The organism is Streptomyces sp. NPDC045956 (genome assembly GCF_056430705.1).
This window is the reverse complement of sequence record NZ_JBWKKZ010000015.1, coordinates 1-57,452: the sequence shown is the minus strand read 5'-3', so window position 1 is coordinate 57,452 and position 57,452 is coordinate 1. Positions and strand designations below refer to the sequence as shown.

At 72.7% G+C, this 57,452-nt stretch carries 49 protein-coding genes and 1 pseudogene (1 of these 50 running past the window's edge); 22 read left to right on the top strand and 28 right to left on the bottom strand.

Translation table 11 applies throughout. The features are described from left to right. The 3 genes in view from paaC to paaE are tightly spaced (each overlapping or abutting the next) and all read left to right on the top strand, a layout consistent with a single transcriptional unit that may run on beyond the window. Positions 1-30, top strand: the 3' end of a protein-coding gene (gene paaC, locus AC07FV_RS31585) for a 1,2-phenylacetyl-CoA epoxidase subunit PaaC (RefSeq protein ID WP_479090980.1). Its footprint begins 798 nt before the window's first position; the window shows 30 of its 828 coding nt (coding positions 799-828); its start codon lies off the left edge, out of view; its stop codon occupies positions 28-30. Further along, positions 24-530 (top strand): 1,2-phenylacetyl-CoA epoxidase subunit PaaD, encoded by a 507-nt coding sequence (paaD, locus tag AC07FV_RS31580; RefSeq protein WP_383647992.1) that lies wholly within the window; start codon positions 24-26, stop codon positions 528-530. Before paaC ends, paaD begins: the two co-directional genes overlap by 7 nt. Beyond that, positions 530-1,636 (top strand): 1,2-phenylacetyl-CoA epoxidase subunit PaaE, encoded by a 1,107-nt coding sequence (gene paaE, locus AC07FV_RS31575; RefSeq protein WP_479090978.1) that lies wholly within the window; start codon positions 530-532, stop codon positions 1,634-1,636. Before paaD ends, paaE begins: the two co-directional genes overlap by 1 nt. Positions 1,637-1,661: 25 nt before the next feature. Here paaE and AC07FV_RS31570 read toward each other — a convergent pair whose 3' ends face one another. Continuing rightward, complete coding sequence (locus tag AC07FV_RS31570; protein WP_479090977.1) at positions 1,662-2,879, bottom strand: alginate lyase family protein; 1,218 nt, start codon at positions 2,877-2,879, stop codon at positions 1,662-1,664. 276 nt (positions 2,880-3,155) lie between these two features. Here AC07FV_RS31570 and AC07FV_RS31565 point away from each other — a divergent pair, with 276 nt between their 5' ends. Next, entirely contained in the window at positions 3,156-4,619 is a 1,464-nt protein-coding gene (locus AC07FV_RS31565; RefSeq protein ID WP_479090975.1) for a hypothetical protein, read from the top strand. 13 nt (positions 4,620-4,632) lie between these two features. Here the strand turns inward: AC07FV_RS31565 and AC07FV_RS31560 are convergent, their stop codons facing one another. After that, the gene (locus tag AC07FV_RS31560) at positions 4,633-5,535 is read right to left on the bottom strand and encodes an aminoglycoside phosphotransferase family protein (RefSeq protein WP_479090973.1); all 903 of its coding nucleotides are present in this window, start codon (positions 5,533-5,535) and stop codon (positions 4,633-4,635) included. A 77-nt stretch (positions 5,536-5,612) separates the two neighbouring features. Then, positions 5,613-6,197, bottom strand: a complete 585-nt coding sequence (locus AC07FV_RS31555) for a tellurite resistance TerB family protein (RefSeq protein WP_384697918.1) — start codon at positions 6,195-6,197, stop codon at positions 5,613-5,615. Positions 6,198-6,396: 199 nt separating this feature from the next. On the opposite strand from AC07FV_RS31555, the gene AC07FV_RS31550 reads away from it, so the two are divergent. Further along, the gene (locus AC07FV_RS31550) at positions 6,397-6,864 is read left to right on the top strand and encodes a GtrA family protein (protein ID WP_479090972.1); all 468 of its coding nucleotides are present in this window, start codon (positions 6,397-6,399) and stop codon (positions 6,862-6,864) included. 106 nt (positions 6,865-6,970) lie between these two features. On the opposite strand, the gene AC07FV_RS31545 is transcribed toward AC07FV_RS31550, so the two are convergent. From AC07FV_RS31545 to AC07FV_RS31525, 5 genes are read right to left on the bottom strand one after another with little or no spacing between them, the layout of a single operon-like run. Further along, on the bottom strand, positions 6,971-7,888 hold the full coding sequence (locus AC07FV_RS31545) for a Gfo/Idh/MocA family protein (protein WP_479090970.1): 918 nt from the start codon (positions 7,886-7,888) through the stop codon (positions 6,971-6,973). A 41-nt stretch (positions 7,889-7,929) separates the two neighbouring features. After that, positions 7,930-9,129 (bottom strand): ROK family protein, encoded by a 1,200-nt coding sequence (locus AC07FV_RS31540; protein ID WP_479091146.1) that lies wholly within the window; start codon positions 9,127-9,129, stop codon positions 7,930-7,932. A gap of 18 nt (positions 9,130-9,147) precedes the next feature. Then, positions 9,148-10,032 (bottom strand): carbohydrate ABC transporter permease, encoded by an 885-nt coding sequence (locus AC07FV_RS31535; RefSeq protein WP_383648004.1) that lies wholly within the window; start codon positions 10,030-10,032, stop codon positions 9,148-9,150. After that, the gene (locus tag AC07FV_RS31530; protein WP_479090968.1) at positions 10,029-11,048 is read right to left on the bottom strand and encodes a carbohydrate ABC transporter permease; all 1,020 of its coding nucleotides are present in this window, start codon (positions 11,046-11,048) and stop codon (positions 10,029-10,031) included. Before AC07FV_RS31530 ends, AC07FV_RS31535 begins: the two co-directional genes overlap by 4 nt. A gap of 30 nt (positions 11,049-11,078) precedes the next feature. Further along, positions 11,079-12,482, bottom strand: coding sequence for an ABC transporter substrate-binding protein (locus AC07FV_RS31525; RefSeq protein ID WP_479090967.1), 1,404 nt, complete (start codon positions 12,480-12,482; stop codon positions 11,079-11,081). Positions 12,483-12,608: 126 nt separating this feature from the next. Between AC07FV_RS31525 and AC07FV_RS31520 the strand changes: the two genes are divergently transcribed. The 5 genes from AC07FV_RS31520 (at position 12,609) to AC07FV_RS31500 (ending at position 19,781) form a co-directional block, all read left to right on the top strand. Continuing rightward, complete coding sequence (locus AC07FV_RS31520; RefSeq protein ID WP_479090965.1) at positions 12,609-13,682, top strand: zinc-dependent alcohol dehydrogenase; 1,074 nt, start codon at positions 12,609-12,611, stop codon at positions 13,680-13,682. Positions 13,683-13,745: 63 nt separating this feature from the next. After that, complete coding sequence (locus tag AC07FV_RS31515; RefSeq protein ID WP_479090964.1) at positions 13,746-14,546, top strand: sugar phosphate isomerase/epimerase family protein; 801 nt, start codon at positions 13,746-13,748, stop codon at positions 14,544-14,546. Further along, the gene (locus AC07FV_RS31510) at positions 14,543-15,898 is read left to right on the top strand and encodes an MGH1-like glycoside hydrolase domain-containing protein (RefSeq protein ID WP_479090962.1); all 1,356 of its coding nucleotides are present in this window, start codon (positions 14,543-14,545) and stop codon (positions 15,896-15,898) included. The genes AC07FV_RS31515 and AC07FV_RS31510 overlap by 4 nt, the downstream gene beginning before the upstream one ends. Continuing rightward, positions 15,895-17,859, top strand: coding sequence for an amylo-alpha-1,6-glucosidase (locus tag AC07FV_RS31505; protein WP_479090961.1), 1,965 nt, complete (start codon positions 15,895-15,897; stop codon positions 17,857-17,859). Before AC07FV_RS31510 ends, AC07FV_RS31505 begins: the two co-directional genes overlap by 4 nt. 95 nt (positions 17,860-17,954) lie before the next feature. Then, positions 17,955-19,781, top strand: a complete 1,827-nt coding sequence (locus tag AC07FV_RS31500) for a glycoside hydrolase family 35 protein (RefSeq protein ID WP_479090959.1) — start codon at positions 17,955-17,957, stop codon at positions 19,779-19,781. A gap of 21 nt (positions 19,782-19,802) precedes the next feature. Here AC07FV_RS31500 and AC07FV_RS31495 read toward each other — a convergent pair whose 3' ends face one another. The 4 genes from AC07FV_RS31495 to AC07FV_RS31480 all read right to left on the bottom strand — a co-directional run bounded on the left by AC07FV_RS31495 (position 19,803) and on the right by AC07FV_RS31480 (position 23,447). Continuing rightward, a complete protein-coding gene (locus AC07FV_RS31495) occupies positions 19,803-20,243 on the bottom strand; it encodes a hypothetical protein (protein ID WP_479090957.1) in 441 nt (146 codons plus the stop codon). A gap of 65 nt (positions 20,244-20,308) precedes the next feature. Further along, complete coding sequence (locus AC07FV_RS31490; RefSeq protein ID WP_479090955.1) at positions 20,309-21,037, bottom strand: GntR family transcriptional regulator; 729 nt, start codon at positions 21,035-21,037, stop codon at positions 20,309-20,311. Between the two features lie 153 nt (positions 21,038-21,190). Further along, on the bottom strand, positions 21,191-21,916 hold the full coding sequence (locus AC07FV_RS31485; protein ID WP_479090954.1) for an aspartate/glutamate racemase family protein: 726 nt from the start codon (positions 21,914-21,916) through the stop codon (positions 21,191-21,193). Between the two features lie 43 nt (positions 21,917-21,959). After that, entirely contained in the window at positions 21,960-23,447 is a 1,488-nt protein-coding gene (locus AC07FV_RS31480; protein WP_479090952.1) for an NCS1 family nucleobase:cation symporter-1, read from the bottom strand. Between the two features lie 233 nt (positions 23,448-23,680). Between AC07FV_RS31480 and AC07FV_RS31475 the strand changes: the two genes are divergently transcribed. Beyond that, entirely contained in the window at positions 23,681-25,198 is a 1,518-nt protein-coding gene (locus tag AC07FV_RS31475) for a family 43 glycosylhydrolase (RefSeq protein WP_479090950.1), read from the top strand. Positions 25,199-25,349: 151 nt separating this feature from the next. Here the strand turns inward: AC07FV_RS31475 and AC07FV_RS31470 are convergent, their stop codons facing one another. Further along, positions 25,350-26,405, bottom strand: coding sequence for a LacI family DNA-binding transcriptional regulator (locus AC07FV_RS31470; RefSeq protein WP_479090949.1), 1,056 nt, complete (start codon positions 26,403-26,405; stop codon positions 25,350-25,352). Positions 26,406-26,594: 189 nt separating this feature from the next. Here AC07FV_RS31470 and AC07FV_RS31465 point away from each other — a divergent pair, with 189 nt between their 5' ends. From AC07FV_RS31465 to AC07FV_RS31450, 4 genes are all read left to right on the top strand, one after another. Then, positions 26,595-27,959 (top strand): extracellular solute-binding protein, encoded by a 1,365-nt coding sequence (locus AC07FV_RS31465; RefSeq protein WP_479090948.1) that lies wholly within the window; start codon positions 26,595-26,597, stop codon positions 27,957-27,959. A 22-nt stretch (positions 27,960-27,981) separates the two neighbouring features. After that, a complete protein-coding gene (locus tag AC07FV_RS31460; RefSeq protein ID WP_479090946.1) occupies positions 27,982-28,932 on the top strand; it encodes a carbohydrate ABC transporter permease in 951 nt (316 codons plus the stop codon). Positions 28,933-28,934: 2 nt separating this feature from the next. After that, a complete protein-coding gene (locus AC07FV_RS31455) occupies positions 28,935-29,834 on the top strand; it encodes a carbohydrate ABC transporter permease (protein ID WP_479090945.1) in 900 nt (299 codons plus the stop codon). Between the two features lie 70 nt (positions 29,835-29,904). Beyond that, positions 29,905-31,728, top strand: a complete 1,824-nt coding sequence (locus AC07FV_RS31450) for a glycoside hydrolase family 2 protein (protein WP_479090943.1) — start codon at positions 29,905-29,907, stop codon at positions 31,726-31,728. A gap of 48 nt (positions 31,729-31,776) precedes the next feature. On the opposite strand, the gene AC07FV_RS31445 is transcribed toward AC07FV_RS31450, so the two are convergent. The 7 genes from AC07FV_RS31445 to AC07FV_RS31415 form a co-directional block, all read right to left on the bottom strand. Continuing rightward, the gene (locus tag AC07FV_RS31445; RefSeq protein ID WP_479090941.1) at positions 31,777-32,715 is read right to left on the bottom strand and encodes a TauD/TfdA dioxygenase family protein; all 939 of its coding nucleotides are present in this window, start codon (positions 32,713-32,715) and stop codon (positions 31,777-31,779) included. Positions 32,716-33,002: 287 nt separating this feature from the next. Continuing rightward, a complete protein-coding gene (locus AC07FV_RS31440) occupies positions 33,003-33,836 on the bottom strand; it encodes a class II glutamine amidotransferase (protein WP_479024407.1) in 834 nt (277 codons plus the stop codon). Positions 33,837-33,885: 49 nt separating this feature from the next. After that, positions 33,886-35,364, bottom strand: coding sequence for a glutamate-cysteine ligase family protein (locus AC07FV_RS31435; protein ID WP_479090940.1), 1,479 nt, complete (start codon positions 35,362-35,364; stop codon positions 33,886-33,888). A gap of 145 nt (positions 35,365-35,509) precedes the next feature. Then, positions 35,510-36,007 (bottom strand): peptidylprolyl isomerase, encoded by a 498-nt coding sequence (locus AC07FV_RS31430; RefSeq protein WP_479090938.1) that lies wholly within the window; start codon positions 36,005-36,007, stop codon positions 35,510-35,512. Positions 36,008-36,056: 49 nt separating this feature from the next. Further along, the gene (gap, locus tag AC07FV_RS31425; RefSeq protein ID WP_479090937.1) at positions 36,057-37,055 is read right to left on the bottom strand and encodes a type I glyceraldehyde-3-phosphate dehydrogenase; all 999 of its coding nucleotides are present in this window, start codon (positions 37,053-37,055) and stop codon (positions 36,057-36,059) included. A gap of 120 nt (positions 37,056-37,175) precedes the next feature. Then, positions 37,176-38,132 carry a GlxA family transcriptional regulator gene (locus AC07FV_RS31420; RefSeq protein WP_479090936.1) on the bottom strand — a complete coding sequence of 319 codons (957 nt, stop codon included), beginning with the start codon at positions 38,130-38,132 and terminating at the stop codon, positions 37,176-37,178. Positions 38,133-38,159: 27 nt separating this feature from the next. Next, a complete protein-coding gene (locus tag AC07FV_RS31415; RefSeq protein ID WP_479090935.1) occupies positions 38,160-39,047 on the bottom strand; it encodes an SGNH/GDSL hydrolase family protein in 888 nt (295 codons plus the stop codon). A 228-nt stretch (positions 39,048-39,275) separates the two neighbouring features. On the opposite strand from AC07FV_RS31415, the gene htpG reads away from it, so the two are divergent. Further along, positions 39,276-41,177, top strand: coding sequence for a molecular chaperone HtpG (gene htpG / locus AC07FV_RS31410; protein ID WP_479090933.1), 1,902 nt, complete (start codon positions 39,276-39,278; stop codon positions 41,175-41,177). Between the two features lie 353 nt (positions 41,178-41,530). Then, on the top strand, positions 41,531-42,829 hold the full coding sequence (locus AC07FV_RS31405) for a YeeE/YedE family protein (RefSeq protein WP_479090931.1): 1,299 nt from the start codon (positions 41,531-41,533) through the stop codon (positions 42,827-42,829). A gap of 49 nt (positions 42,830-42,878) precedes the next feature. Here AC07FV_RS31405 and AC07FV_RS31400 read toward each other — a convergent pair whose 3' ends face one another. From AC07FV_RS31400 to ligA, 3 genes are all read right to left on the bottom strand, one after another. Next, on the bottom strand, positions 42,879-43,436 hold the full coding sequence (locus AC07FV_RS31400; protein WP_479090929.1) for a TetR/AcrR family transcriptional regulator: 558 nt from the start codon (positions 43,434-43,436) through the stop codon (positions 42,879-42,881). A gap of 10 nt (positions 43,437-43,446) precedes the next feature. Then, complete coding sequence (locus tag AC07FV_RS31395) at positions 43,447-44,028, bottom strand: sugar O-acetyltransferase (protein WP_383648052.1); 582 nt, start codon at positions 44,026-44,028, stop codon at positions 43,447-43,449. Between the two features lie 118 nt (positions 44,029-44,146). After that, positions 44,147-46,255, bottom strand: a complete 2,109-nt coding sequence (gene ligA, locus AC07FV_RS31390; protein ID WP_479090928.1) for an NAD-dependent DNA ligase LigA — start codon at positions 46,253-46,255, stop codon at positions 44,147-44,149. Positions 46,256-46,441: 186 nt separating this feature from the next. Here ligA and AC07FV_RS31385 point away from each other — a divergent pair, with 186 nt between their 5' ends. Continuing rightward, positions 46,442-47,650 carry a Cmx/CmrA family chloramphenicol efflux MFS transporter gene (locus AC07FV_RS31385; protein ID WP_384698256.1) on the top strand — a complete coding sequence of 403 codons (1,209 nt, stop codon included), beginning with the start codon at positions 46,442-46,444 and terminating at the stop codon, positions 47,648-47,650. A 145-nt stretch (positions 47,651-47,795) separates the two neighbouring features. Here the strand turns inward: AC07FV_RS31385 and AC07FV_RS31380 are convergent. Next, a pseudogene (locus AC07FV_RS31380) lies at positions 47,796-48,569 on the bottom strand (helix-turn-helix transcriptional regulator); the annotation flags it as partial. Here AC07FV_RS31380 and AC07FV_RS31375 point away from each other — a divergent pair. From AC07FV_RS31375 to AC07FV_RS31360, 4 genes are all read left to right on the top strand, one after another. Next, complete coding sequence (locus AC07FV_RS31375) at positions 48,553-48,978, top strand: VOC family protein (RefSeq protein WP_479091145.1); 426 nt, start codon at positions 48,553-48,555, stop codon at positions 48,976-48,978. The pseudogene AC07FV_RS31380 and the gene AC07FV_RS31375 overlap by 17 nt on opposite strands. 254 nt (positions 48,979-49,232) lie before the next feature. After that, positions 49,233-50,336 carry a winged helix DNA-binding domain-containing protein gene (locus AC07FV_RS31370; RefSeq protein WP_479090927.1) on the top strand — a complete coding sequence of 368 codons (1,104 nt, stop codon included), beginning with the start codon at positions 49,233-49,235 and terminating at the stop codon, positions 50,334-50,336. Positions 50,337-50,591: 255 nt separating this feature from the next. After that, on the top strand, positions 50,592-52,811 hold the full coding sequence (locus AC07FV_RS31365) for an MMPL family transporter (protein ID WP_479090925.1): 2,220 nt from the start codon (positions 50,592-50,594) through the stop codon (positions 52,809-52,811). A gap of 112 nt (positions 52,812-52,923) precedes the next feature. Continuing rightward, a complete protein-coding gene (locus AC07FV_RS31360) occupies positions 52,924-53,787 on the top strand; it encodes an NmrA family NAD(P)-binding protein (RefSeq protein WP_479090924.1) in 864 nt (287 codons plus the stop codon). 106 nt (positions 53,788-53,893) lie between these two features. Here AC07FV_RS31360 and AC07FV_RS31355 read toward each other — a convergent pair whose 3' ends face one another. The 4 genes from AC07FV_RS31355 to AC07FV_RS31340 form a co-directional block, all read right to left on the bottom strand. Then, positions 53,894-54,565, bottom strand: a complete 672-nt coding sequence (locus AC07FV_RS31355) for a CBS domain-containing protein (RefSeq protein WP_479090922.1) — start codon at positions 54,563-54,565, stop codon at positions 53,894-53,896. A gap of 95 nt (positions 54,566-54,660) precedes the next feature. Next, positions 54,661-56,748, bottom strand: coding sequence for a PP2C family protein-serine/threonine phosphatase (locus AC07FV_RS31350; RefSeq protein ID WP_479090921.1), 2,088 nt, complete (start codon positions 56,746-56,748; stop codon positions 54,661-54,663). 141 nt (positions 56,749-56,889) lie between these two features. Beyond that, a complete protein-coding gene (locus AC07FV_RS31345) occupies positions 56,890-57,102 on the bottom strand; it encodes a hypothetical protein (protein ID WP_361015240.1) in 213 nt (70 codons plus the stop codon). Positions 57,103-57,160: 58 nt separating this feature from the next. After that, positions 57,161-57,452, bottom strand: a 292-nt coding sequence (locus AC07FV_RS31340) for a glycerophosphodiester phosphodiesterase (RefSeq protein WP_479090920.1), incomplete at its 5' end; no start/stop codon positions are given.

The following is a 57,452-nucleotide window of genomic DNA, read 5'->3' as shown; positions in this document are numbered from 1 at the left end:
GCCCGCGCCCACCCGGAGGCGACATGGTGACCGCCCCCCTGGACGCCCGCCGGGCCCGGCGCGTCGCCGAGCGGGTCCCCGACCCGGAGCTGCCCATGCTGACCCTGGCCGACCTCGGCGTGCTGCGGGCCGTCGAGGTGACCGGCGACGGCACCGTGGTGGCGAGCCTGACCCCGACCTACTCCGGATGCCCGGCCATGGCCGAGATGCGGGCGGACGTGGCCGCGCGGCTGCGGGAGGCGGGGTACGCGCGCGTGGAGATCCGCACGGTCCTCGACCCGCCCTGGACCAGTGACTGGATCACCGAGTCCGGCCGCCGCAAGCTGACCGCACACGGCATCGCCCCACCCGGCGCCGCCCCCCGCGGCCCGGTCCCCCTGGTGCTCTCGCCCACCCGGCCCGCGGTGCCCTGCCCCCGGTGCGGCTCGGCGGACACCGAGGAGACCTCCCGCTTCGCCGCCACGTCCTGCAAGGCGCTGTGGCGCTGCCGTGCCTGCCGTGAGCCGTTCGAGTACGTCAAGGAGATCTGATGGCCCCGACCGCCCCCGCCTCGGCGCCGCCGGCGCGCATCCGCCGCCGCCCGGCCTTCCACCGTCTGCGGGTCGCCGCCGTCGAGCGGCTGTGCGCCGACGCGGTGGCCGTGAGCTTCGAGATCCCGGACGAACTGGCGGAGGAGTTCGCCTTCTCGCCCGGTCAGTCGCTCACCCTGCGGCGCGAGATCGACGGCCGGGACGAGCGCCGCTCGTACTCCATCTGCGCGCCGGCCGGTTCACTCCCGCGGATCGGTGTCCGCGTCGTGCCGGGTGGCCTGTTCTCGTCGTGGCTGGTGGACGGGGTGCGTCCGGGGGACCCGGTCGAGGTGATGGCCCCCACCGGCTTCTTCACGCCCGACCTGAGCACGCCGGGTCACCATGTGCTGATCGCGGCCGGTTCGGGCATCACGCCCATGGTGTCCATCGCCGAGTCGGTGCTGGCCGCCGACGACCGCTCGGCCGTCACGTTGTTCTACGGCAACCGCCGCACCGACACGGTGATGTTCGCCGACGAACTGGCCGACCTCAAGGACCTCCACCCGGCCCGCTTCCAGCTCGCCCACGTGCTCTCCCGCGAACCCCGCGAGGCCGAGGTGCTCTCCGGCCGCCTCGACGCCGATCGGCTCGCGGCGCTCGTGGACGCGCTGGTGGACGTGGAGCGTGCGGACCACTGGTGGCTGTGCGGTCCGCAGGGCATGGTCGCCGACGCCCAGCAGGTACTGGCCGGCCTCGGCGTCCCGGCGGGCCGCGTCCACCGCGAGCTGTTCTTCGCCGAGGACGAGCCCGTGCGGGAGGTGCGCCACGAGGAGGCCGGCCCGCAGGGACCCGTCAGCGAGGTCGTCATCACCCTGGACGGCCGCTCCACGACCTCCCCGCTGTCCCGGGAGCGGACCATCCTGGACGGGGCCCAGCAGGTAAGGCCCGACCTTCCCTTCGCCTGCAAGGGCGGCGTCTGCGGCACCTGCCGGGCCCTGGTCACGGACGGTCGTGCGGACATGCGCCGCAACTTCGCCCTCGAAGCGGCCGAGGTCGACGCCGGCTACGTCCTGACCTGCCAGTCGTACCCCGTCTCCGAGAAGCTGACCGTGGACTACGACAGCTGAGGCGGCGCCACCCCGGCCACGGGGCTCAGGCGGGGTTGTCGCCGTGGGTGAGGGTCTCCCAGGCGACGAAGAGGTTGTTCGTGCCGGACGGGCGGGTGCGCTCGGTCAGTGCCTGGGTGTGGGTCATGGCGAAGCCGAGGCGGTGGTGCAGGGCGTTGTAGCCGACCTCGGTGACCGGCCCGAGGCCGAGGTGGACCGAGCCCCCGCACAGCCAGTCGGGCACGGCCGCCCCCTGTTCGTACGTCGCCTGGAAGCCGAGGGCGTGCCGCAGCCGCTCGCCCACGTCGGTGCCGTACAGGTCCTGCCCCTGGATGCGGCTGGTCTCGGCGATGTGCGAGATGGAGGAGATGCCGTAGCCGGTGTGGGTGAAGTCCCGGCAGGTCTCCTGGGTGAGGCCGGTGACGAAGGTGGTCTGGCCCTGCCAGTACTTGACGATCTTGTCCCGGGTGTCGAGGTTCTGGCTGGGCACCGTCTTCGGCAGGGCCCCGTCGGAGGCCAGGTACACGTAGGCGGCCGTACGGGTGCGGAACCTGGCCATCGCCTTGTCGTAGGAGGCCTTGTCCTCCAGGAAGACGGAGATGCCGACGGCCGCCTCCGTCATGGTGAGTTCCCAGTTGCCGTTGGAGTTCGAGCCGTTGATGACCTCGGGCAGGTAGACGTCCCGGAGCATGGTGGCGAAGCGGCCGGAGCCGGCCCATGAGCCCGGGTACGCGTGCTTGATGATCTCCGCAGCCTTGGGCCAGGAGGAGCCGGCCCATCCGGTCTGGAGGGGCGCGTTGCTGTTGGTGTGGTCCCTGATCACGGCGGACCAGGCGTCCATCAGCTCGATGGCCTTGCGCGCGTACCGCTCCTCGCGGGTGATGTACCAGGCCAGGGCGTTGGTGTAGGCCGCGATCGCGTCCTCGCGCTCGTCGGTGCAGCCGTTGTTCGGGTTGGAGTAGGAGCCGCACTCCACCACCGCCCGGGGCCTCGGAACGCGATTCGGGTCGGCGTACCTGCTCGCCGTCATCCGGTCGAAGGCACCCTTCCAGGGCTGGGCGCCGACGGCCACCTTGGCGCGGGCGAAGTCGAGTTGGTTCCGGGAGACGGTGACGCCCGGGTGGGTGAACGCGGCGGGCGCGGCCTCGGCCCGGGGAGCGGTCGCTCCGGGGCCCGCGAGGAGGGTGCCCACCAGCGCGGCGGTGAGGCTCGCGAGGAGGACGGCGCGGGATCTGCGGTGGCGAGGTCGGGAAGCAGAGGACATGTGGGGGGTCCATCCGTTCGTGTATGTGAACGATGAGTTGTGTTCTGAACGCTCGCTTGCTCGGTGACGATAGGTAGAGACCAATGGGGCGTCAAGGGTCCGCGCACCGGGCCCGCCACAGCGTCGCGTACGGTGCCCGGCCCGGCCGGCGGGGAACGGCGGGGAACACTATGAACGCAATGATCGAAGGGGTGGCCCCGGCTCCGGCCGGTTCCTAGCATCCCCGCTCGCGGCGCACTCCGCGCAGCGCACGCAGCACCCCTCAGGAGCCGCACCTTGCCCCCCTTCGACGCTCCCTCGCCCGCCGTCCCGCCCCGGACGCGCCGACACCGCCCGGCCGTTCTCGTGGCCGCGCTCGCGGCCGTGCTCCTCGGCACGCCCGGCACCGTGTCCGCCACTCCCGCACGGCCCGCCGGCCCGCCGGGGGCAGCCGCCTGCCCACCCGTCCTGGCCGGGAAGGCGCGGTGCTTCACCGGCCAGGACGCGCACGGTGCCCCCTACACGATGGCCGTGCCGACCCGCTGGAACGGCTCCCTGGTGGTGCACGCGCACGGCGGACCCGACCTGGGTGACACGCCCGACCCGTCCCGTTCCACCGAGGACCTGGAGCGCTGGGCCGTGATGGTGGACCAGGGGTACGCGTGGGCGGGCTCCGCCTACCGGCGCGGCGGCTACGGCGCCCGGATGGCCGCCGCCGACACGGAGAACGTGCGCCGGCTGTTCGCCGAGCGCTTCGGCCGTCCGCACCGGACCTACCTCCACGGGCAGTCCTGGGGCGGCAACGTCGCCGCCAAGGCCGCGGAGATCTACGGGGGACCGCACGGCGCCTACGACGGAGTCCTGCTGACCAACGGGGTCCTGGGCGGCGGTTCGCGCGGCTACGACCACCGGGTCGACCTGCGGGTCGTCTACCAGTACTACTGCCGCAACCACCCGCGCCCGACCGAACCCCGGTATCCGCTCTGGCAGGGACTGCGGCCGGACTCCACCCTGACGACGGCCGGACTCCGCGCCCGCCTCCAGGAGTGCACGGGCTTCGCCTCCGACCCCGCGGACCGGACCGCCTCGCAGCAGCGCAACCTGGACGACATCCTCGCCGTCACCCGCGTTCCGGAGCGCACGCTGGAGTCGCATCTGCGGTTCGCGACCTTCACGTTCCGCGACATCGTCGCGAAACGGCTGGACGGCCGCAATCCCTTCGGCAACCGGGGCGTCCGCTACACGGGTTCCCACGACGACGAGGCGCTCAACGCGGGCGTGGAGCGCTTCTCGGCCGACTCCACCGCACGGCGCGACCTCTCCTACGACAGCGACCTCACCGGCCGGATCTCCCTCCCCGTCCTGACCCTGCACGCCATCGACGACCCGACGGCCTTCGTGGAGCACGAGGCGGCGTACCGGGCCACGCTCCGCGGCGCCGGCCGCGGCGGGAACCTCGTCCAGACGTTCACGAGGGAGAGCGAGCACAGCGCCCTGAGCGACGCCGAGTACGCCACCTCCCTCTCCGCTCTGGACACCTGGGTCCGCTCCGGCCGCAAGCCGACCCCGCGTTCGATCGCGGCGTCCTGCGGCGCCTTCGACGCGGCCTACGGCGGCGGTTGCTTCCACGACCCCCACTACCGCCCCGCGCCGTACGCCTCGCGCGTACGCCCACGGCCGGGGGGCCTGCGCTGGCCGGCCCTGACCGCGGCGCGGGAACGGGCCTGGAGCAGGATCGACGGGGTGGGGATCGCGCCCTAGGAAGGGCCCCCGCTCAATATGTCTCCGCCAGCACCTCCCGGACGACGTGCCGGGCGTTGCCGGCCATCGCGGGGTTGGTGTCCCGGTAGTGGGGGAGGGCGATGACGGCCTGGGAGAGGGTCCGGGCCCGGCCGCGCCGCCAGGTCGCCTCGTCCGCGCCGAGGGACTCGCGGAAGACCTCGCGTGCCCCGGCCGGCAGCAGGTTCCAGGCCGGGAAGAGGTCGCAGGCCGGGTCGCCCACGCCCATGCAGCCGAAGTCGATCACCGCGGACAGCCTGCCGCCGGTCACCAGCAGATTGCCCGGCATCAGGTCGGCGTGCAGCCAGACCGGCGGTCCGGCCCACTCCGGGGCCCGCAGCGCGTCGTCCCACACGGCGAGGAGGGCGTCGCAGTCGACGTCCTCCTCCGGGAGGCCCCGCAGTTCCCCGATCGCGGCCCGGGTCTCCTCGTCGAGCGTGGCGAGCGGGCCGCCGCGATGGGCGCCGGGCGCGCCCGGCAGGGTGACGGCCCGCATCGCCCGTACGAAGGCGGCCAGATCACCGGCCAGCAGGGCGGGGTCGGTGAGCGCTCCGGCTTCGGGCAGCTCACCGGGCAGCCAGCGGTACACGGACCACGGCCACGGGTACCCCTCGCCGGGCTCACCCGCTCCGAGCACTTCGGGAACGGCGGCGGGCAGCAGGGGCGACAGCCGGGGCAGCCACTCCCGCTCCGCTGCCACGTCCCCGGCACCGCCCTCGACCAACGGCAGCCGCACGACCATGTCGTGGCCCAGCCGGTACATCGCGTTGACCGTGCCGCCCGACGGGAAGCGCTCGATCGGCAGGTCCGACCACCGCGGGAACTGCCGTACGAGCAGGCGGCGTACGAGACGGCCGTCCACGAGGAGCGGACCAGGACGGGGCTGCCCGGAAGTCATGGGCGCCATCCGATCCCCCGACGCCGACGGCCGTCAAACGCTTTCCCGTCCCGGGCGGACGGCGGGACCGTCCGGGCTCAGACGCCGAACTCCGAGGGGGAGACGCCCAGGGCCGTGCAGGCCTCGCGGATCGCGTACTGCTCGGACGGCTCGAAGACCCCGTCGGCGCCGGCGATGACCATGCCGGTCTGGATGACCGCGCGGGCCTCCGCGGGCTTCTTGGCGGCCTTGGCGATGACTTGCAGCGCCTCGCTCTTGCCCAGCTCGAAGTTGGCGACGAGCCGGTCCACGTGCTGGTTGAACCGCTGGCGGAGCTGGTCCGCGGGGAAGTTCTGCAGCACCTCGTTCGAGACGATCAGCTCTTCCACGCGCTGCCGCTCGGCCGGCTCCACCTGACCGTCGGCCGCGGCGACCAGCGCGCACATGGCCATGCTGGCGTCCCGGTAGGCGCCGCTCTTCAGCTCGGTCTTGACCGAGGCCAGCTGGGTCTTGAACAGCCCCATCAGCTGGGCCTTGGAGCCGCCGGAGGACGAGCCCGACCGGCCGGGCACCTGCTGCCCCTGGTGCCCCTGCGGTCCGTGTCCGGGCCCGCTCGCTCCCCGAGTGCCCTGGGACTGCTGGAAGGTCTTGGCCTGGTCCTTGATCTTGTCCCACATCGCCACTCGTGCCACCTCGGCTTCTGTTGCTGCTGCGTATCCGACTTGATCCCGGCCGCCGTACTCGCGCGGCCACCAGCTTGAACGCCCCCGAAAGCCACAGGGTTCCCGGAAGGCAAAGGCAGGGCAAAGTGTCTCACGGCGGCGGCGTAGTAGGCTGCGGGACCAGGATCGACGGTCGGTGAGCTGGGCGGGGGCGGGACGTGTGGCTCGGCTGAAGGAGTCGTCGCTCGCCGGGCCGAACGGCACTCCGGGCGTCCGGCGTTCGGGGGTGTGGTCCCGGGAGGTCGGCTGGTTCGTCGCGATCGGCGTCGCCTCGACGGCCGGGCAGGCCCTGCTGTACTGGGTGCTGCGTCTGTGGTGGCCCCCGGTCGCCGCCAACCTGGTCTCCCTGCTGGTCCTCACGGTGCTCAACACCGAGGCCAACCGGCGCCTGACGTTCCGGCACGCCGCCGCCGGCCCGGTCCGCGCCCACCTGGGAGCCGGCGGGCTGTTCCTGCTCGGCTACCTCGCCACGTCCGGCGCCGTCCTGTGGTTCACGCACGCCGAGCCCGGTGCCTCACCCGCCGCCGAGACCGTGGTCCTCACCGCCACCTCCGTCGCCGTCACGGTGGTGCGCTTCGCCGTCCTGCGGCTCGCCGTCTTCCGGACCCCGGCCCGCACGGAGCGCTGAGTCCCGGCGCGTGCCGGTGCGCCGACCGGGCCGCCCGGCGACCTCGCCGCCCGGCGACCTCGCGGCCGGGCGGCCCCGCGCCGGCCCGGTCACCCCCGGCCGCCCCTCAGCCGCGGGTCGCCCGGTCGATCAGGCCCTGGAGGTACAGGCCGCGCCGTGCGTCGACCGCCGTGGGCGTGCCGGTGCGGACGGCCGTCGCGAAGTCGTGGCGCAGGACGGGCCAGCACTCCTCGTGGTCGATGCCGGCGGTGTCGTAGACCAGCGGGTGCTCCGGGCCGAAGAGTTCGACCCGGGTGAGGGCGCGCGGGAGGGCCAGGGAGCCGGAGAGGGAGGCCTGGCTCACGGCTCCGTTCTCGTGCTCGCAGGTCAGCTCCACCCAGCGGCGCGGGTCGCCGGTGGCGCGGATGCCGGTGATGGGGCCCACCGAGGCGTCCAGCAGGTCGAGCAGGTGCGGTCCGAGATCCAGCAGTGCTCCGTGTTCGAGGCGCCAGCCGGTGGCGAAGTCCCCGCCCAGGAAGGCGCCGTGGAGGTAGCAGGAGCGGGCGCCGGCCGCCTCGAAGGCGCGCGCCGCCGCCAGGAAGGTCCGGGTGGAGGGGTGATAGCGCTTGGTCAGCACGAGTTGGGAGACCACACCGGCCTCGGTGACCGCGTCGGCCACCCGGCGGGCCGCGGCCAGGTCGGGGCCGAGCGGCTTCTCCAGCAGCAGCGCCTTGCCCCGCTTGGCCGCCAGCGGCGCCAGTTCGGCCTGGACGGCGGGCGGCACGGCGAAGGCCACGGCCTCGCAGTGGTCCAGCAGTTCCTCGAACCCGGCGGCGACGTGTGCGGCGTAGGGGGCGGCCGTCTCGCGGGCGGCCTCCGTGCGGCGGGCCCAGACCGCGGTGAGCCGGGTCTCGGGTCCGGCGGCCAGCACCCGGGCGTGCATGGCCCGGGCCCAGGGGCCGGCCCCCACGAGCCCGACCTCGACGGGACAGTCGGTCCAAGGGGCGGGGGCAGCGGTCACGGTGTTCCTGTCCTGGTGCGTCATCGGGTGGGACCCGGTGCGTGGGTGCGAAGGCTTCGGCGGCGTCACGGCGCGAGGCGTTCGAGCCGGGCGTCGGCGCCCGCGGGGGAGTAGAGGTGTTCCACGACCATGGCGGCCGCCCCGATGAGCCCGGCGTGGTCGCCGAGTCGCGAGGTGACCACCTGGAGGTTGGCCGTGGCCCGGGGCATCGCGCGCTGGTAGACCAACTCGCGGACCCCGGTGAGGAAGGGCACGCCGGACAGCTCACCGGCGATCATGAGCACACCGGGGTTCAGCAGGGTCACGACGGTGACCAGGACCTCACCCACCCGCCGACCGGCCTCCCGGGCCAGTCGTACGGCGTCGGGGTGGCCCTCGTTGAGCAGGCGCCGGACGTCCCGCCCCGAGGCGGTGTCCAGGCCCAGCCCGGACAGCTCCTTGGCGATCGCCCGTCCACTGGCCACGGCCGCGAGGCAGCCGTGGGAACCGCACATGCACAGCGCGTCGGACCGGTCGTGCAGCCGGATGTGCCCGATGTCGCCGGCGCCGCCGTCGATGCCCCGGTAGAGGCTGTCGCCGATGACGACGCCCGCGCCGATGCCGGTGGAGACCTTCAGCAGGACGAACGACGAGCAGTCGCGGTGGTTGGCCTGGTGCTCGGCCAGCGCCATGAGGTTCGCGTCGTTGTCCACGAGCACCGGGACGGCGTCGGCCTGCGGCCCCAGCCCCATCCGTGCGGCGTACGCCTTCTGGAGCCGCTCCCGGATGGGGTAGCGGTCCCAGCCCGGCATGATGGGCGGCTCGATCACCCGTCCCGACTCCCAGTCGACGGGGCCGGGCACGGACAGCCCGACGCCCGCCACGTGGGACGCCGGGATCCCGGCTGCCGCGATCAGGTCCGGGAACCACTCGGCCAGCCCGTCCAGTACGTGCTCGGGTCCCGCGCCGACGTCCATCGGGCCGGTGTGCTCGGCCAGGATGGCGCCCGACAGGTCGACGACGGCGGCACGGGCGTGCCGGGTCTCCAGGTCGAAGGCGACGACCGAGGCGTGGGTCGGGTCGAAGGCGATCCGGTGCGACGGGCGCCCACCCGTGGACTCACCCGTGCTGTGCCGCAGCCACCCGGCGCGGTTGAGCAGGTCGAGACGCTGTCCGACCGTCGACCTGGAGAGCCCGGTGGCGTGCTGGAGGTCGGCGCGGGTGTTGGCGCGCCCGCTGCGGATCAGTTGCAGCAGCGCGCCCGCGCTGGCCTGACCTGACGTCATCATGGAGTCCCCCACGGCTCAACTCTTGTCGGCACCGCTGGTCAGGCCCTCGGTGAGGAGCCGTTCGGCGGCGAAGAACAGAAGTACCACGGGGATCGTCAGCACCACGGAACCGGCCATCAGGACGGTCTTCGGCACCTCGATGCCGTTGGAGAGCTGGGCGAGGCCCAGGGAGACCGTCCACTTGTCGGGGTCGGCGGCCAGGAAGAGCAGCGCGAAGAGGAACTCGTTCCAGGCGATCATGAAGACGTACAGACCGGTCGCCATCAGGGAGGGCAGCGCCAGCGGCAGGATCACCTTGCGCACGGTCTGCAACCGGGAGGCGCCGTCGAGCGCCGCCGCCTCCTCGATGGAGGCCGGGATGGTGACCAGATAGTTCTTCAGCATGTAGATCGACACCGGCACCGTCTGCGCCACGTAGACGATGGCCAGACCGACCAGGCTGGAGGAGAGCCCGACCTTCGCGAAGATGACGAAGAGCGGCACGGCCAGCAGCGTCGCCGGGAACATGTACACGGCCAGGAAGAGCGCGCTGACCTGCCGGTGGCCGAAGAACTTCAGCCGGCTGACGGCGTACGCGCCGGGCACGGCGGCCACCAGGGTCAGCACCACCGTGCCGAGCGAGACCAGCGCGGAGTTGAGCAGGAACTTCAGGAAGCCCTGGCCGCCCGCGTCGGTGGAGCGGAGCACGTCCTGGTAGGTGGAGAAGGTGAAGTCCTTGGCCGAGATCCACAGGGAGCCCGGGTCGAGCAGGAGCGCGTCGATGGGCTTCAGCGACAGCAGCACCATGTAGTAGAAGGGGACCACGGTGATCACTGCGAGGAACGCGATGACGAACCAGCGCAGGACGCCGAAGAACCGCTCCTCGAACTGGGCCCGGCTCAGGGCCGCCTTGCGCGTCACGCTTCCTCCTGGACCTTGTTGCCGAAGAACTTGAAGTAGAGGCCGAGCAGGATCATCAGCACGACGGCCAGGGTGAGTGCCTGGGCGGCCGCGGCTCCCACGTCGTAGCGCGCGGTGAGGAAGTCGTAGACGCGCACGGCGGCGACGTCGGTGCCCGCGCCGCCCCCGGTGAGCAGGTACACGTCGTCGAACTTGTTGAAGGTCATGATGAACCGCAGCACGCACAGCAGCGCGATCACCGGCATCAACTGGGGCAGCAGGACGTGCCGGAACCGCTGGGTCAGGGTCGCGCCGTCGACCAGCGCGGCCTCCTCCAGGGTGTCCGGGACCGCCTGGAGCCGCGCCAGGATGAAGAGGAAGGCGAAGGGGAAGTACCGCCAGCACTCGAAGACGATGACCGTCAGCAGGGCCAGCGGGACGTCGAAGTGCAGGCCCAGCAGATGGACCTCGTACTCGCGCGTCGACAGGAAGGCGACGGGGTCGTCCCAGCCGAACAGGCGCCGGCCCCAGTCGTTGACCACGCCGTACTGCGGGCTGAGGGCGACCTCCCACACGAAGGCCACGGCCACGACGGGCGCGACGTAGGGCAGCAGCATCGCCGCGCGCAGCAGTCCCCGCCCCTTGAAGGGCCTGCGCAGAGCCAGCGCCGCGACCAGGCCGAGGGCGACGGAGCCGAGCGTGGAGCCCGCCGTGTACAGCAGCGTGGTCCACAGGCTGGACCAGAAGCCGGCCGAGTCGAAGACCTGCGCGAAGTTGTCCAGGGACCAGTTGCCGAACAGGCCCATGTCCTGGATGTCGACGAGCTTGGCCTTCTGGAAGGCGAGCAGTACGGTCCACGCGATGGGCAGGACGACCACCACGAGGACCACGACGAAGGTGGGGGAGACGAACGCGAGGCCCGCGCGGTTGGCGCGCCGGCTGGCGGTCATCGGACGGCGGCCCGGGGAGGCGGACCGGTCCGTGGACCGGGGGTCGGTGTCCCGGCGCTGCGGCGCGCCGGCTGGGGCTGTTGTCATGAGGGACCTTAGTGACGTGCAGGCGGGCGGCTACTGCAGGGACTTCTTCAGGGCGGCGACCTCTTCGTCGGCCTCGCGTGCCGCCTCGGACGGCGAGCTCTGGCCGCTGGTCATGGCGCCGATGGCCTTCGGCACGGGCAGTTCGCCGTTGGTGGCGCCGACCAGGGCGCCCTCGCCCTGGGTGATGCCCCAGCGGCGCATGTTGCTGACGCCGTCGGCGAGCTGGTCGAGGAGGCTCCCGGGGAAGACCTCGTCGAGGGGCTTGCGGGTGTCGACCCCGATGTCGCTGGAGCGCCAGGCGTCGAGGTAGCGCCCGGGTTCGGCGGCGGTGCCCTTGCGGACCGGGATCTTGCCCTCGGGTGCCATGCCGAACCAGGACTCGTAGCCGGTGCCCATCATGTACTCGATGAACTCGCGGGAGGCGGCGGTCTCGGCCGTCTTGGTGGTGACCCAGGAGGTGATCTCGCCGAACTGCGCCGCGTCCTTCGCGTCGGGGCCCCGCATCGCGGTGACGATGCCGCTGTTGTCCGACAGGTACTGAGGGTCCTTCGCGCACTGGGGGCAGCTGGGCAGGGCGTCCTTGCGCAGGCCGGCGAGCTCGTCCAGCAGGAAGGAGGACCAGATGACCATGGAGGACTGCCCGGCGAAGTAGGTGGCGCGGGTGGAGTCCACGGTCTGGGTGCCCGGCGCGCCGTACTCCCGGGCCAGCCGGTCGTACGTGCGGAAGGCGGTCTCGCACCGCGGCGAGTCGAGGGCGACCTCGTGCCGCTGGTCCACGAGCTGGCAGTCGTTGGCGAGGGCGACGCTCTCGAAGCTCTGCGAGGTGAAGACGTCGCTCGGGTCGGTGGCCGCCGAGATGCCGTCGTGGCCCCTGGTGGTCAGGGCCTCGGCGGCGGCCAGCGTCTTCGCGTACGTGTCGGGGGCGGCCAGCGCCTTCTTCCCGAACTCGTCCTTGCGGTAGACCAGCAGCTGGAGCCACGCGTCGGAGGGCACCCCCAGACTGGTGGAGCCGTCGGAGGTCAGCTCCAGCGCGTTGGCGTTGAAGGTGTCCCGGCCCAGCTCGCCGACGATCTGCCGGGGGATGCCGGTGTTCAGCAGCCCGTTGCTGTACATCTGCCACACCTGGCCCATGGGGGCCGCGCCGATGACGTCGGGCAGCGTGCCCGAGGCCGCGGCCGACATGATCAGCTGGGGCATCTGCCCCTCGTCGACCCCGACGAGATGGACCTCGATCCCGGTCTTCTTCTCGAACGCGTCCACGACCTTCTGCGTCGCGGCGACGCGGTCGGGGAGGTTCTCCTGGGTCCAGACCGTGATCTCACGGTCCGGCTTGCCGGGCCCGGTGCTGCCCGCGCAGCCCGAGAGCAGCCCGACCCCCAGGGCTGCCGTGACGCCGACCGCGGTCGTCCTCGACCGCAGGGTCCTGATGCGCATTGAGTGTCCTCGTTCCGGCTTACGTCTGCTCGTCACGCATCACAGCATCACTTTTGCTTGTTGACAAGACATAAGTTGCGGATATTGTCGACGCAACCGCAATCAGCAACCCTTCCGGAGCCACCCGTGTCATCCGTGTCGCCCGCGTCCTCCCCGGAGCGCGTCGTCCAGTTCACCGGCCCCCGACAGGTGGAGGTGGCCGAGCACGCCCGGGCCGGTCTGCCGCCCGGCCACCTGCGGGTCCGCACCCGCTACTCGGGCATCTCGGCCGGCACCGAACTCACCGCCTACCGCGGCACCAACCCGTACCTGACCCGCACCTGGGACCCCGAGGCACGGCTCTTCCGCGACGGCGCGCCCGGCATCGAGTACCCGGTGGCCGGCTGGGGCTACTCCGAGGTCGGCGAGGTCGTCGAGGTCTCCCCGGAGCTGGTCGGCACCGCGGGGATGCCGGTCCCCGGCGACCTGGTCTGGGGCATCTGGGGGCACCGCAGCGAGGGCATCGTCCCCGCCGAGCGGATGATCGGCCACACCCTGCCGGCCGGACTGGAGCCGCTGGCCGGGGCCTTCGCCCGGGTCGGCGCCATCGCGTACAACGCCGTGCTGGCCGGGGACATCCACCTCGGCGAGGACGTCGCCGTGTTCGGCCAGGGCGTCATCGGCCTGCTCACGACCCGGCTGGCGCAGCTCAGCGGCGCCCGCGTCACCGCGGTGGACGCCCTCGACGGCCGGCTGGAGACCGCGCGGCACTTCGGCGCCCACGACACGCTCAACGCCCGCACGGACGCGGTCGCCGAACGCGTCCGCGAGGCCACCGGCGGGCTCGGTGCCGACCTCGCCATCGAGATCAGCGGCGCCTACCCGGCCCTGCACGAGGCGCTGCGCTCGGTCGCCGCCGGCGGGCGCGTGGTGGCCTCCGGCTTCTACCAGGGCGACGGCATCGGCCTGCGCCTCGGCGACGAGTTCCACCACAACCGGGTCCAGCTGATCTGCTCCCAGATCGGCGGCGTGCCCCCGCAGCTGTCGAACCGCTGGACGGTCGAGCGGCTCCAGCGGACCTTCCTGCGCCTGGTCGCCGAGGGCCAGGTGGACGTCGACGCGCTGGTGAGCCACGTGGTTCCCGTCGCCGACGCCGCCGACGCCTACGTACTGCTGGACGAGCGGCCCGCCGAGGCGCTTCAGGTCGTCCTGGAGTTCTGAGCCCGACCCCGGGGACCGGGTCCCCGGGACCGGCCGTCACCGACCCTTCTCGAAAGGCCCCTCATGCTCAAGACCGCCGTCCAGGAACAGCTCCTGCCCGGGGACACCCTCCAGGCCAAGTGGGACTTCGCCCAGCAGGCCGGTTACGACGCGATCGAACTGCGCGGCAAGGGCGACCTCCACTTCGCCGCCCGCCGCGACGAACTCCGGCAGGCCCGCCAGGACGGCGTGGTCATGCCCACCGTCTGCGTGGACATGCTGCACTTCCTCGGCGCCTTCGACGACGACCTGCGCCGCGACGCCGTCGCCCAGATGAAGTCCCAGCTCACCGTCATCGCCGAGATCGGCGGCGTCGGCGCCCAGACCCCCGCCTCGTACGGCATGTTCTCCCGCCGGCTGCCCCCCTTCGAGCCGCCGCGCACCGAGACGGAGGACCGCGAGGTGCTCCTGGACGGGCTGGCCGAACTCGGCGAGCACGCCCGCAAGGAGGGCGTCACGCTCTTCCTGGAGCCGCTCAACCGCTACGAGGACCACATGGTCAACCGGCTCGACCAGGCCGCCGACCTGATCCGCGCCGTCGGCCTGGACTCGGTCCGGATCGGCATCGACAGCTACCACATGAACATCGAGGAGACCGACCCCGCGGCCGCGATCCTCGCCCACGCCGACGTCATCGGCCACGCCCAGGTCTCCGACTCCAACCGCTTCCAGCCCGGCGCCGGACACCTCGACTGGCCCGCCTGGCTCGGCGCCCTGCACACCATCGGCTACGACGGACACCTCGCCCTCGAATGCCGGCTGACCGGCGACCCCGTCGAGGCCGTGCGCTCCGTCCCCGCCTTCCTCAAGAGGTCCGGCGCGTGAGGACCGCCCCGAACCTCCTGGACCGGCCCGCGCCCGCCGCGCCCGCAGACCTGACCCTGCGGCGCGGTGCGGCGCGGGTCCTCATCGACAACTGGACCGGCGCCTCCACCGTCCCCTCCCGCACGCTCTACCCGCACCAGTGGAGCTGGGACAGCGCCTTCATCGCGATCGGTCTGCGCCACCTCTCGGTGCGCCGCGCCCAGCGCGAACTGGAGTCCCTGCTGGCCGCGCAGTGGGCCGACGGACGCGTCCCGCACATCGTCTTCAACCCCGCGGTGGCCGCCGACGCCTACTTCCCGAGCCCCGACTTCTGGCGGTCCGGCCGGACCGCCGGCGCCCCTGCGGCGGTCGAGACCTCCGGCATCGTCCAGCCGCCCGTGCACGCCCTGGCGGCGTGGCTCGTGCACCGGGCGGACCCGGCGGAGTCACGGCGCCGCGGCTTCCTCGCCCGGGTCCAGCCCCGTCTCGCCGCCTGGCACGACTACCTCCTCACCCGCCGCGACCTCGGCGGCGGGGGACTGGCGGCCGTCGTCCACCCCTGGGAACCCGGCATGGACAACAGCCCCTGCTGGGACCGGGCCCTCCAGCGGATCGAACCCAGCCCGCCCGACAGCTTCCGGCGTGCCGACCTCGACCACGGCCACCCCGCCGACCGGCCCACCGACCTCGACTACGGCCGGTACGTCCGGCTGGCCACCGAGTACCGCGAGGCCGGCTACGACGACCGCGTGGTACGGCACCGGTTCGCGGTGGAGGACCCGTGCTTCAACGCGCTGCTGGTCGTGAGCGAACTGGCCCTGGCGGCCATGGCCCGCGAACTGGACCTGCCCGCCCGGCGCCACACCGAGCGGGCCGCGCGGCTGACCGGGGCGCTCGTGGACCGCCTCTGGGACGAGGAGGCCGGGCTGTTCCGGGTGCGCGACCTGCACAGCGGCACCCCGGTCGACGAGGGGAGCGTCAGCGGCCTGATCCCGCTCCTCGTCCCGCACCTGCCCGCGGACGTCGTCCGGCGCCTGCACGCCACGCTCACCGGTCCGCGCTTCAGCGCCCCGGCCACCCGGCTGGTACCTAGCTACGACCTGACCGGCCACGCCTTCGACCCGACCCGGTACTGGCGCGGCCCGGCCTGGTTCAACACCGCCTGGCTGATCGAGCGGGGACTGCGGACCCACGGCCTCCAGCAGGACGCCGAACGGCTGCGCGCCGACTTCCTCGCCCGGGCGGGACAGTCCGGATTCGCCGAGTACGTCGACCCCTCCACCGGAGCGGCCCGCGGCACCCGGCACTTCTCCTGGACCGCCGCCCTCACCCTCGACCTGCTGAGCGCCGACCCGAAGGAATGCACGCCATGACCGCGGCCGACCCCCGTGTCCAACTGGTGCGCGACGCCACGTTCGTCCGGCTCGGTGCCGGCGGTGAGATCAGCGGCACCCGCGGGTCGGCACCCGACGGGCTGTTCTTCCAGGACGCGCGACACCTCAGCGGCTGGCGGCTGACCGTGGACGGCACCGCCCCCGTCGCCCTGGTACCGGCCACGGCGGAGTCCGACTCCACCGCCACCTGCGTGCTGACCCCCGAAGGCACCCGGGACCACCCGCCCGCGTACACCGTCTTCCGGCGGCAGAGCGTCACCGCCGGCACGCTCACCGAGCACCTGAGCCTGGTCAGCAACCGGCCCGACCCGGTGACCGCCCACCTGGCCCTCACCGTCGACACCGACTTCGCCGACCTCTTCGAACTCCGCGCCGACGACCGCGACTACGCCAAGCCCGGCGCGGAGTACGAGACCCGCGACACCGCCGACGGACTGCTCTTCGGCTACCGGCGCGACGACTGGCACGCCCGGACGGAACTGACCTGCCGCCCCGCGCCGGACACCACCGGGCCCCCGCGTCCGCAGACGACCCCCACCGCCCGGACGCTGACCTGGCACCTGCCGCTCGACGGACACGGCCGGGCGGATCTGCACCTGACCGTCCGCGCACGACCGCACGGACGTCCCCGGCCCGCCTCCGCCGCCTCCGCCTCGGCCGCCGAACGGCGTCCGTCCCGGCACGGGCGCCCGGCGGCGGCCGCCCCGGACGACCTGGCACGCACCGTCGAGCGCGGCCTCGCCGACATCGACCTGCTGACGGTGCCGGTCACCGGCGTCGACGGCGACGAGGTCCACGTCCCCGCCGCCGGCATTCCGTGGTTCCTCACCCTCTTCGGCCGGGACTCCCTCCTGACCTCGTACTTCCTGCTGCCGTACCGGCCCGCGACGGCCGCGGCCGTCCTGAGCGCGCTGGCCGCCACCCAGGGGCGGCGCCACGACACGTTCAGCGGCGAGCAGCCCGGCCGGATCGTCCACGAGACCCGGCACGGCGAACTCGCCCACTTCCGGCAGGTGCCCTACGGCCGGTACTACGGCGCCGTGGACGCCACCCCGCTCTTCCTCGTCCTGCTCCGCGCCCACCACGAGGCGACCGGCGACCCCGCCCTGGCCGTACGCCTGGAACGGCACGCCCGGCGGGCCGTCGACTGGATGTTCACCGACGGCGGCCTGGAGAGGCACGGCTACCTCGTGTACACCCCCGACCCGGGCGGACTGGTCAACCAGAACTGGAAGGACTCCGCGGGCGCCGTCTGCTTCCGCGACGGCACCCAGGCCGAAGGCCCCATCGCCGTCTGCGAGGCGCAGGGCTACGCCTACGACGCGCTCCTGCGCACGGCCGAACTCGCCCTGCACGTCTGGGGGGACGAGCCGTACGCACACCGGCTCCGCGAGGAGGCCGCCCGGCTGCGGGACCGCTTCGCGAGGGACTTCTGGATGTCCGGGGCGGACTTCCCGGCCCTCGCCCTGGACGGCGACGGCCGCCAGGTGGACGCCCTGGCCTCGGACGCCGGGCACCTGCTGTGGTCCGGCATCCTCGACGCGGACCGCTCCCGCCGGGTGGGGCGCCGACTGCTGGAGCCGGACTTCTTCTCCGGCTGGGCGATCCGCACCCTCGCCGCCGGGCAGCGGCCCTACCATCCGCTGTCCTACCACCGGGGCAGCGCGTGGCCGCACGACAACGCGGTCATCGCGCTGGGACTGGCCCGCCAGGGCATGACGGACGAGGTGCGCACCGTCGCCGAGGGCCTCGTCGCGGCGGCGGCCCACCACGGGCACCGGCTGCCCGAGGTCCTCGCCGGCTACGACCGCTCCGCGACCGCCGCACCGGTCCCCTACCCGCACTCCTGCTCGCCCCAGGCGTGGGCGGCCGCCACCCCGTCGGCCCTGTGGACGGCGCTGGGCCGCGAACCTGCCGGCCCGGAGGATTGGCATCGATAACATTTACTGCCATAGTCGATCGGGTCAGCACCGGCTCCCCATGCGGGATCGCTAACAGCGGCAGCCGGGCCGGGCACGACCTCCGGAGCCCCCGAGTGACCCTCCCCAGCACCCCGCCCCCGGCCGGCCGCACCGCACGCCCGGCGGCCACCCTGACGTACGCCCGCGGCCGGCTGCTGCGCCGGGGCCGGCCGCACCGCGTCCTGTCCGGCTCGCTGCACTACTTCCGGGTCCACCCCGAGCAGTGGGCGGACCGCCTGGAACGGCTGGCGGCGCTCGGGCTGAACACCGTGGACACCTACGTCCCGTGGAACTTCCACGAACGCCGCCCCGGGGAAGCGCGCTTCGACGGCCGGCGCGACCTGGCGCGCTTCGCCCGGCTGGCGCAGGAGGCCGGCCTCGACGTGATGGTGCGGCCGGGCCCGTACATCTGCGCCGAGTGGGACAACGGCGGACTGCCGGCCTGGCTCACCGGCACCCCGGGCATGCGGCTGCGCGCCGGCCACCCGCCGTACCTCGACGCGGTCGGCCGCTGGTTCGACGAACTCGTCCCCCGGATCGCCGCACTCCAGGCCGCGCACGGTGGTCCGGTGGTGGCCGTACAGATCGAGAACGAGTACGGCAGCTACGGCGACGACCACGCCTACGTCCGCTGGGTGCGCGACGCCCTCGTCGACCGGGGCGTCACGGAACTGCTGTACACGGCCGACGGGCCCACCGAGCTGATGCTCGACGGCGGCACCGTGCCCGGCGAGCTGGCCGCCGCGACCTTCGGCTCCAAGGCCGCCGAGGCGGCGGCACTGCTGCGCTCGCGTCGGCCCGAGGAGCCCTTCCTCTGCGCGGAGTTCTGGAACGGCTGGTTCGACCACTGGGGCGAGAAGCACCACGTCCGCTCGCCGGAGAGCGCCACCCTGGAGGTGGGGGAGATCCTCGACGCCGGCGGTTCGGTCAGCCTCTACATGGCCCACGGCGGCACGAACTTCGGTCTGTGGGCCGGCGCCAACCACGACGGTGGCGTCCTGCGCCCGACCGTCACCAGTTACGACTCGGACGCCCCGGTCGCCGAACACGGCGCGCTCACCCCGAAGTTCCACGCCCTGCGCGAGCGGTTCTCCGCGCTCACCGGTCGGACGCCGCCCCGCGCGCCCGCCGATCCGCCCCTGCTCCCGCCGCGGACGCTTCCGGTGACCCGGCGGGCGGCCCTGCTGGACGCGCTGCGGGCCGTCACCGAGCCGGTGCGCGCTCCCGTGCCGCTCGGCTTCGAGGAACTCGGGCAGTCCGCCGGTCTGGTGCTCTACACCGCCCTGCCGCTCCTGCCCCGGGGCCGGCAGGAGGTGACCGTGACCGGCCTGCACGACCGCGCCCAGGTGTTCGTGGACGGCGTTCCGCTGGCCGTGCTCGACCGCGAGACCTCCTCGTTCACCGTGACCGGCACCGGGGCCCCGATCCGGCTGGAGCTGCTGGTGGAGAACCAGGGGCGGATCAACTACGGGCCGCTGCTGGGCCAGGGCAAGGGCATCCTCGGCGGGGTACGGGTGGAGCGCCGCCTGGTGCACGGCTGGACCATGCACCGGCTCCCGCTGGACGAGTGGACCCCGCACGAAACCGCCCGCGCCGCCTCGGCGGCGGAGCCCGGCGGCACGGCCGGCTTCGCGCACGCCCGACTGGACGTCACCGAACCGGCCGACACCTTCCTCGCCCTGCCGGGCTTCGCCAAGGGCTTCGTCTGGGTGAACGGGGAACTCCTCGGACGCTACTGGGAGGTCGGCCCCCAGACCACGCTGTACCTCCCCCGACCCCTCCTGCGCGCCGGCGCCAACACCCTCACCGTCCTGGAGCTGGAACGCTTCGGGGACCACCTCGCCCTCCTGGACCGGCCCGAGCTGGGGCCGGTCGAGGAGTACGTGGAGACCTTCGACTGAGGACGCCGAGCCCGTACGGCGCTACTGCGGCGTCGAGCGGGTCCGGTCGGTCCCGCCCGTGCGGGCGTGCCGGCCGCACCCGGCGTCGTGCTCCGCGCCGAGCGAGGTCCACCACCGCTCGCAGCAGCCGGCGCCCGCGGGAACGAGGGCGGCGGAGGGGCGGGTGCACTCCGGACCGTGCACCATGCCGTCGGAGTGCCGCCAGAACGCGCAGCACGGCACGAGCACGGCACCGAGCGGCTGCGGCGAGCGGGGACGGGCCAGCCGCTCGGCCCGCTGCGCCCGTACGAGCCGGCGCCGGTGCTCCGTCCGGGCGCGGGCGGCGCACCAGGCGAAGACGGCGGCGGCGTAGAGGCCGGGCAGGGCGAGCCAGGGGTGATGGGTGGCCGCGTACCCGGCGGCGACGAGGAGCAGGGCGGTGGCAACGCGGCAGGCGCGGGCGGTGCGCAGGCTCGGGGTCACGGATGCTCCCGCTGGTCGGCGACGGACAGGGCCTCGGGACATCCGTATGCCCGCTGTTCGCCGTCCTACGTGCGCGGCTGCCCGGACGGGTCCGGTTCGGGGTCCTGTCCGGGATCCGGTTCGGGGTCCTGCCCGTTGTGGTCCCGGTGCTGCTCCCGCGCCTGGTGCCCCAGGGCCGCGCTGCGGCTCGTCGACAGATGGTGGAGCACGAGTTCCTGGACGCGCTCGACGTCGCGTTCCGCGATCGCCCGGTACAGGGCCTCGTGTTCCCGCGCCACGCCCAGCAGGTCGTCGTGCTGGCCCATGAGCCACCTCAGCCGGCTGCGCAGGACGCGCTCGAGTTCGTTGAGCAGTTCGTTGGCGGCCAGGGAGATCACCGTCTGGTGGAAGTCGGCGGCCGCCCGGCGGGCCCGCACCGCGTCGCCCGCGCGGGCCGCCTCCAGTTCGGCGTCCACCGTGGCGCGCAGCCGATCCAGCCCGGCCCGCGTGTGCCGCTGGGCGGCGAGCCGGAAGCCGAGGGTCTCCAGGCCCGAGCGCACCTCGTCGAGGTCGGCGATGTCGCTCGCGGTGAACTCCCGTACCACCGCCCAGCTCCGTGGTCGCGGTGTCACCAGCCCTTCGGACACCAGGGTCTTGAGGGCCTCCCGCACGGGCAGCCGGCTCACGCCGAGGGACTCGGCCAGCTCCCGCTCCACCAGGCGGCTGCCCGGCCGTCGCGCACCGTCGACGATCTCGTCGCGCAACCGCCGGGTGACCCGCTCGGACTCGGGCACGAAGCCCTCTGACGCAGCCATCGCCGTCCTTCGTCCGTCGTCCTGTTCCGAGGCTCCCCGACGGCGCTGGTGCGGAGCGGAGTCGGCGGCCCGTCAGGATACCCGGCGACCGGCCACGGCCGGGGACGGCCGCCCGCCGGGAGCGGGGGCGCCGGGGGCGGCGGCGCGCGCGGGTCATCCGGCCTTCGGGGGCCAGTTGACGATCTGCTTGGCGCGCGGACGCGCGTAGGTGCGGACCTTGGACGTCGACAGGCCGAGGCGGACCAGCGACTCGGCGATCGTCACGGCGGCGGCGACACCGTCGACCACCGGGACGCCGGTGCGCTCCACCACCCGCTCGGCGAGACCGGCCATGCCTCCGCAGCCCAGGCAGACGACCTCGGCCCGGTCTTCCTCGACCGCACGGGCGGCCTGTTCGGTGATGGCCTCGACGGCGGCCTGCTCGTCCCGTTCCAGCTCCAGTACGGCGAGCCCGCTGGCACGCACGGAGGCGCACCGGGCGCTCAGGCCCGCGACCGCCAGACGTTCCTCGATCAGCGGGACCGTGCGGTCCAGGGTGGTGACGACGGAGTACCGGCGGCCCAGGAACTGGGCGGTGCTGGCGGCCGCCTCGGTGATGTCGACGACGGGGACGTCCAGCAGTTCCTGGAGCCCCTCCCTGCCGTGCTCGCCGTATCCCGCCTGGATCACCGCGTCGTACGGCCCCGGGTGGGCGCGGACGGCCTCCATCACGGCGACCGCGGCGAGGTAGCTCTCGTAGTTGCCCTCGACGGACTCCGCGCCGAAGGCGGGCGTGAGGGGGACGATCTCGGTGCCCGGGGAGGCCGCGCCGGCCGCCTGCCTGCCGATCGCGTCGGTGATGGACTGCGTGGTGTTGACGTTGACCACGAGGATGCGCATGGGTGGGCCTTCTGCTCGGACGGGAGGGGCGCGGGGGGCGGTGCTATTCCGCCGCGACGGCGATGGCCTCGCCGTCCACGTCGCGGATCGGGGAGGCGCGGTCGGCGATGGCCGCGTACAGGGCGGCGGCGATGATCGCGCCGACGAACCAGGAGAACCCGGCCGCCGCGTGGAAGAAGGGCACCAGGGCGACGACGACGGCGATCGCCGCGGCGGGGACGAAGGCGGCGACGGCCCGCGGGTTGTATCCGCGGCGGTAGTGGTACTCGGCGCCCGCGTCCTCCGTGTAGAGGGCGGGCACGTTCACCCGGGACTTCCGCAGCAGCCAGTAGTCGGCCATGATCACGCCGAACAGGGGCCCGAGCAGGGCGCCGAGCCCGCCGAGGAAGTAGTTCACGACGACCGGGCTGTTGTAGAGGTTCCAGGGCGTGATGACCAGGCCGAGGACCGCGCTGACCAGGCCCGCCCGGCGGAAGTCGAGCCGGTGCGGGAAGAGGTCCACCAGCGCGTAGATCGGCGCGACGAAGTTGGCCAGCAGGTTCACCGCCACCGTCAGGGCGATGAGGGCGAGCGAGGCGACGGCCAGCAGGAACATGTGGGGGACGGTCCGGACGATGTCCGTCGGACTGGTGATGACGTGCCCGTCGAGGGAGAACTGGGCGCCGCTCAGCACCGCCACGATGCCGGCGAAGAAGAGCATGTTGACCGGGATGCCGATCACGTTCCCGCGCACGATGGAGCTCCGGCTCCTCGCGGACCGGGTGAAGTCGCAGAAGTTCAGCACGAACGTCCCGTAGATCACGACCCAGAGGGCCGCGGCCTGGAGCACCTGGAGCCACATGGCGCCGCCGGTGAGCGGGTCGCCGTCGGACAGCGAGATCGAGCCGTCCGCGCGGACGAACATCCACACCGCGAGGGCGCACATGGTGAGCAGCGTGGTGGGCGCCGCGACGGCCATGTAGCGGCGGATCATCTGCATCCCGTAGCTGACGATGAGCACCTGGAGCGCCCACAGGGCCAGGAAGGTGATCCAGCCCAGCGTCGACTGTCCGAGCAGGGAGTTCGTGTCGAGGCGGGCCAGACCCGGGAACAGGGCGATCAGCAGGGTGCTCAGCACCGCCGCGGCGAGGTAGGTCTGGATACCAAACCAGGCGATGGCCACGGCACCCCGCACGGCGGCCGGGAGTTTCGCCCCTTTGATGCCGAAGGCGATGCGGCTCATGACCGGGAACGGCACGCCGGTCTTGTGGCCCATGAAGCCGGACAGCGTCAGCAGCAGGAAGAGCAGGACCGACGCGAGCGCGAAGGCGGCGAGGATGCCCCACACGTTCAGCCCGAGGGCGAACAGGCCGATGGCGAAGGCGTAGTTGCCCAGGCTGTGGACGTCGTTGGCCCAGAGGGTGAAGACGTTGTAGGCGCCCCACCGGCGCCCTTCCCTCTTCGTGGGGGCCAGGTCGTACGTGTAGAGGCCGGAGCTGGTGACGGTGTCGCTGGTCTCCGTGGGCGAGCGGCGGTCTTCCAGGGCAGTCATACGGGACTCCTGGGATCAGGTGCGGGAGAGGTGGAGATTTCCACAAAGCGGAAGTGGCGTTCCGATGAACTGAACGTAGTTTTCGCCGAACGGCACCGTCAAGAGGTGAGTCCCAAAATGGAATACCATTTTTGCGGCCGTTGACAGGGGGGTGACCCGTCCCTAGCCTGACGCCCCGTCATTACATCGATGTAATGCGTCATCGATGTGAAGCGCCGCGGAAAGGACTTCCCGTGCTTCCCAGCCCTCCGCACCCTCACCGGACCCGTGTCGGCCCACTCCTCGCCGCGCTCCTGGGGCTCGTCCTGGGCCTGCTGCCCGCGCTCGCCTCACCGGCCGACGCGGCGGCGCCCCCACCCGCGCCGCGCACTGCCGACGCGGCGGCACCGCCGGCCGCACCACGTGCCGCCGACGCGGCGGCCGGCACCTTCCGCAACCCGCTCAACACCGGGCCCGACCCCTTCCTGACGCACTGGAAGGGGAACTACCACCTGACGACGACGCAGGGCGACAGCATCCGGATGTGGCGCTCCCCGTCGCTCGGCACCCTGGCGACCGCCGACCCGATCACGGTCTGGACGGACTCCGACCCGTCCCGCAACCGGAACTTCTGGGCCCCGGAGTTCTACCGCTTCGGTGACCGCTGGTACCTGTACTACACGGCCGACGACGGCGTCGACGAGCACCACCGGCTGTACGTCCTGGAGTCGGAGCGCGACGACCCGGCGGGCCCCTACCACTTCAAGGCCAGGCTCGCCCCGCCCAACCACGCGGACGACTTCGCCATCGACGCGGGCATCCTCCAGCTCGGCGGCCGGCTCTACCTCGCGTACAGCGGCATCAACCGGTACCAGCACAACGGGCTCAACATCGCCCCGATGGCCAACCCGTACACCGTCTCCGGTGACGCGGTCGCACTCGACGCGGCCGGCGGCTGCCCCGAGGTGCGCGAGGGCCCGGAGTTCCTGTACCGGGGCGGCCGGGTCTGGATGACGTACTCGGCCTGCGACACCGGGAAGCCGGACTACCAGGTCTGGATGATGTCGATGCCGCTGGGCGCCGACCCGCTCGTGCCGGGGAACTGGCGGCAGCACCAGGGCGCGGTGTTCTCGCGGGCCGACGACCGGGGGGTGTTCGGGCCGGGCCACCATGCCTTCTTCACCTCTCCGGACGGCACCGAGGACTGGATCGTCCACCACGCCAAGACCACGTCGGTGAACACCTACAGCAACCGCACGACCCGGGCGCAGAAGTTCACCTGGCGGGCCGACGGCAGCCCCGACCTCGGCCGTCCCCTCGCCCTGGGGGCCACCCAGGACCTGCCCTCCGGCGACCCCGGCTCCGGCACCTACTGGATCAACGACGACGGCCGGTCGAGCGGCCCGGGCGGCGTCGCCTACACGGGCGCCTGGAACTCCGGCAGGGGCTGCGCCACCCAGTGCTTCTGGGGCGACGACCACTGGAGCGACCGGGCCGGTGCCACGGCGGTCTTCTCCTTCACGGGCACCCGCATCGCCCTGCTCTCCGTCGAGGACACCGGCAACGGCCACGCGGCCGTCAGCGTCGACGGCGGCCCCGAGCAACGGGTGGACTTCCACGGTCCGATCCGCGTCGGGGAGGCGGTGCAGTACGTCAGTCCGCGGCTCCCGTACGGCGCCCACACCCTGCGGGTCCGGGTGACCGGAGAACGCAGCCCCGGCTCCGCGGCGTCGTTCGTGAGCGTCGACCGCGCCGAGGTCTACGTGAACTGACGCTTCCGGCCGGCCGACCCGCACACAGGCGCCGTAACGCCCACACGCCGGAGCCGTAACGACCCGCACGCCGGAGCCGTCATCGGCCCGCCGTGCCGGTCGGCCGCCCGCGAGGTCGGAGCGGCCGTCGGCCTCCGTGCTCTCCCGTGGGTCAGACCCGTCGCCGGCCCTCCGTGCTCTCCCTCAGGACGAGCCGGTGGGCCACGATGCGGTCCTGGGGCGAGAGCACGCCGGACCCGGCGCTCCCACTTGCGCCGTCCGCTCCCGTCGCCTCCTCGATGCGGTGCTGGAGCAACTGCACGGCGACCTTGGCCACCGCCGCCTTGTCGGGCGCCACCGTGCTCAGCGTCGGCACGGAGTACCGCCCGCCCTCCACGTCGTCGAAGCCGATGACGGCGACGTCCTCGGGCACCCCGACCCCGTGCTCGTGCAGGGCGCGCAGGGCGCCCAGCGCCAGCTGGTCGTTGAGGCAGAGCAGCGCGTCGGGCCGGGCACCGCTCGCCAGCGCCCGCGCCACCGCCTCGGCGCCGTCGGGCATCCTGAACGAGCCGACCGGCAGCAGGGCGGCCGGATCGTAGGCCAGACCGGCTTCCCCGAGGGCGGCGCGATAGCCGCGGGTGCGGGCCTGGGCCGTCCCGAGGCCCGGGTCGTCCCGCCCGCCGACGGCGAGCACGGTGCGGCGGCCGAGACCGATCAGGTGCGCGGTCGCCTCGCGCGCGGCCCGCTCGTTGTCGATGGCCACGTGGTCGGCGCCCTCCTCCAGCAGTTCACCGAGGAGCACGGTGGGCGGGGCGCCCGCGCGGTCGCGCAGGTCGTCCGCCGTCAGCGCGAGCGGGCTCAGGATGATCCCGTCCACGAAGGTGGAGCCGAACCCGGCGAGCGCCGCCAGTTCGTGGGCGCGGTCCGCCCCCGACTGGTGGATGAGCACGGTCAGGGAGCGCTGCTCCGCCTCACGGATCACGTGCCGGGCCAGCTCGGCGAAGTACGGGACGTCCAGTTCGGGAACGACGAGGGCGATGATGCCGGTGCGGCCCTTGCGCAGATGACGGCCGGCCAGGTTCACCCGGTAGCCGAGCTGTTCGATGGACTCCCGCACGACCCGTCTGGTCCGGTCGGAGACATGGGCGTAGTCGTTGATGACGTTGGACACCGTCTTCTCCGACACCCCCGCGTGACGTGCGACGTCCTTGATCCTGGGCCGTGCCACCGAGACCTCCCTGCCTCATCCGCGCCGCCCGAGTCTATGTCCCCTCCTTCCGCCGGCCCGAGCGGAGGTCGACGGGGCGGCGGCCGCTCCGGCCGCCGCCGCACTTCCACGGCCCAGCTCTTTACAGCCAATGTACATCGATGTAAAAACTAGCCACCGCATCAGCGTCCGACCGTCGAAAGGTCCGCGATGAGTTCCCGTCTGCCTGCCCGCGAGGTGGAGGCGGCGTCCGATCCCGTACGCCGTCTCAGCCGCCGTCGGCTTCTGCGTCACACCATGGCCACCGCGGGAGCCCTGCTCGCCGCGGCCCCCCTGTCCGGCTGCTCCTCGCCGGCCTCCGCCTCCGGGGAGTCCTCACTGAGCGTCTGGGACCTGTTCCAGGGCGGCGACGGCATGCTCATGGACGACATGATCGAGGCCGTGTCCCGGGGGGCCGGGGGGTTCGACGTGGACCGGACGATCCTGGACTGGGGCCCGTCCTACTACACGAAACTCGCCATGTCCGCCGCGGGCGGCCGCGCCTCCGACGTCGCCGCCATGCACCTGTCCCGGCTGGCGGGCTACGCGCCCGGCGGCCTGGTGGACCCCTTCGACCTGGACCTGCTCGCCGAGTTCGGCGTCACGCCGAAGGACTTCGCGCCGGCGGTCTGGGGACGGACGCAGCACGAGGGCGCGGTCTACGCCGTCCCGCTCGACGTCCACCCGTTCATCGTGTTCTACGACAAGGAGGCCGCGGACACCGCCGGCCTGCTGGACCCGTCGGGCGAACTGGCCCCGATGGGGTCGCCCGAAGCCTTCCTGGACGCCGGCAAGGCACTGGCCGAGGCGACCGGGCAGGCGGGCATCCTGTTCGGCCACGTCACCGACACGGCGCAGAACTGGCGCCTGTTCGCCGCCCTCTACGCGCAGACCGGAGCCGCGTTCACGCTGCCCGAGGGCGGCCCCCCGGAGATCGACGTGGACGCCGCCGTACGGGTCGTGACGTTCATGACGCAGCTCTTCGACGGCCGCACCAACCCGGCCGCCCTGGACTACAACGGTGCGCTGGCCGCCTTCACCAGCGGCCGCGGCGGCATGGCGATGCTGGGGGAGTGGGAGCTGCCGACGCTGAAGAAGGCCGGTATCCCGCTGGGTGCCGCCGCCTTCCCCCAGGTCTTCGACGAACCGGCGGTCTACACCGACAGCCACAGCTTCGTCCTGCCGCACCAGAAGGACCCCGACCCGGCACGGCGCCGCGAGGCCCACCGGTACGTGGCGGAGATGCTCAAGCAGAGTCTCACCTGGGCGAGCGCCGGCCACATCCCCGCCTACCAGCCCGTGCTCGCCGAGCCCGAGTACGCCGCCCTCGATCCGCAGTCCTCCTACGCGGGCGCCGCGAAGGTGGCGGTCCTCGACCCGCCGAACTGGTTCGCCGGCGCCGGTTCGAACTTCCAGAACCGCATGTGCCAGCCGCTCCAGTCGGCGCTGCTCGGCAACACGTCCGCCGAGAAGGCGGTGCGCCAGATGGTCCGCGAGGCGGACGCGCTGCTGCGGCAGCCCAACCCGGTTGCCTGACCAGGCCGAAGGAGTGACCGACGTGACCACCACCGCACCCCCCGGCGCCGAGGCACCGGCCGACCCGCCCGCCGCCCCCACCGGCGGCCGCGACCGAGCCCTCCCGCGCCGGATCTGCACCACCCCGAACACCGGGTTCCTCTTCGTCCTGCCCTTCCTGCTCGTCTTCGTCCTCTTCCTGGTGTGGCCCGTCGTGCAGGGGCTCTGGATGAGCTTCACCGACACCTCGCTCGCCCTGCGCGACACCGCCTTCGTCGGCTTCGACAACTACACCGAGGCCCTCGGCGACCCGGACGTGTGGAGCAGCCTCGGCAACACGGTCTTCTTCACCGCCGTCTCCAGCGTGCCGCTGGTGCTGGTCGCGCTGGCGATGGCGCTCCTGGTGCACAGCGGACTCGCCGGGCAGTGGGCGTGGCGACTGGCCTTCTTCGCCCCCTACCTGCTGCCGGTGACCGTGGTGACCCTCATCTGGACCTGGCTGTACCAGCCCGACCTCGGCCTCGGCAACCAACTCCTCACCACGCTCGGCCTCGACTCCGTCGGCTGGCTCTCCGACGAGTCCGTCGCCATGTGGTCGATCGCCGCCCTCACCGTGTGGTGGACGGTGGGCTTCAACTTCCTGCTCTACCTCGCGGCGCTCCAGTCCCTCCCGTCGACCTTCGACGAGGCCGCGGCGCTCGACGGGGCCGGCGCGTGGCGGCGCCTGTGGTCCGTCACCCTGCCGCAGCTGCGCAGGACGACGGCGCTGGTGGCCATGTTGCAGATCCTCGCCTCGCTCAAGGTGTTCGACCAGATCTACATCCTCACCAAGGGCGGGCCGGGCGGCTCCACCCGCCCGGTCCTGGAGTACGTCTACGACGTCGGCTTCACCGGATACCGGCTCGGGTACGCCTCGGCGATCTCCTACCTCTTCTTCGCGCTCGTCATCGTCGTCTCGCTCGTGCAGCTCCGCCTCTTCCGCCAGGAGGACTGACCGTGTCCGCAACCGCCCCCACCGTCCGCGCACGGCGCCGTCCCCCGCGGGAAGCGGCCGGCTCCCCGCTGCTCCTCGGCCACGGCCGACTGCCCCGCGTCCTGGCCGGCACGGCGCTGGCCGTCCTGGCGGCCCTGTGGCTGGTGCCCTTCGTCTGGGCGATCGCCACCTCGCTCCAGAGCGAGCAGGACGTCTCCACGCCCGGCCTGTCCCCGCTCAAGGGCGCCTTCACCCTGGACGCGTACCAGCAGATCCTGGAACGCGGGAACGTGGCCGTCTGGGCCTTCAACAGCTTCCTGATCGCCGGCCTGGTCACCCTGCTCACCGTGGTGGTCTCCACCCTCGCGGCGTACGGCTTCTCGCGCGGCACCTTCCGCGGCCGCCGCGCCCTGCTCGCGGTCACGGTCGCCGCCATCATGATCCCGCCGCAGCTCCTGGTGGTGCCGCTCTTCGAGCAGATGCTCCTCTTCGACCTGGTCGACACCTATGCGGCGGTCATCCTGCCCCAGGTCGTCGCGCCGATGATGGTGTTCATCCTGAAGCGGTTCTTCGACGGTATCCCCCGGGAGCTGGAGGAGGCGGCCCGCATCGACGGCGCCTCCGAGTTCCGCGTCTTCCGGTCGGTCGTGCTGCCGCTGTCCCGGCCGATCGTGGCCGCGGTCGCGATCTTCGTCTTCATCGGGGCGTGGAACAACTTCATGTGGCCCTTCATCGTCACCAACGACCCCGGCCTGATGACCCTCCCGGTGGGCCTGGCCACCGTGAAGGACGCCTACGGCATCCAGTACGCGCAGTCCATGGCCTCCGCGCTGCTGGCCGCGCTGCCGCTGATCGTGGTCTTCCTCCTCTTCCAGCGCCGCATCGTCAACTCCGTCGCCACCACCGGCCTCGGCGGTTCCTGACCCTCGCCCGACCCGCTGTACACCCGGGACCGGCGTTCCCGCGCCGGCCCACCGATCGACTGGAGCATGTGTGCCCACTCACTCCGTACCGCGCCCGGAGTACCCGCGCCCGCAGTTCGTGCGCCGTGACTGGCTCAACCTGAACGGCGCCTGGCAGTTCGAGACCGACCAAGGCGACAGCGGGCTCGAACGCGGCCTCCTCGACCGCGAGCTGCGGGACGAGATCCTCGTCCCCTTCCCGCCCGAGTCCGAGCTGTCCGGCATCGGGGACACCGACTTCCTGGAGGCCGTCTGGTACCGGCGGACCCTCCGGCTGCCGACGGCCTGGGCCGGACGCCGGGTCCTGCTGCACTTCGGCGCCGTCGACCACGACGCCACCGTCTGGGCCGACGGCAGGGAGGTCGCCCGGCACCGCGGCGGCTTCACGCCCTTCACCGCCGACCTCGGCGACATCGCGGGGGCGGGGGAGGAGGTCGTGATCACCGTCCGGGCCCGCGACCCCAGGACCGGCCCGCAGGCCCGCGGCAAGCAGGCCGTCCAGTACGCCAACCACGACTGCAACTACACCCGGGTGACCGGCATCTGGCAGACCGTCTGGCTGGAGCCCGTCCCCGACCTGCACCTGCGCCGCCCCCGGATCACCCCCGACCTGGCCGGTTCCGCCTTCCACCTGGAACTGCCCCTGTCCGGCAACCGCCCCGGCCACCGGGTACGCGCCGTCCTCAGTGACGCCGACGGCGAGGTGAGCCGCGCCGAGGCACGCGCCGACCTGGACCTCGCCCCGCGCCTCCACCTGCCCGTGCCGGACGACCGACGGCGCGAGTGGGGACCGGCCGACCCGCACCTGTACGACCTGCGCCTGGAACTCCTGGACGCCGCCGGGCAGGTCGTCGACACCGCCGAGAGCTACGCCGGCCTGCGCGCCGTGGGCCTGCGCGGCAAGGCCGTCACGCTCAACGGACGTCCGCTGTTCCAGCGCCTCGTGCTCGACCAGGGCTGGTACCCGGACGGGCTGATGACGGCCCCCACCGACGCGGCCCTGATCCGGGACATCGAGCTGGGCATGGCAGCCGGCTTCAACGGGGCCCGGCTGCACCAGAAGGTGTTCGAGGAGCGCTTCCTGTACCACGCCGACCGCCTCGGCTACCTGGTCTGGGGCGAGTTCGGCGACTGGGGCTGCGAGACCGGCGGCTCCTCCGGCGACAACCAGCAACCCGACGCCTCCTACGTCGCCCAGTGGCTGGAGGCCCTCGAACGCGACTACTCGCACCCCTCGATCATCGGCTGGTGCCCGCTCAACGAGACCTACCAGAAGCTGCACGACCGCATCACCGCGCTCGACGACGTCACCCGGGCCATGTTCCTGGCCACCAAGGCCATGGACGCCACCCGCCCGGTCGTCGACGCGTCCGGCTACGCCCACCGGGTCGCCGAGACCGACATCTACGACTCCCACAGCTACGAGCAGGACCCGGCCGCCTTCCGGCAGTTGATGTCCGGCCTCGCCAAGGACGCCCCCTTCGTCAACGCCTACGAGAACGGCGCCCCGTACTCCCTGCCCTACCGGGGGCAGCCGTACTTCGTCAGCGAGTTCGGCGGCATCTGGTGGGACCCCGAAGCGGCCGCCGACCGGTCCGGCGAGGACCGCACCGAGTCCTGGGGCTACGGGGAACGGGTCCGCGACGAGGACGAGTTCCACGAGCGGTTCGCGGGCCTGACCGGAGTGCTGCTGGGCGACCGCGACATGTTCGGCTACTGCTACACCCAGTTGACCGACGTCTTCCAGGAGCAGAACGGCATCTACCGCTTCGACCGCGGCGACAAACTCGACGTCGCACGCATCCGCGCCGCACAGCTGCGGCCGGCGGCGATCGAGGAGCAGGACCCGGCCTAGCCCGGAAGCGGGGCCGCGGGCGGACCCACGCCCGCGGCCGCGCCGGGGTCAGAAGGGACGGTCGCCCTCGATGGCGACCCGTTCGGCGACCCGGCGGTCGGAGCCGTAGTCGCCCACGGCGTAGTGCTGCGTGGCGCGGTTGTCCCAGAAGGCGACGTCGCCGGGCCGCCAGCTGAACCGCACCTGGTACTCGGGGACGTGCGCCTGCTGGAACAGGAAGCGCAGCAGACGGTCGCTCTCGTCGCGGTCCAGGCCGGTGATGCGGGTGGTGAAGGAGGCGTTGACGAACAGCATCCGCCGCCCCGTCTCGGGATGGGTGCGCACGACGGGGTGCTCCACGGGCGGGAAGGCGTCCTGATGGGGGATCAGGCGCTCGGGCCCGTAGAACCTGGCGAAGCCGGGAATGAAGTCGTGCACGGCACGGGCCCCGTCGACGCGGTCCTTCACCTCCTGGGGGAGGTTGTCGTAGGCGGCCGCCATGTCCGCCCACAGGGTGTCCCCGCCGAACGGCGGCACCTCGCGCAACTGGAGGACGGCGCCGAGCGCGGGCCGCTCGCGGAAGGTGACGTCGGTGTGCCAGACGTTCTCGTAGGTCGGGGTGGCGGCGTCGGCCTTGTCGAAGCGGACCACGTCCTCGCGGGAGCCGGCCGCGAGCAGGGGGTTGGTCTCCAACTCGCCCCAGTGGCCGGCGAAGGCGCGCTGCTGGTCGGAGCTGAGGTGCTGGGCGCGGAAGAAGAGCACCTTCCACTCCAGCAGAGCGCGGTTCAACTCCTCGCGCAGACCGGCACCGAGCGGACGGGAGAGGTCGACCCCCCTGATCTCGGCCCCGATCGTGCGGGCCAGCGGGACGACGGCGAAGTGCGCGTAGGGCCGTTCCACCCACCCTTCGGGCAACCGGCGCAGGACGCGCCGTCCCTCGTACATCCCGTCTCCCGGAATGCGTGCTGCGCGCAGGCCGGTGGTCGGGCCGGCAGCCGTGAGGGTCATGGGAGTCCTCCCCTTGGTACGGCGGTACGGGTGGCGCCCGGCCACGGCGCGACGACGTCGGCGCAGGGTGGCCGGGGAGAGAAAGTGCTCCGGGCTGTACACCGGAAGGGACACCGGAGGGGCCGCGACGCACGACGCGTCGAGCCCTCGGTCCGTGTGCGGCCGTTATCGGCCGGAACGCTCACAACCGGTTCGCTCGGGCACGCGGGGACACTCCGCCGTGGTGCCGAACCGGTATGTGGTCATGGCACCGATTGTGTGATCTTCGCCCGCCGATGTCAACGGGGTCAGACGGGCTGCGGAACGAAGGGGAGCATGGCGTCGCCCTCCGGCTGGACGACGCCGTAACTGCTCTCGGGCACCTTGTTCCAGACTCCCGGCAGATCACCGAGGGGTTCCGACACGATCAGCCGGGTGTCGTCGGACGCCTCCCGGAGGAAGGGCAGGTCGGGATGGAGCGCGCGCAGGCTCTCCACGGCCGAGCTGTAGTAGAGCGACCGCGAGTCCTGCTGGCTGGAGTAGCGGAAGGCCCACAGCCGTCGCCCCTCGGTCACGGCGACCGTCATCTGCAGCGGGTACTCCACGTGGTGCTCGTGCCCGATCTCCTCCACCAGCCCGGCCATCCGCGCCACGGCCCCCGGCGGATCGTCCTCCAGACCGAAGGTGAGGGCCAGGTAGAACATCATCTCCGAGTCCGTCGACCCCTCGATGTCCAGGAAGAGCCGCGGATCGACGGCCAGGGCGAGATCCCGGCGCAGCCGGTGGAACTCCGCGATCGCACCGTTGTGCATCCACATCCAGCGGCCGTGCCGGAAGGGATGGCAGTTGGTCTGCTGCACCGGGCTCCCGGTGGAGGCCCGGATGTGCGCGAAGAACAGCGACGAGCGGACATGGCCCGCGATCTCCCGCAGGTTGCGGTTGCTCCACGCCGGACCGATCTCCCGGACGATCGCGGGCGTCTCCATCTCCGGACCGAACCACCCGACGCCGAACCCGTCCCCGTTGGTCGTCTCGACGCCCATCCGGGCGTGCAGGCTCTGGTCGATCAGCGAGTGCTCGGGCCGGTAGAGGATCGTCTCGAGCAGCACCGGCGTTCCGGAGTAGGCGAGCCATCGGCACATCGTCTCCAGCCTCCCTGGTCCCCGGCGTCCGAGCACGGGGCGTCGCAGCTCAGTCGACCGGCCAGGTGTGCACCGGGGCGTTGAGATGCATGTAGTCCATGTACTGCTGGGTCATCCGCCGCAGCGCCTCGTGCCGCCCCGGGCGGGCGGTCGCGTCGATGTGGTGGAACATCTCCTTCTGCCACACCGCGCCGTTGCGGCCGGTGACGCACCGCTGCTCGATGATCCCGAGCAGCGGCTCCCGCCAGGCCGAGTCCATCCCGGACAGCTCCAGCCCCCGGTGCGCCAGCGGCAGCAGCCGCCGCAGGACGAGTTCGGGCACGGTCACCTCGCCGGTGCCGGGCCAGTACAGCCGCGCCTCGATGCCGTGCCGGGCCGCGGTGTGCAGGTTCTCCTCGGCGACGGAGAACGACATCCGCGACCACACCGGCCGCTCCTCCTCCACCAGCGCACGGGTGAGCCCGTAGTAGAAGGCGCCGTTGGCGAGGGTGTCGGCGACGGTCGGGCCGGCGGGCAGCACACGGTTCTCCACCCGTACGTGCGGCACGTCGTCCGCCACCGCGTACACGGGCCGGTTCCACCGGTAGATGGTGCCGTTGTGCAGCGTCAGCTCACCCAGCTCGGGGATGTCGCCGCGGTCCAGCGTCTCCACGGGATCCTGGTCGTCGCAGAGCGGCAGGAGCGCCGGGAAGTAGCGCAGGTTCTCCTCGAAGAGGTCGAAGACGCTGTTGATCCACCGCTCCCCGAACCACACCCGGGGCCGCACGCCCTGCGCCTTGATCTCCTGCGGCCGCGTGTCGGTCGCCTGCTCGAACAGCGGGATACGGCTCTCGTGCCAGAGTTCCTTGCCGAGCAGGAAGGGGGAGTTGGCGGCGAGCGCGACCTGGACGCCGGCGATGGCCTGGGCCGCGTTCCAGTAGTCGGCGAACTCCTCGGGGGACACCTGGAGGTGGAACTGCGTGCTGGTGCAGGCGGCCTCGGGCGTGATGGTGTCCGCGTACGTCCGCAGCCGGTCGACGCCGTCCACCTCGATGTGCAGGTCCTCGCCCCGCGCCGCGAAGACCTGGTCGTTGAGCAGCCGGTAGCGCGGGTTCTCCGACAGGGCGGCCTCGCCCACGTCCGACTGGCGCAGCGTCGGAAGGGTGCCCACCATGATCAGGTGCGCTCCGACCGAGTTGGCGCCCTTCTCCGCGTGGTTCAAGGCGGCCCGGATCTCGGTTTCCCAGGCATCGGGGCCCCCGGCCGTCAGCCGCCTGGGCGGGATGTTGATCTCCAGGTTGAACCGGCCCAGCTCGGTGGACCAGGCGGGGTCCGCGATCGCTTCGAGGGCGTCGCTGTTTCGCATGGCGGGCTCGGCCCGGTCGTCGACCAGGTTCAGCTCGATCTCCAGACCCACCTGGGGCCGCTCGGTCTCGAACCGCGACTCGCGCAGCATCTGCGCGAAGGCGTCCAGGCACTCCTGCATCTTGATCCGGTACCGGCGGCGGTCCTCGCGGGTGAAGACCAGCGCCGGGACGTCCCGTCCCATCGGTCCTCCCGGGGTCGCCTTCGCGGACACGTCTCCACCCCAGCGTCGCACCACCTGGCGCCCCCCACCAGACGGGACGGGAAGGGGCCCGCCGCACGGTGTGCGGCGGGCCCCCGGGTCAGGTCCTCGTACGGCCCCTCAGGCCTCAGAGCTTGCCGGACTCCCGCACGGTGATCTTCGCGGAGGTCCTGCCGGACGGCGAGGAGCCGTAGCCCTCGATCCGGTCGACCAGCTCCGTGCCCTCGACGACCTTGCCGAAGACGACGTGCTTGCCGTCCAGCCAGGGGGTGGGCACGGTGGTGACGAAGAACTGGGAGCCGTTGGTGTTCGGTCCCGCGTTCGCCATGGAGAGCAGGTACGGGCCGGTGTGCTTCAGCTGGAAGTTCTCGTCCGCGAACTTCTCGCCGTAGATGCTCTTGCCGCCGGTGCCGTCACCGCGGGTGAAGTCACCGCCCTGGAGCATGAACTGCGGGATCACGCGGTGGAACGGGGAGCCCGCGTAACCGAAGCCGTGCTCGCCGGTGGCCAGCTCGATGAAGTTCTTGGCGGTCTTGGGGGTGACGTCCTCGAAGAGCTCGAAGACGATGCGGCCCGCATCCTGGCCGTCGATGTCGATGTCGAAGTAAACCTTGGAATTGCTCATCCCACCATTGTGACGTGCGCGCTCCCGTGATGCGTCACCGGCCGCCGTTTCAGGGCGTGGCGAGCAGTTCCAGCGTGTCGATCACGCGGTTCGAGAAGCCCCACTCGTTGTCGTACCAGGCGACCACCTTGACGTGGCGTCCGTCGACGCGGGTCAGGGCGGAGTCGAAGATCGACGAGGCCGGGTTGCCGGTGATGTCGGAGGAGACCAGTGCGTCCTCCGAGTACTCCAGCACGCCCGCGAGCGGGCCCTCGGCGGCGGCGCGGTAGGCCGCCAGCACGTCCTCCCGTGTCACGTCGCGGGCGACGGTCGTGTTCAGCTCGACGATCGAGCCGACCGGTACCGGGACGCGGATGGAGTCGCCCGACAGCTTGCCGTCGAGGTTCGGGAGCACGAGACCGATCGCCTTCGCGGCGCCCGTCGTGGTCGGCACGATGTTGACCCCGGCGGCGCGGGCTCGGCGCGGGTCGCGGTGCGGCCCGTCCTGGAGGTTCTGCTCCTGCGTGTAGGCGTGCACCGTCGTCATGAAGCCGTGCTCGATGCCGGCCAGCTCGTCCAGCACCGCGGCCAGCGGAGCGAGCGCGTTGGTGGTGCAGGACGCGTTGGAGACGATCGTGTGCGCGGCCGGGTCGTAGGCGTCGGTGTTGACGCCGTAGGCCAGGGTGACGTCGGCGCCGTCGGAGGGCGCGCTGACCAGGACCTTCCTGGCGCCCGCGGTGAGGTGGGCCCCGGCGGCGGTGGCCGAGGTGAAACGCCCGGTGGCCTCCAGCACGAGGTCGACGCCCAGCTCGGCCCACGGCAGCCGCTCCGGCTCCCGCTCGGCCAGCACCTTGATGCGTCGCCCGTCCACGACGAGGGTGTCCCCGTCCACGGTCACCGGGCGGCCCAGCCGGCCGGCCGTCGAGTCGAAGGCGAGCAGCCGCGCGAGGGCGGCGGGCTCGGTGAGGTCGTTGACGGCGACGACCTCCAGCTTGGTGTCGCGCTCCAGCAGCGCGCGGAGCACGTTGCGTCCGATGCGTCCGAAGCCGTTGATGCCGATGCGGGTCATGAGCGGTGCCTTTCCGGTTCGCCGTGCGGTGCCTCCAGGTTCGCGCGCGGCGTGGGCCCGCGGCAGCGGCGTGACAGCCACGGTTCGCAAGGATCACGCCAGGCGGGCCCGCGCTCACGGTTACTCCCCCCGGGTGAAGGTGCGCCGGTACTCGCTCGGGGTGGTGCCGAGGATCCGCTGGAAGTGCAACCGCAGGTTCGCGCCGGTGCCCAGACCCACGTCGGCGGCGATCTGCTCGACGCTGCGCTCGGAGCGTTCGAGCAGCTCCCGGGCCATGTCGACGCGGGCGCGCATGACCCACTGCATCGGTGTGTACCCCGTGTCCTCGGCGAACCGGCGCGAGAAGGTGCGCGCCGACACCGCCGCGTGCCGGGCGAGGGCCTCCAGCGTGAGCGGTTCGCCGAGCCGGCGCAGGGCCCATTCGCGGGTGGCGGCGAAGCGCTCGCCCAAGGGCTCGGGCACGCTGCGGGGCACGTACTGCGCCTGTCCGCCGCTGCGGTAGGGCGCCGCGACGAGGCGCCGGGCCGCGTGGTTGGACGCGGCGACCCCGAGGTCGCCGCGCAGGATGTGCAGGCACAGGTCGATGCCTGAGGCGGCGCCCGCCGAGGTCAGCACGCTGCCCTCGTCGACGAAGAGCACGTTCTCGTCGACCCGCACCCGGGGGTGCCTCGCCGCCAGCGCCCGCGTGTAGTGCCAGTGGGTCGTGGCCCGCCGCCCGTCGAGCAGGCCCGTGGCGGCGAGCGCGAAGGCGCCGGTGGAGATGGCGGCGAGCCGCGCGCCCCGGTCGTGGGCCGCCGTCAGCGCGTCGAGGACGGGCCGCGGCGGGTCGTCCAGGTCGGGGGAGCGGTACCCGGGCAGGAAGACCACGTCGGCCCACGCCAGCGCGTCCAGACCGTGGGCGACGTGGTACGACAGGCCGTCGCCGCCGGTCACGAGGCCGGGCGCCGCCCCGCACACCCGCACCTCGTAGGGCATGCTGGCGCGCGTCGTGAACACCTGCGCCGGGATGCCGACGTCGAGCGGCTTGGCGCCCTCCAGCACGAGGACGGCGACGCGGCGCAGGTGGGACGACGGCACGGTGGACAGCGTACGCGGGGGTGCGGCTCAGCTCAGGCCGAGGACGTCCATGGTCCGTTCGGCCATGCGCCGTTCCCCGAGGGCGTTGGGGTGGACGGGCACGAGGCTGTGGCCGAAGAGCAGCGGTTCGATCCACCGGGTGCCGGAGGCCTTGCAGGCGTCGTGGCCCTCCGACACCGCCGCGAAGTCCACGTAGGTGGCGCCGGTCTCCTCCGCCGCACGCCGCACGGCGTCGTTGAGGTGCGCCTGGATCCCCCTGAGGTAGGGGACGTCGCCTGCGGCGAGGGGCAGCTTGGCGAAGCAGGACGGGTCGGCGGTGGCGGGCGTGATCCAGGGGTAGCCGAGGGCCGCCACCCGGGCGCCCGGCGCCTTGGCGCGGACGCTGAGCAGAGCGGCCTTGAGCGCCGGATAGGTGTTGGCCTCGATCTGGTCGTCGAAGGAGGTGCCGTGCCGGTCCTTGCAGGGGCTGCCCTTGCCGCCGCTGAGGAGGCCCGCTGAGCCGCAGGCCGTGATGGCGTTGATGAACGTGCTGTTGTCGTTGCCGCCGATGGTGAGCGTGACGAGGTCCGTGCCGGCGGAGAGCGCGTTCACCTGGGGGGCGACCCCCGGGTACTGGGACTGCGTGAAGTGGGTGGTCTGGGCGGCGCCGCAGGTGACGTCCTTGAGCCGGGCACCGGTGGCGGCGGCGATGACGTGGGGGTAGTTCGCGGTGCTGCGCAGGCAGAGCAGGTTGGTGGGATCCACGGGCAGGACACCCGAGCCGGCGCTGTAACTGTCGCCGAGGGCCACGTAGTCGAGGGGAGGGGCGGGAGCGGCGGGAGCGGCGTGCGCGGTGGCGTCGGTGAGACCGAGGGCCAGCGTGCCGACTGCGGCTGCTGTCGCGGTCATGACACGGCGAAGGGTGTGCTTCGGCATGTGCTCTCTCTTCTCGGGAGGAGTGCGGCCGCAGGTTACTGATCGGTTTTACTTTTAAGTAATGTGCAGGGCCGCTGACTTGAAGTCAACGATGTCGACCGAACTTCTCGCGGTGGTGCGCTCGGCCGGGGCCGCGCTGCCGCCGATCGGGGCCACCGGCCACCCGTGCTGTTTTAGAGTGATCCCGTCAGTGCAGACGACTGCGGACCTGTGAGGTACTCACCAGCCATGCCGACCGAAACGTTTGAGTTCCAGGTAGAGGCGCGTCAGCTTCTTCAGCTGATGATTCACTCCGTCTACTCGAACAAGGATGTCTTCCTGCGCGAGCTCGTCTCCAACGCCTCCGACGCGTTGGACAAGCTGCGCCTCGCGGCCCTGCGGGACGACGTCGGCGACGTCGACGTGACCGACCTGCACATCGAGCTCGACGTGGACAAGGAGGCCCGCACGCTCACCGTGCGGGACAACGGCATCGGGATGTCGTACGAGGAGGTCACCCACCTCATCGGCACCATCGCCAACTCGGGCACGGCCAAGTTCCTCCAGGAACTGCGCGAGGCCGAGGACGCCGCCGGGGCCGACGGGCTCATCGGGCAGTTCGGCGTCGGTTTCTACTCGGGCTTCATGGTGGCCGACGAGGTCACCCTGGTGACCCGCCGCGCCGGCGAGAACCAGGGCACCCGCTGGACGTCGCGCGGCGAGGGCACGTACACCCTGGAGACGGTCGACGAGGCGCCGCAGGGCACCTCGGTCACCCTCCACCTCAAGCCCGCGGACTCCGAGAACCAGCTCCACGACTACACCTCCACCTGGAAGATCAAGGAGATCGTCAAGCGCTACTCGGACTTCATCACCTGGCCGATCCGTCTGCTGCCGGAGCCGGCCGAGGACGGTGCCGAGGCCCGCGAGGCCGAGACGCTCAACTCGATGAAGGCGCTGTGGGCGCGTCCGCGTGACGAGGTGTCCGAGGACGAGTACCACGAGCTGTACAAGCACATCTCCCACGACTGGCGCGAGCCGCTGGAGACGATCCGGCTCCAGGCGGAGGGCACCTTCGAGTACCAGGCACTGCTGTTCGTGCCCTCGCACGCCCCGCACGACCTGTTCACCCAGGGGTACCAGCGCGGCGTACAGCTCTATGTGAAGCGCGTCTTCATCATGGACGACTGCGAGGAGCTGCTGCCGCCGTACCTCCGCTTCGTCAAGGGCGTCGTCGACGCCCAGGACCTCTCGCTCAACGTCTCCCGCGAGATCCTCCAGCAGGACCGCCACATCCGCATGATCCAGCGCCGCCTGACGAAGAAGGTGCTGGCCACGGTCAAGGACCTGAGGTCGTCCGCACCGGACCGGTACGCCACGTTCTGGCGGGAGTTCGGCGCCGTCCTCAAGGAAGGGCTGGTGACCGACTCCGACAACCGGGACGCGATCCTCGCCGCCTCCTCGTTCGCGACCACGCACGACGCCGAAGAGCCGACCACCCTCCAGGAGTACGTGGAGCGGATGAAGGACGGTCAGAGCGACATCTACTTCATGACGGGCGAGTCCCGGCAGGCCATCGAGGACTCCCCGCACATGGAGGCGTTCCGGGCCAAGGGCGTCGAGGTCCTCCTGCTCACCGACGCGGTGGACGAGGTCTGGGTCGACGCGGTGGCGGAGTTCGAGGGCAAGCAGCTGCGCTCGGTGGCCAAGGGCGAGGTCGACCTCGGTGGTGCCGAGGACGAGAAGAGCGACGCCGAGAAGAACCAGCAGAGCGAGGAGTACGCCGGGCTGCTCGGCTGGATGTCGGAACACCTGGGCGAGGACGTCAAGGAGGTCCGCCTCTCCTCCCGCCTCACCGTCTCGCCGGCCTGTGTGGTCTCCGACGCGAACGAGCTCACGCCGGCGCTGGAGAACATGTACCGCGCGATGGGCCAGGAGGTTCCGCACGCCAAGCGCATCCTCGAACTCAACCCGGAGCACCAGCTGGTGAAGTCCCTGAACCGGGCCTACACCGAGCAGGAGGACCGGACGGAGCTGACCGAGACCGCGGATCTCCTGCACGCTCTGGCGGTCCTCGCCGAGGGCGGCCGGCCCAAGGAGCCGGCCCGGTTCGTGAAGCTGGTGGCGGACCGTCTGGAGCGCACGCTGTAGCCCACCGGTCCGTACACAGCGTACGAGGGACGCCCGGCGCCGCCGGGCGTCCCTCGGCGTTTCCCCGTCCGTCCGGTACGGCGACGCCACGCGGCCGGGCGCTCGCCGGACCCTGTGTCCACGGGACCATCCGCATGGCGAGACGGTCTGGCATCCGGAGTGTCGCACTCCGTATATTCGCACGCATGTATGCATCGGCTCCGCTGCTGTGCCTCGCGCTCTTCGCGAACTCGGCGTGGTGCGTCGACGACGGCCTCTGTCGCCGCTGAGTCCCGCACCGGCCGCGTGATCCGCGCCGCCGGTCGCCCAGCGCCCCCGCCCGCCGCCCCCGTGCACCCCACCGGAGATCTTCCGTGACCACCGCACCCCCCGCCGGGTCGGCCCCGGCCGCGCCGCCGCGCGCGCCCGCCGCCCTCTTCGCCCCGTCCCCCACCTCCTCCGCCCGGCCCGAGGCGCCGCCCCTGCCCCCGGTACGGCGGACGCCCCTGGCGGTGTCCGGGCTGCTCGCCGCCGCGCTGACCGCCTACGTCTGGTCCGCGCACGGCGCCAAGCCGGGCGTCCTGCTCCTGCTCGGCCTCGGGCTGGGCGTCGCCCTCTTCCACTCCCGCTTCGGCTTCACCTCCGCCTGGCGGCAACTGGTCGCGGTCGGCAACGGCGCCGGTCTGCGGGCCCACGCCCTGCTGCTCGGCACCACCGCCACCCTGTTCGCGCTGCTCATCGGCACCGGCACCGGGCTGTTCGGCTCGCAGCCGGCACCCTCCGCCGGCCCCATCGGCGTCGGCCTGCTCGCCGGGTCGGTGCTCTTCGCGATCGGCATGCAGCTCGGCGGCGCGTGCGCCTCGGGCACCCTGTTCGCCGTCGGCTCGGGACAGACGTCGATCGTCCTCACCCTGGGCGGCTTCATCGCGGGGGCCACGCTCGCCGCCTGGCAGTTCGACCTGTGGAAGGACCTCCCGGCCTGGGAGCCCGTCGTCCTGTCCGACCACGTCGGCTGGTTCGGCTCGTGGGCGGTGACGATCGCCGCGCTGCTGCTGGTGGTGCTCGTCACGCGGCGGGTGCAGGCCCGCCGCAACCCGCCGCCGCTCGGCGCCGTCCCCTCGGCGCGCGGCGCGGCCGTCCGGGCCCTGCGCGGATCGTGGCCGCTGGCCGCCGGGGCGCTCGTGCTGGCCGTACTGGGCGCCGGCGTCCTGTGGGTCTCGGGCGGCGCCTGGGGCGTGACCAGCGCCTTCAGCCTCTGGGGCTCCGAGCTGGTGGGTGCCCTCGGCGGCCACCCGGAGAACTGGACGTGGTGGCAGCGGCCCGGCAACGCCGAGATGCTGGCGGGCCCGGTGCTCGCCGACAAGACCAGCCTCACCGACATCGGCATCATGATCGGTGCCGCGGTCGCCGCGGCGGTCGGCGGCACCTGGGCCCTGCACCGCGGCATCGCCTGGCGCACGGCGCTCGCGGCGGTGCTCGGCGGTGTGCTGATGGGCGTCGGCGCCCGCCTGGCCGGCGGGTGCAACATCGGCGCCTATCTGGCGGGCATCGCCTCGGGCAGCCTCAGCGGCTGGCTGTGGGGGGCCTTCGCCCTGGCCGGTACCTGGGTGGGCCTCAAGCTGCGCCCCCTCTTCGGTCTCGGCAACCCCAGGCCGGGCGACGGCGTCTGCTGAGCCGGGGCACCCGCGCGGCACGGGGGTCAGGCCCGTGCCGCGCGGGCGGCTAGGGGGTGCGCCGGTCCGTGGTGGTGACGCGGGCGACGGCCTCCAGGGTGAGGGCCCGCCCGTGGGGCTCCCGGGCGAGGGCGCGGTGCAGCGTCAGCCCTTCGATGAGGGCGTCGAGCTGGCGGGCCGTGTCCGGGTCGAAGTGCTTCTCCAGGTGGACGCGGCTGCGGCGCATCCACTCGTGGGTGAGTTCCCGGTAGGCCGGCTGCCGCGCGGCCAGCGTGTACAGCTCCTGGGTGAGCACCAGGTCCCGCTGGCTCCCCTCGGACAGGAGGTGTACGAGGTCGGCCACCGCCTCGCGGGCCTCCTCGCGGTCGGCCGCGGCACCGAGGTGCTCGTCGAAGACCGCGACGATGTGGCCCGTGAAGTGGCCGAAAGCCTCCCGCAGCAGCTGGTCGATCCCGCTGAAGTGGTAGGTCATCGAGCCCAGGGGGACGCCGGCCCGGGCGGCGATCTTCCGGTGGGAGACGCGTGCGATGCCCTCCTCGGCGATCAGGTCGAGGGTGGCGTCGATGATCCGCTCGCGCCGCTGCGGGTCGGTGTGTCCGGTTGCCATGGGAGCAGGCTCACACGTTCCGCACCGGCCGGGCCGGGTTGCCCACGGCGACGACACCCGCGGGCACGTCCTTGGTGACGACCGCCCCGGCGCCGATGACGGAGTTGTCGCCGATGGTCACGCCGGGCAGGACGATGGCGCCGCCGCCCAGCCAGACGTTGTCGCCGATGGTGATGGGCCGGGCGGCCTCCAGCTTGTCGCGCCGGGGCTCGGCCTCGAGCGGGTGCGTGGGGGTGAGCAGCTGGACGTTCGGTCCGATCTGGCAGTCCTCGCCGATGGTGATCGCCGCGACGTCCAGCGCGGTGAGGTTGTAGTTGACGAAGGTGCGCGCGCCGATGGTGATGTTGCTGCCGTAGTCGACGTACAGCGGTGGCCGTACGTGCGCCTCGGCGCCGAGGGAGCCGAGCAGTTCGGCGAGGATCGGCTGCGCCGCCGCCGCGTCCTCCGTGTAGGCGGCCTGGTAGCGGGCGGCCAGCTGTACGGCCCGCTGCTGTCTGCGGGCGATCTCAGGATCGTCGGCGATGTAGAGGTCGCCCGCCAGCATGCGTTCGAGGTTCGTCCTGGGGTCCTGCGCGAAGTGGTCCGTCGGCATGCGCCCGATCGTACCGTGTGAGGCGTACGAACGTACACTCCCTGGTGGCGGCGCACCCGTACGCCGGTGTTCCGCCGGTGCGCCACCCTCCCCGGGCAGGAGTGGTTCCGGGCCCGGATCAGTCGAGGAGGCCGGCGACCAGGGAGCCGAACTCGTCGGGGGTCGCCAGGCGGACGCCGAGCTGCTCGGCCCTGGCCCGCTTGGAGCCGGCGCCCTCACCCGCGACGACGAGTGTCGTCTTCCGCGAGACGCTGGAGGAGGAGTGACCGCCGGCCCGCTCGATGAGTTCGTTCATCTCGTTGCGCGAGAGCTTGTCCAGGCGTCCCGTCATCGCACCGGTGACCACCACCCGCATCCCGGCCAGCGGACCGGCCGCCCCCGGCGCCGCGACGGGATGCCCTCCGTCACCCCCGCCCTCCTCCTCGGCCCCGGCACCGGCGGCCGGGGGAGGGGTGGCCCCGGGCTCGGTCATACCGACCCCCGCGGCGGCGAGCTTGTCGATGAGCGGGCCGAGTTCGGCGATCTCCGCGACGATGGACGGGGCCTTCTCCGGCCCGATGCCCTCGACCCGCTGCATGGCCTCGGCGTCCGCGGCACGTATGTGGTCCATGGTCGCGAAGTACCGGGCGATGCGCCGCGACATGGAACGGCCGGTGCCCCGGACGCCCAGCGCGCACAGCACCCGGGACAGCGGCTGCTCCTTCGCCCTGGCGAGCGCGGCGAGCAGGTTGTCGGTGCTGGTCTCCCCCATCCGCTCCAGAGCGAGCAACCGCTCGCGCCGAAGGGTGAACAGGTCGGCGAGGTCGGCCACGAGCCCGGCGTCCACGAGCTGGACGACCCGGGTGGCGCCCAGGCCCTCGATGTCCAGCTGGTCGCGGCCGGCGGCGTAGGCGAGCGAGGCGACCAGGTGACAGGTGCGGCCCTGGGCGCAGCGCCAGCGTTCCTGGCTCGTGTCGATGTCCGACCCGCAGCGCGGGCACACCGAGGGGAACGCTATGGGCCGCTCGTCGCCCGTGCGCAGGTGGGCCACCGGGGCCTCGATGCGGGGGATGACGTCACCGGCGCGGTGGACCATGACGTGGTCGCCCAGGCGCAGGTCGCGGCGGGTGATGTCGGCCGGGTTGTGCAGGGTGGCGTAGGTGATCGTGGACCCGTCGATCACCACCGGCTCCAGGACGCCGCGCGGGGCGATGACGCCGGTGCGGCCCACGTTCCACTCCACGTCCAGCAGTCGCGTGATCCGCTCCACGGCCGGCAGCTTGTACGCGACCGCCCACCGGGGCGCCCGGGAGCCGGCTCCGGCGGCCCGCCGGTCGGCGGCCAGGTCGGCCTCGACGACGATCCCGTCGATGCCGAAGGGCAGTTCGGCGCGCAGGGCCGCGATCTCCCGGACCCGGGCCACGACCTGCTCCGGTGTTCCGACGACGACGTCCGGTACGGCGGTGCCGGCGCTGGTGTGCACACCGAGACCGGCGGCCAGGGACATGAGGTCGCTGTGGGCGAGCCCGTCCAGCCGTCCGGCGAGAGCGGCATCGGTCTCCGGCAGCGGCAGCATGCCGTAGCCGAAGAACGTCATCGGGACCGTGTACGCACGCTCCCTCGCCCTCAGCGTGCCCGCGGCCGCGTTGCGCGGGTTGGCGAACGGCTGACCGCCGTGTGCCGTGCGGACCTCGTTCGCGTGCTCGAACTGGGCCGTCGTCATGAGGATCTCCCCGCGCACCTCCACGGTGACCGGCTCCGCCAGTGTCTCGGGCAGGCCTTCCACGGTGCCGATGGCGTGCGAGACGTCCTCCCCGGCCGTCCCGTCACCGCGGGTGATCAGCCGGGTGAGACGGCCCGCGCGGTAGCGGGCGGCGACGGCGAGGCCGTCCAGCTTGGGACCCACACCGAACCGGTCGACCTCCCGGCCCGTCCGCCGGGCCAGCGACGCCGTCCAGGCGAGGAACTCCTCCGGCGAGAAGACGTTGTCGAGGCTGAGCATCGGCACCGTGTGGGGCACGTCGCCCTCGGCCGCACCGCCGGCGACCTTGCCGGTCGGGGAGTCGGGCAGCACCTCGTCCGGATGCCCGGCCTCCCAGGCGGCGATCCCTCTCGCCAACCGGTCGTAGGTGTCGTCGTCCAGTGGCGAGGAACCGCCCGCGTAGTAGGCGGCGGACGCGCGGGCGGCGTCCTCGACCGCCTGGGCGTAGGCGGTGGAGTCCACGATCACTGCTGCTGGTGTGGTCATGGTCCGGATTCTGTCGCCCACCACTGACAACGGACCCGGTCACCGGGGAGCGCCGCGGCGCGAGAAGGGCCCGTTCACCCGGGGTCGCCGCATCGTGAGACGGATCCGCCCGCGGGAATGGCGGGAAGGAACGTGTCGTTGACAGCTGTCATGCCCGCACCTTCCGCACGGCCCGTGGCGGCCCGTATGCCGCTCGCCGTCTACATCCTCGGCCTGTCCGTCTTCGCGCTCGGGACCAGTGAGTTCATGCTCTCCGGCCTGCTGCCGCCCATCGCCGAGGACATGGACGTGTCCATCCCGCAGGCCGGGCTGCTGATATCCGCCTTCGCGATCGGCATGGTGGTCGGTGCGCCACTGCTCGCGGCCGCGACCCTGCGGCTGCCGCGGAAGACCACGCTGGTCACCCTGATCACCGTGTTCGGTCTCGGCCAGGTCGCGGGCGCGCTGGCGACGACCTACGAGATCCTCTTCGTCTCCCGGGTCGTCAGTGCCCTCGCCTGTGCCGGTTTCTGGGCGGTGGGGGCCGCCGTCGCCATCGCGATGGTGCCGAAGACCTCCCGGGCCCGCGCGATGGCGGTGATGATCGGCGGACTCTCCATCGCCAACGTGCTCGGAGTGCCCGCCGGCGCCTTCCTCGGGGAGCACCTGGGATGGCGGTCGGCGTTCTGGGCCGTGGGTGCGGCGTCCGCCGTCGCGCTCGTCGGTGTGGTGACTCTGATCCCGCGCATCCCGCTGCCCGAGCGGCGGCCCCGGCTCAGGGGCGAACTGGCGATCTACCGCGACCGGCAGGTCTGGCTGTCCATCGTCGTGACGGCGCTCGCGGCCGGCGGCGTGTTCTGCGCCTTCTCCTACCTGGCGCCGCTGCTCACGGACGTGGCCGGGCTGTCGGACGGCTGGGTGCCCGGCGTACTGGCGCTGTTCGGTGTCGGCGCGCTCATCGGGACGACCGTCGGCGGCCGGATCGCCGACGCCCACCTCTTCGGCGTGCTGCTCACCGGCATCACCGCCTCCACCGTGCTGCTGGCCGCGCTGGCGCTGTTCGCGTCGAGTCCCGTCGTCGTGATCGCCCTCTCCCTGCTCCTCGGCGTCTCGGCCTTCTACACGGCACCGGCGCTCAACGCCCGCATGTTCAACGTCGCCGGCGCCGCGCCCACGCTCGCCGGGGCGACGACGACCGCCGCCTTCAACCTGGGCAACACCGGCGGCCCCTGGCTCGGCGGGACGGTGATCGACGCGGGCTTCGGCTACGCGGCCACCGCCTGGGCGGGCGCGGCGATGACCCTCGTCGCGATCGCGTTCGCCGCCGTGTCCCTGCGGCTGCACAGCCGCTCCCGCGTCGTCATGGGCGCCCTGGCGGCCGAGCCCGCGAGCGCGGACCTCGCCCGGCGGGTGTGACGACACCTGCCGGAGCGCGTGAACGGCAGCCGCGCTCACCGGCGGGACGAGACACCGTGGGGGCAGGCGGGGGCGGGATGCGGTGGGGCGGCCGGTGTCCGGGTGACGACACCGCGCCCCCCTCCCGCCCCGGAAGGCTCACGGCTCACCCCTCGGCCGACGGGCCCGTCGTCGGCGTCGCGGGTGCGCTGGGCGCGGACCGCGCCGCGGCGGCGCAGCGGCGGGCGAGGAGGGCGAAGGCCTCCCCGAGTTCGGGCGGGCCGACCACGTCGACGTCGGTGTCGAAGGCTCCGACGGCCGCGGCGAGGGCGGGCCAGGACCAGGAGCCGAGGGTGAGCCGGCAGCGGTCCGGACCGAGAGCCTCGACCGTCCCCGCGGGGGCGTGGGGCGCCACCACGGCCGCGGGCAGGTGGAGGACGACCTCTCCGCGGCAGGGCCAGTCGGGGGATCGGTCGGAGCCGCGGAACCGGCCGGTGACGAAGGCGGCCACATCCCCGCCGGGCAGCTCCCGCGGCGTGAAGCGGGGCCCGGTGGGGGAGCGCGGAGTGATCCGGTCCGCGCGAAAGACACGCCAGTCCGCGCGCTCCAGGTCCCAGGCGACCAGGTACCAGCGCCCGTCCCGGGCGACGAGATGGTGGGGCTCGACCCGGCGGGGCGGTGCGTCCCCCTCGCCGTCGGAGTCCGGCGAGCACGGCCCGGCGTGGTCGAAGCGCAGGACCTCGCACGCCTGCACGGCGGCGCTGAGCGCCATGAGGACACCGCTGTCGGCCTGCGGCCGAGGCCCGGGCGCGGCCCGCTCGACCGTGGTGACGTGGAGGGCGTCGACGCGGTGGCGCAGCCGGGCGGGCATGACCTGCCGGAGCGTGGCCAGCGCGCGCGCCGCTCCGTCCTCGATGCCGGCGCTGTCCGTCAGAGCCGTGACCCACCTGAACTTCCGCGGTGACGCCCGGGAGGCGCTCACCTTCTACCAGTCCGTCTTCGGCGGCGACATCGCCCTGGTGACCTACCGGGACGCCGGGAACGTCCAGGACCCCTCCGCGGCCGAACAGGTCATGTGGGGCCAGGTGTCCGCCGACAGCGGCCTGTGCGTGATGGCCTACGACGTGCCCGCCCACCTGCCGTGGAAGCAGGGGGAGAACGCCTTCTTCGTCTCGGTCCGCGGCGAGACGGCCGAGGAGATCACCGCCTACTGGAAGAAGCTGTCCGAGGACGCGACCGTCGTGCAGCCGCTGGAGGCCGCCCGATGGGCACCGCTCTACGGCATGCTGCGCGACAGGTTCGGCGTCACCTGGGTCCTGGACGTGGTGAGCGGGTACGACGCGCCCTGACCCGCCGGGGCCGGGTGGCGGGCCTCCGCCACCCGGCCGGGCCGGGCCACGATGCCCGCCCCCAGAGAAGACAGGACGCGACCTTGCAGTCACCCCCAGAGAAGACAGGACGCGACCTTGCAGTCACCCCCCGAGAAGACAGGACGCGACCTTGCAGTCACCCCCGAGAAGACAGGACGCGATCTTGAGCAGTCACCCCCGCCCCACCGGGGCCACCACCCCGCCCCGCGGACCGGCCGGGAGGCCCTGATCCCATGACCGTGCTCGACACCCGGGCGCTCAACCGCGCCACCCTCGCCCGCCAGTCACTGCTCGCACGTGCCGGCCTCCCCGTCCTCGACGCCGTCGCCCACCTCGGCGGCATGCAGGCGCAGGAGCCGCAGGAACCGTTCGTCGGGCTCTGGTCACGGCTGCGGGCCTTCGCGCCGTCGGCGCTCTCGGACCTGCTGACGGAGCGACGTGTGGTGCGCACCCACCTCATGCGCCGCACCGTCCACCTCGTCACCGCCGACGACGTCCTCGCCTGGCGCCCCCGCCACGACGCCATGCTGCGCGGGCGGGTCCTCGGCACCTACCGCCGCGAACTCGAAGGCGTCGACCTCGACGAACTGGCCGCGGCGGGCCGTGCGGTCATGTCGGACGGTGAGCCCCGCTCGATGAGCGAGCTGGCCCGGACGGTCGCCGGGCGCTGGCCCGGGACGGCCCCCCGGGCCCTGGGGGAGATGCTGGTCGCCGCGCTGATCCCGATGGTCCAACTGCCACCGCGCGGGCTCTGGCGCACGCGAGCGGGCGTGCGCAACCTGCCGCTGGCCGCCTGGCTCGGCCGCGAGGCCGACCCGCCGCCCCCGCCCGGTTCCGACCCGGTCGGCCGGGCGATGGTACGGCGCTACCTGGGCGCCTACGGACCCGCCGCCTCGGCGGACCTGCGCGCCTGGTGCGGCCTCGCCGGACTGCCCGCGGCGGTCGCCGCGGTCCGCGACGAACTGGTCAGCTTCCGGGACGAACGGGGCCGGGAACTGCTGGACCTCCCCGACGCGCCCCGCCCCGACCCCGAGACCCCCGCCCCCGTCCGGTTCCTGCCGGCCTTCGACAACGCCGTCCTCGGCTACCAGGACCGCGGCAGGATCATCGACGACGTCCACCGCGGACTGTCGGTCGCCGGAGCCCGCGTGACGCTGATCGACGGCCGGGTCGCCGCGACCTGGACCGTCGAGGCGGGGACGGTGACCGTCACCCCCCTGCGCCGCTGCTCGGCGGCCGAACGCGCGGCCGTCGCCGAGGAGGGGCGGGCGCTGGCGTCCTTCCTCTCCGACGGCGACAGCGACCGCGTCCGGATCACCGAGTCCGCGGCGGGGTGACGGGCCCGCCCCGGCGGGCCGCGCGTCACCCGGCAAGCCGGACGGCGAGTGCGGCGTACATCCATTGCCGTGGCCTACACCCGGGGGAGAGGAGCGCGGTCACCCACTACACCCGATGCAGTACACCGGTCCAGCCCCAGGGACGGATCAAAAGACAAAAAGCCCGGGTGAGCATGAAGGGGTACCCCGGTCCGCACCTCTGCGTCCCCACATGCCGGGTTTCGTCCTGCCCGCATCCCGACGGATTGGTCTCAGGTGGCTACGTTCCTCTATCGACTCGGCCGACGCGCGTTCCGGCGCCGCGGCCTCGTCGCCCTGCTGTGGGTGGCCATACTCGTGGGCGCCGGCGTCGCCGCGTCCACGGCGCCCGCCCCGCCCGAAGACTCCTTCTCCATGCCCGGGACCGAGTCCCAGAAGGCGTTCGACCTGCTCGACGAGCGCTTCCCGGCCGCGAGCGCCGAGGGCGCCACCGCACGCGTCGTGATCCGCGCCCCCGAGGGCGGGAAGATCTCCGACCCGGCGGGCAAGGAACGGGTCGAGGACCTCGTCACGGCACTCGGCGACGGGCCGCAGGTCGCCTCGGTGGCCGACCCGTTCGAGGCGGACGCCGTCAGTGAGGACGGCACCACCGCCTACGCCTCGGTGACCTACAAGGTCAACTCCATGGAGCTGACCGACCAGGCCCGTGACTCGCTCACCGCGGCCACCGACGACACGCGCGGCGACGGATTCACCGTCGAGACCGGCGGCGACGCCGTCATGGCCGAACAGGAGATGGGAGGCACCGCCGAGCTGATCGGCATCGGTGTCGCCGCGATCGTGCTGCTGCTGACCTTCGGCTCGCTCGTCGCGGCCGGCATGCCGCTGCTGTCCGCCATCATCGGCGTGGGCATCGGCATCTCCGCCATCGGAGCGCTCGGCAGCACGCTGGAACTCTCGGCCACCACCTCCACGCTCGCCATGATGATCGGCCTCGCGGTCGCCATCGACTACGCCCTGTTCATCGTCTCCCGCTACCGGGCCGAGATCGCCGAGGGCCGCAGTGCCGAGGACGCCGCGGGCCGTGCGGTCGGCACCGCCGGCTCCGCCGTCGTCTTCGCCGGACTCACCGTCATCGTGGCGCTGGCCGGCCTCGCGGTGGTCAACATCCCGATCCTCACCAAGATGGGCCTCGCCGCCGCGGGCACCGTCGGCATCGCCGTGCTGATCGCGCTCACCCTCACCCCGGCGCTGCTCGGCTTCGCCGGCCGGAAGGCGCTCAGCCGCAAGGACCGCAAGGCCCCCGCCGGACCGTCGCAGGCCCCGGCGAAGCCCAAGCTCGGCACCCGCTGGGCCCGCTTCGTGCTGCGGCGTCCGGTGACGGTCCTGCTCACCGCGGTGCTCGGTCTCGGCGCCATTGCCGTGCCGGCCGCGAGCATGGAACTGGGCCTGCCCGACGAGGGCAGCTCCGCCCCCGACACCACGCAGCGCAAGGCCTACGACATGCTGTCCGAGTCCTTCGGCGCCGGCTTCAACGGGCCGCTGTTGGTCACCGTCGACACCCGGGACGCGGACGACGCGAAGGCCGCCGCCGACACCGTCGGCAAGGAGATCACCGGCCTGGGCGAGGCCGCGGCGGTCACCCCGGCCGACTTCAACGAGGCGGGCGACACCGCCGTCCTCACGGTCGTGCCCAAGACCGGGCCGAGCGAGGCGGCCACCGAGGCGCTGGTCAAGGACATCCGCGCGCTGTCCGGCGGCATCGAGTCCGAGACCGGCGCGACGATGCTGGTCACCGGCGCGACCGCGATGACCATCGACTTCTCCCAGACCCTGGACGACGCGCTCGTCCCGTACCTGGCCCTGGTCGTCGGTCTCGCCTTCCTCCTCCTGATGCTCGTCTTCCGCTCGATCCTCGTCCCGCTCAAGGCGGCGCTCGGCTTCCTGCTCTCGGTGGCCGCGGCGCTCGGCGCGGTGGTCGCGGTGTTCCAGTGGGGCTGGCTCGCGGACGTCTTCGGCGTGGACCAGCCGGGTCCGATCATGTCGATGATGCCCATCTTCATGATCGGTGTGGTCTTCGGTCTGGCCATGGACTACGAGGTCTTCCTCGTGACCCGCATGCGGGAGGCCTACGTCCACGGCTCCTCCGCCTCCGAGTCCGTCACCACCGGATTCACCCACGGCGGCCGGGTCGTCGCGGCGGCCGCGATCATCATGATCAGCGTCTTCTCCGGCTTCATCATGGAGAACGACGACATGATCAAGATGATGGGCTTCGGCCTCGCCATCGCGGTCCTCTTCGACGCCTTCGTGGTCCGCATGGCCATCGTGCCCGCCGTGCTCGCCCTGCTCGGCACCAAGGCGTGGTGGCTGCCCAAGTGGCTGGACCGACTGCTGCCGAACGTCGACGTCGAGGGCGAGAAGCTCCACAAGGAACTCGGTGACAGCGGCCCGCCCCCGCAGCCCGCGCGCGAGCCCGAGACAGCCGGGGTCTGACCGACTGCGCGTACGGCCCCGCCGCCCCGGACGACCGGGCCGGCGGGGCCGCACCCGTTCCGGCGCGGGTATGCGGACGGTGGCTGACCGCAAGGGTTCGTACGGTCCGGGTATGACGCAGACACACCCCCAGAAGATCCTCGTCACCGGTGCCACCGGAACCGTCGGCCGTCAGGTCGTCGCCGAACTGCTCGCGCGCGGCCACGCGGTCCGCGCCCTCACCCGGGACCCGGCACGGGCCGCCCTCCCGGAGGGGGCCGAGGTGGTCCGGGGCGACCTGAGCGAACCCGACAGCCTCGTGCCCGCCCTGACCGGAGTCACCGGCCTGCACCTGATCACCTTCGACGGGGCCGGCTTCGCCCCGCTGGAGACCGGCCCGAGGATCCTGGAACTGGCCCTGGAGGCCGGCGTGCGCCGGATCACCGTGCTGCACGGCGGCGGACCGACGCCGCTGGAGGACGCCGTACGTGCCGACGGGGAGACCGCCTGGACCGTCCTCATGCCGGTCGAGTTCATGGCCAACGCGCTGGAGTGGGCCGACGGGATCGCGGACCGCGACGAGGTGCGTGAGCCGTTCGTCTCCCGGCTCAGCGCCATGGTCCACGAGGGCGACATCGGCGCGGTCGCGGCGGTGGCGCTGACCGAGGACGGCCACGGGGGCCAGGAGTACCTGATCACCGGCCCGCAGGCGCTGACCGTCGGCGACAAGGTGGCGGCGATCGCGGCGGCCCGCGGCAGGGAGATCGCCCTCGTCGAACTGACCCCGGAACAGGCGGTCGCGCAGTGGCGGGCGGCCGGCCAACCGGAGGAGGTCGTCGGCTTCCTGCTGGACGTGTACGGCAACACCCCCGAGGCGGGGCGCACGGTGGTGGACACCGTCGAGAAGGTGACCGGCCGCCCGGCCCGTACCTTCGCCCGGTGGGCCGCCGACCACGCGGACGCCTTCGCGGCACCGGCCCCCTCGGCAGCGCCCTGACGTCCACGGGCGAACTGAGCCCGCGATCGAAACGGCGCCGGATGCCCGCCTCCCGCACGGGAAGGCGGGCAACGGTCACGCGCGCTCACGCCCCGAAGGCCGACGATCAGTGCCCGGCGGTCGCAGCGTCCTCCGCCCCGGCCTCGCCCGCCGATCTGAACTCCACGGCGACGACCCCGTCGACCCGCCGGCACAGCTCCTCCAGCCGGGAGACGGCCACCTCGTCCGGGAGCCGGCCGCTCACCACGACATGGCCGTGCTCCACGTCCACCTGCAAGGACGAGGGGGCCAGACCGAGGGACCGCACCAGGGCCTCCTCGATGATCTCGGTGCGGATCGCCCGGTCCTTGCGCAGGAAGACCCGCAGCAGGTCGCTCCTGCTCACCACCCCGATCAGCCGTCCCGACCCGTCGACCACCAGGAGCCGTTTGATCCCGTGCCGGGCCATCACGCGGGCGGCGTCGACGACGCTCCAGTCCTCGCGCGCGCAGAGGGCGGGCGAGGTCATCAGGCCGGCCGCGTCCGTCGCGGACGCCTTGGCACCGGCCGCCGGGGGCGCGTCGCCGTCCGCGGCGGGACCCTCCGGGTCCTGGCCCCACATCTTCTGCAGGAGGTCCGCCTCCGACACCACGCCCACGGGCCGTGTCTCCTCGTCGACGACCGGTACCGCTGTGATGTCGTACTCCAGCAGCAGGTGGGCGATCTCCTTGAACGGTGTGCCGCGCTGCACGCGGACCACGGCGTCGCTCATCAGATCGCACACCTTCTGGTGCTTCATCGAGGGTCTCTCCTCCGCTGCCGGCCGGTGTCGGCCGGCGTCCGTCCTTCTTGCCAGGTGAAACGATCTGTCGGCCGTTCGAGTGCCCGGGGGGCTCAGGGGCCGGGACTGATGAGCAGCAGGGCGATGTCGTCGCCGGGAGTGGGCGAGTGCCGGATGAGCGTGTCGGCCATCGCGTCGAGGTCGGTGGGATCCGCGTGCTCGAGGAGCCCGGCGAGCGCCGCCGTGGCGTCGTCCAGGTCGACCCCGGGGGCCTCCACGAGCCCGTCGGTGTACAGGGCGAGCACGCTGCCGAGGGGCAGGTCGAACTCCAGCGCCGGGTAGAGGGTGTCCGGTTCGATGCCGAGCAGGAGCCCGGGCTCCACCGGGAGAAGCTGGATGCGTCCGTCGGCGTGGCGCAGGAGCGGCGGGGGGTGCCCGGCGGTGGCCAGGCAGGCGCGGCGCGTGGCGAGGTCCAGGTGGACGTAGACGCAGCTGGTGAACAGACCCGGGTCCAGGTCGGTGAGCAGGCGGTTGGTGCGGGCCAGGACGTGGTCGGGGGAGGCGCCGACGGTGGCGTGGGCGTGGACCGCGGTGCGGACCTGCCCCATGAGGGCCGCGGCGTCCACGTTGTGGCCCTGTACGTCGCCGATGGTGGCGCCGGCCGTGTGCTCGTCCAGCCGGATGAGGTCGTAGAAGTCACCGCCCACGCCCAGACCCCGGGCGGCCGGGAGGTAGCGGGCGGCGACCCTCAGGCCGGGTACGCGGGGCAGGGTGTGCGGCAGCAGGGCGGACTGCAGGCGATGGGCGAGGTGGTGCTTGGCGTCGTACAGCCGGGCGCGGTCCAGAGCCTGCCCGATCAGCCCCGCCAACGAGGTGAGGGCGGCGCGCTCGCCGGGCGGGAAGACGTGGGGGCGTTCGAAGGCCAGGAGGAGTGAACCGATGGGCTGGCCGGACGCGATCAACGGCAGGAAGGCCCACGCTGCCATGCCGTCCTCGTGCACGGTGGCCGGGTAGGCGTGCCGCAGTTCGTCGAACGTGGCGAAGAACCCCGGGACGCCGGTGGCCAGGACGGCGGCGCCCGGGACGTCCGAACTCAGGGGCACGGCGTCGAAGCGGGCCACGATCTCGGTGCGGTAGCCCCGGTGGCCGAGGATCCTGAGCCGGCCGTCCTCACCGGTCATCAGCACCATGGCCTGCGCGCCCAGCGCGGGCAGCAGTTGGTCCGCGGTCTGTTCGATCACGTCCTGCACCCCGACCGCCTCGGTGAGGGTGGAGGCCAGGTGCATCAGGTGGTACAGCACGGTGGCCCGGCCGGGGCCCGCGCTCGGAAGGGACGGCGGCGGGGCACCGCCCTCGGACGGCCGGCCCCGTGTGATGCGCACGCTGATGCCGGTGGGATCGGGGTACAGCTCGAACGCCAGCCACGTCTCGGGCGGGCGCAGGACGGTGAAGGCCTGGGGCAGGCGGCTCACCAGCGCCGCCCGGTAGCGGTCCTCGACCTGGGGGACGTCCATCCAGGGCAGCGCCTCCCAGGGGAGGGCACCCACCAGGTCACCCGGAGCGGCACCGAGCAGTCCGGCCGCGGCCGGGGTGACGAAGGTGATGCGGCCGTTCACGTCCAGGGCGCAGGAGCCGCCCGGCAGCCGGTCCACGAAACCCGAGAGCGCGGCCGCCTCGCCGGGGGAGGGCGGCCGCCCCGCCGGAGGCCGCAGGGCGCGGGGCCGGTCCCCGGGAAGCACGGGGGCGCCCCCGTCCGCGGCCTGCCGCAGCAGCTCGCCCAGGCGGTGGCAGCCGGCCTCGACGGCGTCCCGTTCCCCGGCACTCAGGCGCGTCGAACGCAGACCGGACCACAGCAGCACCAGGCCGCCCCGCACGCTGCCGCCCGCGGTGATCGGGGCGGCCGCCAGCGCGAAGTCGTACGGCAGGACGAGTGCCTGCCGCGGATACTGGAGCGCCATCTCCTCCCTGCCGCCGACCCACACCAGGCGGTCGTCGCGTACGGCGTCCGCCACGGGCGTCGGGTCGTTCGGCGCGACGCGCCGCCACGGGACGGCTATCTCCTGGGGCACCCCGGCGATCGTGACCAGCCACAGCGCGTCGTCGTCGGGCGGCAGCACGTAGAGCATCCCTCCGAACGCGCCGCTCTCGCGCGCCGCGGCGTCCATCGCGGCATCCAGCGCGGTGTCCCTCGCGGTGCCCATCAGACGTCCGCCGGCCGTCGGGCGCGTCTCACCGGATCCGGCAGGGCGGCACACCGCCGACCGCACCGAACAGCAACCATATGAGGACACTACGCCCGTCTCGGCACGACGGCATGCGAGGGCGGGCCCGCCGCTGCTCCGTCAGTGGTCCCACGCGTCCGGGCCGCCCCCGCGCCACTCGATGAACCGCGATCGCACCACGTCCATCTCGTCCCAGTCCTGCAGGCCGGCCTCCTGGAGGAAGCGCGCGACGTCCTGCACGCCGTAGGCCCGGCCGAGGATCTCCCCGTCCACACGGACCCGCCGCCCGCCCTCCTCGTCGGGCGGATACACGATCACCGGCGCACTCGTCATGGCACCAGCCTGCGGCCCGCGCCCCCGGTGCGCATGCCGGGACGCCGTGCGGTGGAGGTCAGTGCTGGGTGAGGGTCTGTGGGTAGTCGGTGATGATGCCGTCGACGCCGAGTGCGGCCATGGTGCGGATGGCGCCGGGTTCGTTGACGGTCCAGACGTTGATGTCCATGCCGAGTTGGTGGATGCGGTCGACGAGGTTCTGGTCGGTGACGGTGTGCTGGGGGTTGATCTGGTCGGCCCATTGGCTGAGTTGCTGGAGTTGGGTGTCGGTGGGGCGTTGGGCGTTGAGGATGCCGATGGGGATGTCGGGGAGGTGGGTGTGGAAGGTGTGGGCGTCGTCGGTCTGGAAG

What these genes read in the sequence shown, in the direction of transcription:
- paaD (WP_383647992.1), top strand. Translation starts at nt 24, where the DNA reads ATGGTGACCGCCCCCCTGGACGCCCGCCGGGCCCGGCGCGTCGCCGAG.
- paaE (WP_479090978.1), top strand. Translation starts at nt 530, where the DNA reads ATGGCCCCGACCGCCCCCGCCTCGGCGCCGCCGGCGCGCATCCGCCGC.
- AC07FV_RS31570 (WP_479090977.1), bottom strand. Translation starts at nt 2,879, where the DNA reads ATGTCCTCTGCTTCCCGACCTCGCCACCGCAGATCCCGCGCCGTCCTC.
- AC07FV_RS31560 (WP_479090973.1), bottom strand. Translation starts at nt 5,535, where the DNA reads ATGACTTCCGGGCAGCCCCGTCCTGGTCCGCTCCTCGTGGACGGCCGT.
- AC07FV_RS31545 (WP_479090970.1), bottom strand. Translation starts at nt 7,888, where the DNA reads ATGACGCACCAGGACAGGAACACCGTGACCGCTGCCCCCGCCCCTTGG.
- AC07FV_RS31540 (WP_479091146.1), bottom strand. Translation starts at nt 9,129, where the DNA reads ATGACGTCAGGTCAGGCCAGCGCGGGCGCGCTGCTGCAACTGATCCGC.
- AC07FV_RS31530 (WP_479090968.1), bottom strand. Translation starts at nt 11,048, where the DNA reads ATGACAACAGCCCCAGCCGGCGCGCCGCAGCGCCGGGACACCGACCCC.
- AC07FV_RS31525 (WP_479090967.1), bottom strand. Translation starts at nt 12,482, where the DNA reads ATGCGCATCAGGACCCTGCGGTCGAGGACGACCGCGGTCGGCGTCACG.
- AC07FV_RS31515 (WP_479090964.1), top strand. Translation starts at nt 13,746, where the DNA reads ATGCTCAAGACCGCCGTCCAGGAACAGCTCCTGCCCGGGGACACCCTC.
- AC07FV_RS31505 (WP_479090961.1), top strand. Translation starts at nt 15,895, where the DNA reads ATGACCGCGGCCGACCCCCGTGTCCAACTGGTGCGCGACGCCACGTTC.
- AC07FV_RS31490 (WP_479090955.1), bottom strand. Translation starts at nt 21,037, where the DNA reads ATGGCTGCGTCAGAGGGCTTCGTGCCCGAGTCCGAGCGGGTCACCCGG.
- AC07FV_RS31485 (WP_479090954.1), bottom strand. Translation starts at nt 21,916, where the DNA reads ATGCGCATCCTCGTGGTCAACGTCAACACCACGCAGTCCATCACCGAC.
- AC07FV_RS31480 (WP_479090952.1), bottom strand. Translation starts at nt 23,447, where the DNA reads ATGACTGCCCTGGAAGACCGCCGCTCGCCCACGGAGACCAGCGACACC.
- AC07FV_RS31465 (WP_479090948.1), top strand. Translation starts at nt 26,595, where the DNA reads ATGAGTTCCCGTCTGCCTGCCCGCGAGGTGGAGGCGGCGTCCGATCCC.
- AC07FV_RS31445 (WP_479090941.1), bottom strand. Translation starts at nt 32,715, where the DNA reads ATGACCCTCACGGCTGCCGGCCCGACCACCGGCCTGCGCGCAGCACGC.
- AC07FV_RS31440 (WP_479024407.1), bottom strand. Translation starts at nt 33,836, where the DNA reads ATGTGCCGATGGCTCGCCTACTCCGGAACGCCGGTGCTGCTCGAGACG.
- AC07FV_RS31435 (WP_479090940.1), bottom strand. Translation starts at nt 35,364, where the DNA reads ATGGGACGGGACGTCCCGGCGCTGGTCTTCACCCGCGAGGACCGCCGC.
- AC07FV_RS31430 (WP_479090938.1), bottom strand. Translation starts at nt 36,007, where the DNA reads ATGAGCAATTCCAAGGTTTACTTCGACATCGACATCGACGGCCAGGAT.
- gap (WP_479090937.1), bottom strand. Translation starts at nt 37,055, where the DNA reads ATGACCCGCATCGGCATCAACGGCTTCGGACGCATCGGACGCAACGTG.
- AC07FV_RS31415 (WP_479090935.1), bottom strand. Translation starts at nt 39,047, where the DNA reads ATGCCGAAGCACACCCTTCGCCGTGTCATGACCGCGACAGCAGCCGCA.
- htpG (WP_479090933.1), top strand. Translation starts at nt 39,276, where the DNA reads ATGCCGACCGAAACGTTTGAGTTCCAGGTAGAGGCGCGTCAGCTTCTT.
- AC07FV_RS31400 (WP_479090929.1), bottom strand. Translation starts at nt 43,436, where the DNA reads ATGGCAACCGGACACACCGACCCGCAGCGGCGCGAGCGGATCATCGAC.
- AC07FV_RS31395 (WP_383648052.1), bottom strand. Translation starts at nt 44,028, where the DNA reads ATGCCGACGGACCACTTCGCGCAGGACCCCAGGACGAACCTCGAACGC.
- ligA (WP_479090928.1), bottom strand. Translation starts at nt 46,255, where the DNA reads ATGACCACACCAGCAGCAGTGATCGTGGACTCCACCGCCTACGCCCAG.
- AC07FV_RS31385 (WP_384698256.1), top strand. Translation starts at nt 46,442, where the DNA reads ATGCCGCTCGCCGTCTACATCCTCGGCCTGTCCGTCTTCGCGCTCGGG.
- AC07FV_RS31370 (WP_479090927.1), top strand. Translation starts at nt 49,233, where the DNA reads ATGACCGTGCTCGACACCCGGGCGCTCAACCGCGCCACCCTCGCCCGC.
- AC07FV_RS31360 (WP_479090924.1), top strand. Translation starts at nt 52,924, where the DNA reads ATGACGCAGACACACCCCCAGAAGATCCTCGTCACCGGTGCCACCGGA.
- AC07FV_RS31355 (WP_479090922.1), bottom strand. Translation starts at nt 54,565, where the DNA reads ATGAAGCACCAGAAGGTGTGCGATCTGATGAGCGACGCCGTGGTCCGC.
- AC07FV_RS31350 (WP_479090921.1), bottom strand. Translation starts at nt 56,748, where the DNA reads ATGGGCACCGCGAGGGACACCGCGCTGGATGCCGCGATGGACGCCGCG.
- AC07FV_RS31345 (WP_361015240.1), bottom strand. Translation starts at nt 57,102, where the DNA reads ATGACGAGTGCGCCGGTGATCGTGTATCCGCCCGACGAGGAGGGCGGG.